This is a genomic window from Paenibacillus sp. GCM10027626 (assembly GCF_042676285.1).
In the GTDB taxonomy this organism is placed as follows: domain Bacteria; phylum Bacillota; class Bacilli; order Paenibacillales; family Paenibacillaceae; genus Paenibacillus_Z.
Genome location: NZ_JBHTHC010000002.1, coordinates 571,452 through 629,122, shown reverse-complemented (window position 1 = coordinate 629,122; position 57,671 = coordinate 571,452). Strand labels below are relative to the sequence as shown.

Below are 57,671 nucleotides of genomic sequence, written 5' to 3'. Positions count from 1 at the left end.
AAGCTTCAATCCTTCCCAATCCAGCAGGATAAGCTGACCGCCTGCTTGCATCAAATTCCAATTGTGCAGGTCGGTATGACAGAAGACCAGCGGTAAATGGCGCTGCTGCAAAGTGCGAGACAAACGAAGCATCGTATCAATCAATGCGACAAGCTGCTTTCGATGGGGGCGCAGAACATTTTTTAGTTCTTCATTCCATTCCTGTTCCCACATTCCCTCCAGCCTGTCATGCAGCGGCTGCAAAAAAGGTACTTCATAATTTTCTGTCAGTGCTGATAGATCAAGCGGAAAATTCGCTGCGGGATAACGATGAAGCTCGGCTACGCATTCGGCAAGCTGGCCGGCCTGTTCAGCCGTCAGCTGCTTCTCGCCAATGGTAGCCCCTTCGATATACGAATAAAGCAAATATACGCCCGCTTCATCCTCACATTTGTATGTACCCTTATTCGTGGCGATCGGGACAGGCAGCTTTCCTTGCAAGCGGCTATTGTTCATAAGCCAGACCGTAACAGGAACATAGGTGTCAATAAGCGCTGTCCATTTGGCCGTGGAGGCCCTGCTCTTTTCATACATTTTCAAGAAATAGGTCCGCTTTTCGTCCTGAACCTTGAAGGCCAGCGCGGCCCAGCCTCCCTGCTGCGGTGTAATTTTCACAGGCTTTATATCATAAAAGGTGTGTAAAACATGAGACAAATGTCTAATCATTTCTTTCTCCCTCCCATCATGCTACAAGTAGTGCGGTTACGCCTCCTATCAATCCGCCCGCTACACAGTCGAGCGGGTAATGGTAGCCCCAATAGACACGGGAAAGTGCGACAAGCAATGCCAGCGTGCATAAGAGCATCATTAATAGAGGCGGAGAAATCAGAATCAGCGGCGTAACGACAGCCCAAATCGCTGTTGTATGTCCGGATGGAAACGAATAATCCGGCAGAGGATATTTACCCACCCGAATGAGGTCTATTTTGCGAAATGGCCGCGCACGACGCACCGATTTTTTGATAAGCACAGCAACGATATGGCTAATGATCAATGCAAGCATACTTTTTATACTTGCCTCATAATAGCGCTCTGAAGTCACTACAATAAGAAAAAGGACACTTAATATTGTAAAACGGGCACCGCCCAAATGCGTAATAAAGCCGAATACGCGATCCAGTGCAGGGCTGCTCAGCCGCTGATTGCACCACCACAATATACCTCGATCAACCCGTCTTATCCATTGCATGCTGTATACCTTCCTCCCGATCATCCGCTGTCCTTTATGCTCTTCTCATCTTACTTCATGAGCATTTCGCTGCACTCAGCCTGCAGGTTAGATTAATCCCCGTCTGTAGTCTAGACTGCACGGTACGCATACAATGATTAAATATGGAATCGGAGCCTCAACGCGATTTTTCATCTTGCGGGGGCCGTTGCTCTCCCCCCTCTCGCTGTCCGAAAACGCCATATAGGAACAAATGGCCGATTTCTTTGCGAAGTTCTGTATTCAAACTCTCTTTGACCTTCGGGTCACTTACCATCAGCATAATCGCATGGACAAAAAACATAATCGCCTCCGAGGAGACGCTCTTCGTAATTTTATGCTCGGCTTTTCCCTGCTCAACCAGTTTCATCATGGCCGGAATAATCGTTACCTTCGAATATTGTTCAATGTATGCATTGAAGGCCGAGTCTTCAAACATAAAGTTCTTCAGCCCATCCTGTTTCACCGTCTCCTGCTTGGTGATCGATAGCTCATACATTCGCTCCAATTTCTCCTCAAATGACAATTCCGACTCCATCATCGCCTGAAAGGCTTTCCCTTCCTCTTCCATATAATGATAAAAAACCTGCTTAGCCAGCTCTTCCTTGCTGCCAAAAAAATTGTATATAGACGCAGGCGACACTCCCGCTTTTTCGGCAATTTCCCGTACGCCAATCTCTTTAAAGCTGCGATTCATAATTAAATCCTGCAAAGATCGGAGTATTTGCTGCTTTTTCTGTTCCCGCCGCTTGTGAAAACCATTCATTCAGTCATCCCTCCATCTCTATTTTACATACATTTATGTAACAAAACAACGATTCGTTATATTTCTTATTGACAGAAACGGAATGGCGGAATATTATGTAACTGGAAATGGTTTTGTTCTATATTTTTTGTAACATTAACCGGAGGTGACGTCGGATGTCGGTTATCGAAGTGCAGCAGCTCACTAAAAATTTTGGTCAAGTCAAGGCGCTGAACGGCCTCAACCTTGAAGTCCGCAAAGGGGAAGTGCTTGGCTTCATCGGTCCCAACGGGGCCGGAAAATCAACTACGATTCGTATTTTGCTGGGGTTGCTACGCAAAACAAGCGGGGAGGTACGCCTGTTTGGCCGGGATCCTTGGCGGGATGCAGTGGAGTTGCACTGGCGGATTAGTTATGTGCCGGGAGATGTCAATCTATGGCCGGCGCTGACAGGCGGGGAAGCGATTGATCTGTTCGGGCGATTGCGGGGGGAGTTAGATCGCCGGCGGCGCGATCTCTTGTTGAAACGGTTTGATCTGGATCCAACTAAAAAATGCCGCACCTATTCCAAAGGTAATCGGCAGAAAGTCGCACTTGTATCCGCCTTCGCCTCCAATGCAGAACTATTTATTCTCGATGAGCCAACCTCAGGTCTGGATCCGCTAATGGAAGCCGTTTTTCAACAATGCGTAGCTGAAGTGAAAGAGCAGGGAAAGACAGTACTGCTTTCCAGCCACATTTTGGCCGAGGTGGAGAAGCTGTGCGACCGTGTCGCAATTATTCGCGATGGCTCGATCGTGGAGTCCGGCACGCTTGGCGAGCTGCGCCATTTGACCCGTACCTTTGTAAGTGCAGAGACCGCTCAGCGCATCTCCGGGCTTGACCAGTTGCCAGGCGTACATGACATTCAGTCGAAGGATCGCGAAGTCCGGTTCCAGGTCGAAAGCTCGAAAATCGGTCATGTCCTGAAGTTCTTGGCTGACTTCGATTTGCAGATCTTGACCTGCACGCCCCCAACGCTGGAAGAGCTTTTCATGCGTCATTACGATCGGAATGACCAGCATGCCGAGCAAAAGAGGTGAGCAAAATGAAGGGACAACAAACCTTCGCAGGAACTGGCAAGCTGCTCTATTTTATGATGAAGCGGGATCGCGTCATAATCCCTGTCTGGATTTTAAGTCTCGCCTTACTTGTGCTCGTTACCCTTATGAGCTTTGAAGGGCTTTATCCGACGGAGACGGATCGGCAGATTGCCGCTGCTACAATGAGCAACCCGGCCGCACTGGCTATGACCGGACCCAAGCTTTACTTAGGCGATTATACATTTGGAGCGATGATTTCACATCAAATGCTGGGCATGACCGGGATCGCCGTCGCTTTTATGAGCATCCTGCTCGTTACCCGCCATACCCGCAAGGAGGAGGAAACAGGGAGACTGGAGCTGGTACGGGCGACGGTAACAGGACGATACGCCAACATCTCAGCCGCACTGCTGCTCGTATGTATGACAAACCTAACCCTTGCGCTGATACTTGCATGCGGCATGGGGGCCTTAGGCATTGAATCAGTGACATGGGAAGGCTCTTTCCTGTTCGCAGCTGCCCTTGGCTCAATGGGCATCGTATTCGCAGCCGCAGCCATCGTGCTCGTGCAGCTGCTGGAATATTCACGCGGCGTTGTCGGCTCAAGTATCGCACTTGTCGCAGTTGCCTTCAGCTTGAGAGCAGTCGGAGATTTGGGAGACGGGTTTCTTTCCTGGCTTTCGCCGATCGGGTGGGCTCAGCAGACTTCCGCCTTTGTCGATAACGACTGGTCACCGCTTCTATGGAGCGCAGCGTTAACGATCATGCTGGCGATAATCGCCTACCCGCTTAGCACCAGGCGGGATGTCGGCGCCGGGATGCTGCCCCCGCGCCGCGGCCGGGACTCGGCTTCCCCCGCCCTTACAACGCCAATCGGCCTCGCCTTTCGTCTGCAGCGCACGAATATAGCGATTTGGAGCCTTGCTATGCTTTTATTCGGGATGGCTTACGGTTTCTTTATCGGGGAGGCCGAGGAGATGATGAGCTCTGTAGGCGACAAGCTGGAGGGAATGCTGCCAGAAGCGGGCACGGGCCTCTTTGCCGACAGCATCGCTGCAATGTTCATGGCTGTAGCGGCCATTATTGCTTGCATTCCGGCTCTGCAAAGCATACTGAAGCTGCGCAGTGAAGAGCACGCCGGACGGATCGATACGCTGCTCGCCGCCGCCGTCTCCCGTTCTCGCCTGATGGGCAGCTATCTGCTCATCGCTGCTTTGAATGGCATTGCGCTAATGTTCATGGCAGGCCTCGGCATGGGCATAACCGGAAGCCACAGTATGGATGACACCCGTTACTTGCCAGAATTAATAGCTGCCGGACTGAACTTTATACCGGTGCTGTGGTTTGCCATCGGTTTGGCGGCTGCACTGACAGGCTGGGTTCCCAAAGCGGCTGCCTTGAGCTGGATCGTCGTCATCTACGCCTTCATTGCGCTCTACCTTGGCGGCGCCCTGCAACTGCCGGACTGGATGTTAAATCTCTCTCCGCTGCAGCATATCCCTCGTCTGCCGGCTGAACATTTCGAATGGCTGCCGCTCGGGATGCTGACCCTTGGGGCAACTGCCCTGGCAATTATCGGCTGGCTGGGTTTCCGCAGGAGAGATCTTAGCCTGTAGACAACCGAGGAAGGCTATCGCTTTGCCCGCCAGGCTGGAATTGAACTTATGTCGCGGACCACGGTCCGCGACACAAAAGGCAGCTTCACAAGCCGGACTGCCCGCGGCAAATCGGAGGGATCACCCCCTGCAGCTTTATCCTTTTGGCATTGTCAGCAGCTTGAGAAAAAATGACTTTAAATCAACGATTCGCAAAAATTGCGGCTGCTGATCGGTACCTGCCACGATAAGCGGAACCAGCGATTCCTGCTTGCCGATCGCTCCATGTCCGCCCCCGCCTTTATGCGTTGGCGAGCTTCGATCAGCCAGTTCATACCCCGGCTTCGCATTAACAACCAGAAAATCGCCACTATGGGAATGCAACGCGCCGAATAATCGCCGCAATACGTCCGGATAGTTGCCGTATTGAATTGTCTGATTTGCAGCATCGATCGTTACATCAAGCACTTTCGCATCTTGCTCTACTGTCCATTTTTGCCCGTAAGAATCAGTCAACGGCCCCTCGGCTTTATACCGGGCCTCGCCAGAGGCAGCACCTTGGATCGTATAAATCCAGTCCCCCTCCTTCCAGGATATGATATCGATCCGTTCGTCGGCCTGCAGCAACTGCGCCAGCTCTCTCAAGCTCATATTTGGTTTCAGCTTGTATACGTAAGCCATCGTTTCATTAACGGCAAGCACGATATCCGTTGAATCCGCGACAGTCCCGCCAGTAGGCAGCACATTATAATCCTTAAACACCGATGACAAATCGATCACCGGTCGCTGCTTTTTTTCCTTTATTGCTGTCATTCCACTATCACCAGCAAGTACAAAAACAGTCTGTTTTAACGCCTCTTCGGGTGTGCCGAATGCTTGCAGCAGCTCATACAATTGCTTATCCAGCTCTTTGATCCCCTTCAAATCATCCGGCCCCTTGCGATGCAGCTTCTGATCCATATCAGGTAAATAAACGAGCAAAAAATCCGGCAAACGGTTGTGCTGAACCAAATATTTGACCACCTCCATCGAATAGGAATTGTCGAGTCCCATGCGATGTGTCAAGCCGTCAGGCAGGTCATGGGTGCCTTCCAATGGATTGGACAATGAGGCGAGCGCCAAAAAGTCCGGCCCTTGAACTTCAATTTGTCCCGGTAATTGAGCAGCAGCTTGGGCCCAGCGGGGGATGGACAATTGGTGCTTTGCTGTTCCCCTGTAGATTAAGCCGTTGATCGAGCCTGATTTCAGCCCACGCTGGGCCAACTCTTCATAAATTGTAGTCTGTTCTCTACTCAGATGCTTGCCATTCAAGTTGATTAAAGCATCTGCCACAACTGGATGAATGCCTTGCTTCATGATTTCCATTGGCCCGGTTCCATAGTTGACGACTCTTTGTTCATCCTCCGAATACCACACCAGGCCTGGTATACGGTGGCCATCCGGGTATGTTCCTGTCATTAATGAACTGTCGATGGCAACCGACATCGTAGGGTAAGATGACACTACATCTTTATAGTACCGCCCATGCTCAGTTAAAAAACGGAAGGCAGGAAGTTCGTTTTGTTCTATTCCTCGATCGATGGCATGCGCCATTAATGAATCAACAAGCAGAAAAATGACTTTCTTCGCTGGTCCGGTGTTTAAAGATTTTACATGCAGCAAGTCCTGTTCCTTCGTCGCAGATTGCTGCCCGCCGCACGCAGTGACGACGACCATAAGCATCGCGCCAACCAACAGGAATCGCGCTATTTTAGCTAACATAAGCTGCCTTCACCATCCTACCTTGTAGTAAATGTTTACAATGTATAGGATGTGTCATCAGTTAAGTTTTATTCCATACAAGGCGGAAAAGGCGTGACTACGCCGGCAGCCGCTTGAACGCCAGGAAAGCAAGAAATATCATGCCCGTATACCCAAACAGCGGGTACAGATAGGTGAGCAGGGAGGTAAACCCTGCCTGACTGATCGCAAAGCAGATCAGTAAAGTGGCCAGAACAACCCAATTTGTCGGCAGCGGGTATACGCTGCGAATCTGTCTGGCAATCCCGAATATATTACCAACCAATGTTGTGAAAATTTCACCAAAGATCACCATAATAAATACACCGTACAAAAAGCTTCCCGCTCCGCGAATAATTTCGGCCATTGGAATATCGAACTGCAAAATCCCCGGCATCTTGGAGTTGATGGAAAAATGACTGATCAACAGCATGAATCCAAGGCCGATTCCGCCCCAAAATCCGCCCCATTTCAATACCCGTTCGTCCTCCGTTTCGCTTGCCAGAGGAACCATTACCGCCTGAACAAAGGCAAAATTCAGCGCTGCATACGTGATCGGACTGACCAGCCAGTTCCATTGCGTTAGCTGTCGTTCCTGCCAATCTGTGGTTCGCGTTATACTTTCCATATCGACGACATCAAACGCAATGATACATGTGAAAAAAAGCATCAACGGGACGACCAGAGCGTTGACGGCTAAAATTCCATGGATTTCCTTCGTCATCACCAAAAAACTCAGCACGATACTAATGACGATGCCGAGTTGATAAGGAAGTCCCAGCTGTTCCGCAAAAATCGAGCCGGTACCAGAAAGCATAACCGCAGTGACGCCGAGCAAAATGAAGAACGTTAGTATATTGGCGACTTTGCCGAAAAATTTGCCAAACAAGTAATTATTGAGGTCTTGATAGGAAAATGCTTTGATTCGATGCGATAAAACCATCAGCCTCGTTCCAAACCACATGAATAGCAAGGTCGTTAGCAAAATACCCGCTCCGCCAAAGGCTCCGTACAGGGTGAAAAATTGCATGATGGACTGACCCGACGCAAATCCCGCTCCTACTACCGTCCCCATATAAATGACTGCAATTTGTCCAATTTTGACCGTTTTTTTATTCATAGGCTCCCCCAGGGTATACAAGCTAATGATCTATTTTATGTCTGAGATGCTTGTATATTCCAGCCCCTTGGATTCTTTCCCTGCGGGTTATACCGATGGTGTGCTGCTCTGACTATGCCTCGCCGCACGGCGCCGGCGCGACCAGATGACAACCGGAATTAAAAGCAGCGACACAAAGCCCCCCGCCATCGCCAGGACAGCATAGCTGGAATTGGCCATGATCAGCCCGGACAGCGCACCGCCCGACGCACCGCTAATGGCAATAAGCACATCAACCGTTCCCTGCGTTTTCGCCCGCGTTTCCGCTGTAGTCGCATCAACGATAATAGCTGTCCCGCTTATTAAACCGAAGTTCCAGCCAAGGCCGAGCAGCGCCAGCGCAGCAATAAGCAGCGGCGTAGAATCAGCGGGCGCAAGCGCGGCCACCAGCCCGGCGGCAAGCAGCGTAACACCGGCAGCATAGGCCATCACTGTTCTCCCGAAGCGGTCTACCAGCACACCCGTTGCTAATGAAGGCAAATACATTGCTGCTACGTGAATACCGATGACCAGCCCGACATCGCCAAGCCCGTGACCGTGATGCTTCATATGCACAGGCGTCATCGTCATGATGGCGACCATCACCATTTGGGTTAGCGCCATGACAGCTGCTCCCAGAACAACTTTCCGATTACCGCCCATCCGCGGCTGCTGCTCATTGCCTGCTGCGCGCCCCTGCTTCACCTGTTTCGCGCGGGCGATTGCCCTGGCCACCAAATATGGATCCGGACGAAGAAAAAGCAGCAAGATGATGCCTGCCAAGCTGAATGCCATCGCGGACAGCAAAAAAGGGCCCGCAAGCGGCGGTATGCCGATTCCCTTGGCCGCCGTTCCCATCACATTGACAAGATTCGGCCCGGCTACAGCTCCGCAGGTCGTCGCCATCAGCGCAATACTAGCCGCTTTCGCCCGCTCGCCCGGTTCGGCCAAATCTGTGCCGGCGTAACGGGTCTGCAAATTCGCGGCTGTGCCTGCGCCATAAATCAGCAAAGAAGCAAACAGCAGAACGATATTGCTCGCCATAGCAGCCAGCACTACCCCAACTGCGCCGAGAGCGCCCGCCAGCGCGCCGGCCGCCAGTCCGATTCTTCTGCCAAAGCGCTGCGATAATTGACCGATCAGAAATGCCGCCGCGGCAGAGCCAAGCGTAAATAAGGCGGAAGGTACTCCGCCGAAGCTCTCCGATCCGAGCATCTCCTGCGCAAGCAGTGCGCCAACCGTCACCCCGGCGGCAAGCCCTGCACCCCCAAAAATTTGCGCGCAGACGACAACCCATAACGTGCGGCGGTGCAATTTCCGCTGTCTGTCAGGCGATTCAACGTATGAATGCACCCAATCCGGCTCTTCTGCAGTTGTTCCTTTCCTACTTGTCATGCAAACGCTCCTTCCCCTTGCTCCTGTAATCCAGGATAACTTTTTACAAAATTCAAAAACCGCTTCGCCGCTGGCGAGAGATGCTGGAACGAGTTTACAGCAATGCCCAACAGACGGAGTTTCGGTTCTATTAACGGACAGATTTGAAAGTCGCGCTGATCACATCAAATGTATCCGGTGCAGGCAGCGGATTTCACTATGAAGCGTTATCCGATCTCAGGTTATTCCACCATCCTCGTATTTACGTAGCCAAGAAGAATAACATAGCCGATGACCAAAATGGGGATAAGCACCTCGATCGCCGGAGGATTTACAATCGCGCCGGCCAGCATAATGATCCCCATAAATAAATTATAGTTTCCTACCAGCCTGGCGAGCTTCTCCTTGTCTTTGACACGCTTTTCATTAAAGCCGGCCAGCAGCCAAACTTGCTTCTTATAGCCTATAAAATAGGCCAACACGAAAAGAATGATCGCGATGACGAGTAAAGGCTGATTCATTGCTCATCCCTCCATATTTATAATAAGCCGTCTTGACCAATCCCCTTCTCTTCTCTATTGTACACCTTCTCACGGCTCCTCAGCATCTATCATTATTGAAAAACCGCTCTTTTCGCGCCAGAAAAAAAATGGATTTCCAGCCGCGTCCTTCATCAGACACATTCGCTGAAAATCCATTTTTCTAAATAAGTTTATGACGATACCACATCTTGCCGCGAAGGCGCAGCAGGAAGATGACGCCGCGCACGCCCCATTCAAAATTCATCGCCAGCCAGACGCCGAGGATCCCGTACTCTAGTGTAATGCCTAGCACATAACCGAGAATAACCCGGAACAGCCACATGGTCAGCATCGAAACAAGAGAGGTAAACTTGGAATCTCCCGCTGCCCGAAAGGCTGCCGGCAATATAAAGCTAACCGACCAGAGCGGCACTTGCAGCACAGATGTAATCAGCAGCAGCCAAAAAATATCGCTCACGATTTCATCCGGCGGATTAAAGATGCTCACAATCGGATAATAAAACGGCATTAGTATCAGTGCAAATAGCGCTAACGAGCCCGAGCCGAGCCACAAAAAGGCCTTTATAAACTTGCGGGCATCGCCGATATTGCCTCTCCCCATACATTGGCCGACAACGGTAACGATCGTCAGCGATAGCGCTGTGGCAGGCATCTGCAGCACAATCGCAATCGAGGAAGCAATCGCATTCGCAGCGATCGCATATGTACCCAGGCTTACGATAAACACCTGTGTCAACAGCTTCCCGCCATTGAAGAACATTTGCTCCATCGCAAAGGGCACGCCGATAAACATAATTTTTTTAAGCATCGATAACGGAAAATGAAACAGATCCCGAATACGCAAATGCAAGGTGGCATCCCATTTGAATAAATAGACAAGCGCAATAACCGCTCCGGCAAACCGGGCAATATTGACCGCAAGCGTCAGCCCCCACACACCCATATGCAAAAAATAAATCAGCACTACATTAAGCAGCACATACAGCAAATTCATGTTCAGCGACAAAAAGAGCGAAGCTCTTGTCTTGCCGACCCCGCGCAGCGCACCGCAGACGGCCTGTACAATCCCTAGTCCCACATATGAAATGCAGCTGCCGATCAAATAGGTGCGCGCATTGCTTAACACCTCATCTGTGGCAGCTCCAAACAGCAGCGCCAGCACCTGATTGTGCAGCGCCATAATCAGAAGCCCGATTATTACTGCAATACCTGCTACAGAAGTGACGCTTCCAGCGGTTGCACGCGACACCATCGGATGATTGCCGCTGCCCTTGTACTGCGCAACGACGACCGTTCCTCCCGTCGCGACCGCAACGAACACATTAATCATAAAAATGTTGAGCGAATCGACCATATTAACCGCGCTGACAGCGGCTACGCCTGACGAGCTGATCATTGCCGTATTGACCAAATTCAAGCTCACGATAAAAGCCTGATCAATTAATATCGGTAAAAATAGTGCGAGCACTTGCCGATAATCCATCGATTCGCCGGATAAATACTTCTCCAGACCTGTCTTTGCGACCTTCTGTAACCTGAGCGCCTTCACTGTTATCACTTCTTCTTTAGCTTATTACATTTATATGATCCTTCTCAGCTCAGCTATATCAGCCTCTTGCGACAATGAACGATATGACAAACGTTCCAATATTTTTTGCTGTTCCTGCTGGATGGATTTCAATGTCGATACATCGCCCCTGATATAAAATGCAACATCGGTGAGCTTATCCACCTTGGCGTTCGTCTCCGCTACTGCATCCGCAAGCTTGTCCACTCTCGCGTTCGTTTCCGCTACTGCATCTGTAAGCTTGTCCACTCTGGCGTTCGTCTCTGCTACTGCATATGTGAGCTTGTCCACTCTGGCGTTCGTCTCTGCTACTGCATCTGCAAGCTTGTCCACTCTGGCGTTCGTTTCCGCTACTGTATCTGCAAGCTTGTCCACTCTCGCGTTCGTTTCCGCTACTGCATCTGTAAGCTTGTCCACTCTGGCGTTCGTCTCTGCTACTGCATCTGTGAGCTTGTCCACTCTGGCGTTCGTCTCTGCTACTGCATCTGCAAGCTTGTCCACACGCGTATTTGTAACGCCCACGATCTGTATCAGCTGCATTAGATGCTCGCCTTGACTATCAAGCCGCGCATCATACCGATCCATTCGTTTTTCCAGGCGATCCAACCGCTCCTCATGGCGATCCAGCCGTTCTTCCAAATGATCGAATCGCTCGTCGTGACGCTCCAGCCATCCATGAATCTTCTGCATTTCGGATAAAATCATATCCAGTTTGTATTCACTCAGCACCAATTCCTCCCTTCCAATTTCTTATTTTGTGCTTATACATTTATCCTCTATGAACAGCATTTTTTTGTCGTCATATGCCGTTATTCTTCTTTCTTCATCATATCATTCCTCTCACTAGAAGGGAACATGATGCAACTATTTTCCTTCAACATGAAGAAACGGCTGACGCCAACCCTGGTGCGTGGCAAGTTTCTTTCCTTTGAAATATAAAAAAAGGCCGCTGTTCTGTTGCTTTCGCAAAGAACACGACCCTTTCATTATTAAGCTGCTAAGCCTTTACTGCTTCGACCCATCGTAAGCCTTTTGGTAGATTTCGAGGTACTGGGACAATTGCATGCCTTCCAGTCCTTTAATATAGCTGTCCCAATCCTTCTCGACATCCTTAGATCCGGTAATAAACTGTGCCATATTGGATTTCACATATTCAACCAGAGTTGTTTTTATTTGTGCAGAAAGATCCGCATCCTCCAATGCGATAAAGAGACCATTCGGATACTGCTCCTTGGAGTGAAAAGCTTCATACTCTTTAGATACATCATTCAGCCGTTTGCCGTATCCGCCTTCGGCCAGCGGATCTTGAACAAGCTCTGCCCAAGAACCCCGATATTCATAGGTGCGTAGAGATGGTCCAATTTGCTCCCAGCCATTATTATGAGTTGGCGGCGGGTTCGGATCGACAATATGCGCATATTTCGCTTGATTGCCATTCACATCCAGCTCGCCGGCCTCCGCTTTACGCCAGCCCTTCCCTTCCGGACCATTTTCCTGAAGCGTAATCGCTTCCTCGGTATACATTAAATCCGCTAGCCGGATCGCTGCAATTTGCTGATCCTCGGTCGCTTTATTCGTAATTGCAAATTGCGAATTGTTAATGCCGCCGAAAAATAAAGTTTGCTGCACTCCTTTTGGCCCTTTAAGCGGTGGCACTACGACATAATCCTTATGCCTCGGCGTCGTATCATTCATCGGGTAAGCATAGCTTAGCAGCGCTGTCGACAAAGCTCCCATAATGTTGTCGCCTTCCCGATTTGCCACTTGCTGAATGGCATCCGCGTTTTGCGTAAACGCTGCTGGGTCAATCAGTCCTTCCTTATACAGCTTATGCAAATAAGCGAGCCCTTCCTGCCACTCCGCCGTATTGGCGACGAACTCAACCTTGTCATTCACGACTCGCAGGAACGTGCCGGCTGTCTTCTCGGTATAATCATCTACAATGAAAGCATTCATCAAAAATGCGGCAACATTCCCTGTCCACATTTCATCGGAACCTGTGAGCGGAATTTCATCCTGCTTGCCATTGCCGTTCGGATCCCGCTCCTTGAATGCCTTCATAACCTCATAGAACTCCTCGGTCGTCGTCGGCACTTTTAACCCCAGCTTATCAAGCCAGGCTTTGTTAATCCACATTTTGAGCGCATTATCGCAATGATAGCATTCATTCACTTGCGGCAGCGCATAAATATTTCCGTCAGGGGATGTTATTGAAGATTTCAAATACGGGATATCATTCATCGCCTGCTTAATATTCGGCGCATACTTTTCAATTAACTCATTTAACGGAAGAAACGCGCCCTGCTTGCCATATTTCATCTGCTCTTCCTTCGTCAAATTTCCGTGCCAAATAACCTCTGGATAGTCACCGCTCGCCAGCATCAGCTGCTTGCGGTCATTTAACGCATTGTCCGGGACAAGATCCCACACAATTTTTATGTTCGTTTTCTCTTCCGTCCATTTCGTGAACAGATTGGTCTCCATATTTTCAATGCTGGCGTATTGCGGGGCAAACATTTTCAGCTTAAGCTGTTCTTTTACGATCGGATATTGTCCTACAGGATTGAATTTGTCTTCATTAGCGACGGGTGCAGGATTAGCCCCGCCACCTCCCGCAGCATCTTTTTTGTTGCCGCCGCTATTGCCCGAGCAAGCACTTAAAACTAGTACAACCGCTATCATTAGACTAACAAGACTCGCCCAATTTCGTAGTTTGACGTTCGTCATACAGGATACTCCTCCTATTCGTCTTATGTGCCTGGTGACCCTCCAACTTGATTTTACGATGCTTGTTCATATTAGCATATACCGCGTTTGCCGTTCACCCCCTCTGCCGTAATATGACAGCCGCCTTCCATTAGCCTTTTAAAGATCCAATCATAACCCCTTTAACAAAATGCCGCTGCACAAAAGGATAAATCATCAGCACTGGCGCGCTGGACACGACGATCAAGGAATATTTCAATAAATCTTTTAGCCCTTGCTGCACCATCAGCTGATCCACATTGGCAACCATTGAAGCATCAACGGTGTTCAAAATAAGAATATTGCGCAAAATAATTTGCAAAGGAAAAATATCGGGTGAGCGCAAATAAATTAGCGCATCGAAATAGGCATTCCAATGTCCAACGGCATACATCAGCGTCATGACGGCAATGATCGGTTTGGATAGAGGCAGTACAATGCTGGAAATGAAACGCAAATCGCTGCAGCCATCCAGTTCGGCAGCCTCTGCCAGCTCATCAGGTATGGTCGTCTGAAAAAAGGTACGCGCGATGATGACTTGGAAGACAGCCAGCGCTCCAGGCAGCAGCAGCGCCAGGCGTGTATCGATCAGCCCCAGCTCCTTTACCACAAGATAGGTCGGAATTAAGCCGCCTTCAAACATCATCGTAAGCACCAGCACAATCATGATCAAATTGCGGCCATAAAAGGTTTTTCGCGCCAGCGGGTAGGCCAGCATAATCGTCAGACTCACATTTATGATTGTGCCAACAATGGTGTAGAACAAGGAATTCAAAAAGCCGGTGCCAATCTGCGGATTGTTAAACACAGCTTTGTAGCCTGCTAAAGTAAAATCAATCGGCCAAAGCGTCACTTTACCGGTTACGACAGCCTGTGGAGAGCTGAAGGAAGCGCTTAAAATGTAGAGCAGCGGTATCAATACAATAAGCAATACGATAGTTAAAAAGAGATAAATACCCGCAATAAACAAACGGTCGCTATAGGCTTCTTTAATGGCAGTAGATTTGCTCATTCTTTGCTCCTTTCCTTGCGGCGTGCGGCATACACAGGTTACACCTTACCACAAGCTGTTATCGGTTAACTTTCTGGCAATGTAATTGACCAAAATAAGCAGCAGCAAATTGACGACGGAATTAAACATGCCGATTGCTGCAGAAAAGCTGAAATTCGAACCGATTAACCCTACCTTGTAAACATAAGTAGAAATAACTTCCGACGCGTTCAAATTAAGCGGATTTTGCATCAAATATATTTTTTCGAAGCCAAGCTTCATAATGTTGCCGAGATTCAAGATGAGCATAATGACAGCTACCGGAACCAGGCTGGGCAGATCGATGCGGATAATCTTTTGAAACCTTGAGGCCCCATCAACCTTTGCCGATTCATAAAGCTCCGGGTTGACTCCTGCTAGTGCAGCAATATAAATAATGGCTCCATAGCCGGTCATTTGCCATACATCGGATAAAACATAGATCGTCTTGAACAACGCCGGATTTCCCATAAAATTGGTATCCTGCACTCCAAGAAAGGCGAAAAAACGACTGACCATCCCGATATTCGGCGTCAAATTCACGACTATAATCGAAACCATAACGACTGTTGAAATAAAGTATGGCGCATACGTGATCATTTGTACGCTTTTTTTGAACAAGCCGGTACGAATTTCGTTAAGGGCAAGCGCCAGCAGAATGGGAGCAGGAAAACCGACTGCTAACCCGTATAAACTAATCCCTAACGTATTTTTAATGAACAACCAAAAATTGGGCGAGGCGAAAAACTGCTCGAAATATTTGAATCCTGCCCAAGAGCTGCCCCAAATGCCTTGCACCACATTATAATCTTTGAACGCAATGACAATCCCGGCCATCGGAACATATTTGAAAATTACTAAATATAGCAGTGGAAGCAAAACGACGAAATATAACTGCCAATGTCGCTCAATTTTTTTCCTTAACATGCGTTTCCCTTGTGTGCGTCTTATTGTTGCGTTCGCAGCTTCGCTTCTGCTAGACATCATTGTCAGCTCCTTTCTCCATCACATCAATCGCGGTTGTATAGCCAAATTGTATGCGGTTACATTTGTGGTGACAATAAACAAGAATAATCGAGCCAACCATTTTCGCCAGCCCCTAAAAACAGCAAAGCAGCAGTGCTTTCGTCACTGCTGCCAACTATTTTCGCCTGCCAACCATTTTCAATTAATCCTGTTTATTCACAGCATCTGCCCGGTATTCGCTTGGCGAGGCTCCCATCACCTTCTTGAATACACGTCCAAAAGAAATGGCATTCGTGTAGCCAACCATCTCAGAGATTTCCTGAATGGAATGCGCTGTATTAGCAAGCAGTCGTCGCGCTTCCTTCATCCGAATGTCGATCAGAAAATCGACGAATTTCTGTCCCGTATTTTCCTTATACAGCTTGCTCACATATTTGGGATTAATGTTGAATTGCTCACTCAAATAATCCAGCGACATCTTCGGATTAGCAAATTCCTGCTCAATAAAGGCAGTCATCTCACGAATCGTTGCTCCATGCTGACTCGTCTGTTGAAGCTCGGTTATCATGTCAGCTAACGGCAGCAGCACTTTATACATTTCCTCTTGTAAATGAACGAGTGTATAGCCGCTCTCCAGCATTTCATTCAACGCCGGCCGCGTCGTCTCACTCCACATTGAAGACAGCTCCTTATTCATAAGCGCACATTCGCGATTCAGATTATAGATCAAGTAATCCAGCAAATGGTCGATCTCATCGTTGGCCAGCATCCCCTGCTGCAATTTATGGAAGAACTGATGATAAGCTGCTTTCCAGCCTTCGTCAGCCTTGCGAATCAGCTGAATCAATTCGCGAATATCGCCGAGATGACCATACGCTTCAGCTTGGCCTGCTGTTGCCAGATCGGCACTGCTAATAATCCGATTCTCTCCTAGTGCGTATTTATATTTCAGCATATGCTTCGCACTCTGGAACGATTGTGGAATTTCATCGCTATCTGCCGCGCGTTCGCCAACTCCGAGTGTAATCGTAATTTTCAAATTTTCCTCAATCCATGCCCGAATCTGATCGGCGATGAAACTCAGCTTTTCTTCTGCCAGCAGCTCTTCTTCCGCTTCAAATAACACAGCAGCAAGCTGAGCGGGTGCTGTCCATTCGGACCAGCTCTTGCATTCATGCTTCATGAATAGCTCCTGGGTTACTGTGCGTACGGCGAATTTAAGCAAATTTTGATCATTGCGGGCATACTGTGCACAGAAATCTCCATACTTATCCAGTTCGACAATAATGACCCGATAGGCAGAGCAATCTGGTACAGGCAGCTGAAGTTTCTCAGCCTCCCGCCTCCATTCCTCGTTAGAGACAATCGCATCGCCGTCGATGAGCTGATGGAACAGATGCCGCGCCCGCAGATGCATATCCTCCCGATACTGCTTCTGATATTGCAAGGATTGCGCCATAATATCGTCAAGCGCAGAGCTAATAAAAGCAAATTCATCCATTCGTCCTTTATCGCTGCTAGTGGCAATCGGTAGTGTGTAGCTGCTGAACCGATCGACGATCTGCTCTATCGGCTTGGAATGACGGCGGGTGACAAACACCATCCAGATCAGGCCCAAGCCGATCATAATAAACCCCACGAAAAACCATATATTTGAAAAATAGGAAATGGTACGCATTAAACCACCCTGGATGAAACCGCTCTCGTATTGCCAGCCGGAATAGCTCGATACAAAGCTGGATTGCGGCGTTTTCCCTACCGCATCCATCCCATTGGCGAACAAAAGCTCTTCATCCCGATCCTTAACCTGAATAAAACTGACCTGGGAAGTAAACAGATCTTGCGTCATTCTGCGCAAAGAATTGGCGGCTACATTGACAACGATCACACCTTGTATATCAGATGAGAAATGCGCCTCCCTTACAAGACTGACAACCTGCTTCGCAGGCAAATGAGAAAAAGATTGAAACAGCCGCGTATCTGTCCAGCGCGGAGGACTGGCATGTCTGATTTGCTCAATAAACTGGCTATCTGAAAATTGCCCGGCTGCCGATTGTGTGGCATTGCTGAGGACAAAATTATCGGCATACCGAACCAGATACAGCGAATCAATGAGCGGGTTATAGCTCATCATATCTTTCATCTTATTTACAGCACGAATGGCAATGTAGGGATCGTCCCCCTGCCTGCTTTTGAAAAAAGAACGCAAATCTTCACTTGCTGCAATTTCACGCAGAACCGTCGTATCGATTGCCTTCAGCGAAGTATCGATTAGCTGCATCGCCTGCAAGGAAAGCATCTCATTCGACTTTATTGCTTCTTTCCTGCTTTGTTCGCTGAACACTTGAAAAAACACAAAGAATATAAATGTCACCACAAAAATGAATACAGGCATATAAGAGAGCAATAGCCGATTGAACCATGTTTTTCGCATCGCCAAACCTCGCTTTATCATTCACACAGCATCCCATTCAGACTTGTTCATTTCGACAAATTCAGGCCAATATCCTGCTAGCAGCATTCATACATTCATTCATTCTGGCAAAGGCATTCAAAGTGGGCTGCATGCGGACCGTAGGAGGCTGTCGATTCAAAGTGGACATCTGTAAGCGCGGGCGAAGCGGGCATGAGCGGACCGTAGATCCGTTATCTGTGAACAAAACAGCTAATTGGTGTGCTTGCGGACCGTGGTTCCGTTATTTGTCTCAAAACGTCGCGAAAACCCGGCAAAATCGACAAATAACGGATCGTGTGTCCGCGGAACTCCAAATGAGCCGGGTTTCGACAAAATAGCGGATTGTAGGTCCGCATGACCTCCAGCTGCCCGCTTCCCCGGGAAAAAATCGTTGTCCGCAGGGCTAACGAACCTGAGACACGCTATTGGCCGAAAAATCGGCTTGCTCCGCGTGTAACGAACCTGAGACACGCTATTGCCGGAAAAAAGGCGGGGGAGCGGCCGGATTTCCGTGAATAACGATCGGTCGATTCGTTACAGCCCGCAAGGCCGCATTTTGAGCCGATTAAGGGTTGTGAGATTCGTTAGCGGCCCTTCATTCTTATCAGATTGATGACAGAGTTCAGCTGGCAAAAGCTCTGAAGGGGGGTCGCCTGCAAAGCGGTTTCATCTAATGGAAGCCACGGACCTTATTTCGTAAATTCCCTTCCTTTTTGGAATCTAAACGGAAGTGAGCGATCTTAATTCGACGTTTTCTTGCGAAATCGGGCTCTATATCATCAAATAGGGGCTCACAGTTCCGTTACAATTTCAAATCGGTCGAATTTTCGCAAATAGCGGCTGAGGCATCCGTTAGATTAGGCCACACCAGCCAAAATTTATCCAAAAAGCCCGCCACTATGGGCGAGCCTTTGTCTTCTATATTATATTGGATAATGGTTTAGGACATGAAGCCGCTCCACTGCTGCTGCAGCCAGGTGGCCTGCGCTTTCATCACCGCTGTGGCTTCGGCATCATTCATCGCTTTCTTATCAAGATGCTGCAAAAATCGCTCAAGAGCGCTGACTGCTTGCGGCCATTTCCCTTGGCCCGCATGTTTTGCTGCTGACTCAGCGGCATTGGCAAGCTGCATATGCAGCGGATGATCCATCGCGCCTGCCGTAAAATATGCTTCTACCTGAGCGGCCAGCGACGCCGCCGTAACGACAGCTTGCACCTTTACCGTCTGTGCTGCAATATTGCCTGCATGGTCTTCCGCTTCTGCCGTGACAACATGCTCGCCCGGATGGCTGAGCCAGTTGACCGGTGTGCCCGCTTCGTACGCTTCACCGTCAACAGTTATGCTTACACGCTTAATGCCAGATAACTCATCGGCACCATCGGCTGACCAGACCACCGCATCGCTCACATTTAATTCCATATCGTTTTCTGCCTGCTCGCCGTTTGCCAGCAGCTTGAGCGTCGGCTTCGTTTGGTCTACCTGAATTTGCATCATTTGCATCGGTTCTGTACGCCCTGTTTTATCAACTGATCTGTAATACAGCTTATGGCGGCCGTCTTCAAAAACAAGCGGAGCAGTATAGAGCTGCCAGCTTTGCTCGTCATTCACCCGGTATTCGATCCGCTCCAGTGAGCTTGATGCCCCATAAACCTCAAGCGTAACCGTCGCCGCACTGCGATACCATTGTCCGTCATCTCCCAGGTCGCCGCTTACTGCTGCTTGCGTCTTCAATCCGCTCATCTGATGCGTCAGCGGAATCCGGAAAGCTGCGCCCTCGGCAACATCGTAGAGATAGCCCCGACTGTAATCATTCGCGTCCGCATAGCCGCGTATTGTCGTCTTCGTACCGATATCAATCCGGTAGCGTCCTGCTCCCAAATCCGTCACCTGGCGGATCATGTAGGCAGCGTTGCGCACTCCGTCATTTTCAATCACAATCATCGACCCGGTTAACGCCGCCAAATTGACGTCCTGCAAATCCATCTTTACAATTAGTTCATTGTCCATCGACAGCTCACGTGTAAAGCTGTCAATCGTACCTGTCAATGCTGCCGGAGCAGCCTCCTGCCCTTCACCAACCGGATCAAATCGTGTACCATCATGCACATAGCGGCCCACAACCTCGCCGTTACGTTCGCTATATACACCGAACACACCTTTGAAAAGCCATTTGCCGTCAACCGTATATTCCATGTCTGGATCAAGGCTGCTCACAACAGTATCGATCCGGCCGTCCTTTAATGTTACCCGCAGCGCTCTTGCTTCCGTTCCCGTTGAAGGCTCGCCATTAACCGTCAACGCTACCGGCTCGATTGAAGCAATAAACCGGCTGCCCTCGTACGGCTCCAGCACAGAGGTGAATATGCTGTCCAGATTGCCGCCGGTGGCTGTCCGCTTCGCGAGCAAGTAGCGGAGCGCCGGCGGATTGCCCGGTTTATTGCGCGGCGGCACACCGTCTGCAAGCGCGACTTCATCCAGCTCACCCAGCATCGTTAAGCGAAGATGCGCATCTGTCTGAGCTCCCGCTCCGTTCCCGTCTACATTCCACGTATCCTTCAGCTGCCAATCTACACTGAACATTTCCCCCGGATCGGAGTCGCGGTCAACATTTTTCAGCCAATGGAAGCCGCTGCCCATGTAGTTTGGCCCGGCAACATCGTCAACCCGTTGTCCGAACGGTACATCTGCTCCGGCGTAAGTACCTGCATATTCCCCTTGGGCATCTGCCTGCTTCGTCAGCGACAAGCCTTCAGTCGACACGATTGCATCCGCGCCATGAAAGCTGAACAAATGGTCGTTGCCGCCTTTCACTCTGAAAAAATCTACCGCATAGGAGTTCCCGTCATCAACTTCAATCATAGCTGTTGTACGGCGGTAGCGCTCGGTTTGCGGATATACCTTCGGAGCCGCTACGTCGATCAATTGTACAGAACCGCTATTGTCATAATGCAGCGGCTGGCCCACATGCTGCGGCTCCTGTTTCCTTTTGTCCACGACTACTGTATTGTGGCTTATCGTATTATTGACCCATTGCGCACGATGCATGTCGACAGAGTCGGCAAATTCCGGGTAGCCAAGATCCGGGGCAAGATCAAGGCCGAAGCCATGCAGCCCGATTTGCAGCGTATCGCGATGGCCGTGGCCGGAGCTGCGGCCGTAGTACATGGTGACGTCCCGCAACGTATTTTTTTGCGACGAGTTATTATCCCGCTCGGCTCGTGCCGCCGCATCAAGCAACGCAAGGCGCCGAACGCCCATTTTATAATTGCTTGAGCTTTCGTGCTTGCCGATGTCTTCAAATTTAATGTGATGCGTGCCCGCAGCAAGCTGTAAGCGGCCCAGTGTTACATATTCATCTGTGGAAGCGCCAAAAAAATCATAATCTGTCAATTGCTGCCCATCGATCGTTATGCGATATTTTCCGTATGATGGCGCCCGGAACGGCAGCAAATCCACATCGTACTGCTCGCTTTTGGGGACATCGAAGGTAAACTCAATGAACGCGCCCGTATCGAATGCCTCAAACTGCAACGTTCCCGAGCTGTCAAAAATTTTATAGTCCGCATTTGACTGCGCGACAGTCATAGACGGAAAACCGTAGGAGAACCCAAAGTTTTTCTTTACATTGCGGCCGGCGCGCATCGCCGTCAATCCGTAGCCGGTTTCATTCACACTATCCAAAGTCAGCGTCCCATATTCAGCAATAGCTGCCCGAATCTTATCGCCAATCTGCTCTGGGTTCGCTTCAAATATATCCCGGTGAATGCCATCCGCAGAATCATTGTTCAGCTTATACGCCCATTGCGCAAAAATCGGATCGCCAAATTTGTCGAATGCTTTGACCATGTCGGACATCTTTATGGATATTCCCGGATTCCCGGTACTGCCGGAATCACCGACATTATTCGTATAGCGTTCAATAAAAATTTGCGGCAGCAGCGCGGAGTACATGCTGCGGAATTTTACATTTTGATATAAATCGGCCTCCGGGTACTTGTCATAGCCCTCCAAAATATCGGCTGTCTGCTGATGACCGGAAAGCCATAGTGCGTTGTAGCCTGCAGCGGCTTCATTGCCGTTTCCATCGCGATCCACTTCGCTCACAAGCGAATTGAAAATATTGCCGCCAGTCACCCGCCACGGATTAGAGACAAGTCCGCCGGATTGAAAAACAAAATCGAGCCATTCCTTCGTCTCCGGCAGCTTATCGTAAACCACTGCGGCCATAGCCAAAGCGCTTTGATGCATACCGTCATTGCCGTGTATTTGCGCAGCTTTCACGCCCGGATACACCTGCTTGACAATGCCGTCCTCAATATTGCGCCGGATCGCACCCCCGCTCGTCTTCGGGTTTGTCAGCCGGTATGCCACTGCTTTGTCGCTCAAAAATTGCACGACCTGTGCATCGTCAGCTGCCGGAAAAAAGGCATCATACGCTTGCAGAAAATCCTTCACCAGCGTCGTTTCCCATATTTTCCCCACCGCCTTGCCTACACCTGTCCCGCCATGCGAATTGAGAAAGACCGTTCCATCATGCTCGGTTATATCCATCTCCGGGTAGACATCAGCTATCCGGTCGAGCAAGACAAGGCCCGCTCTGGCATACTTGATATCGCCAGTAAACAAATAAGCGTCGCGCAAATTGTTCAGCGCATCGTTCATTAGTCCGGTAGCGCTGTACCAGCTGAACCAGTGCACATAGTAAGCGATAAAGGTATAACGATTTCCTTGCTCATTGACCCAGCCAAAGCCGTCATCCACTCCCCATGTCGGCCCTTTCTCCGGGTAGAGCGTATTGACCAGCAAGCTGCGGTCTGCCAGCTCCGGCTGGAAAATGCCATGCTCATCCAACCCGCTTTCATAGTAGGCGCCAAAATCGTTGGTCGGAAACGTGTAGCCGCTGGAAGGATCGACAATTTTCCACGGCTTATTGATCGGATCGGCTTTATAAGGGTAGTTGCCGTATTTATCGATCTCTTTGCCGGTAACCGGGCTGCCGAGCGCCTGATTTACGCCATAGCTGCGGGGCAGCGTATGACCGGGCACAAACGACCACAATTTTTCCAGTCCCATAGCCAAATATTGGTCAGCCTTGGATACAGCCGCATCTCTCATAGCGGCAGCCCACTTATAAGTCGCTGCATTCGTACGGGCAGCGGCAACCTTCGCCGGCGTATACAGGGTGGAACGTGTCTTGACGCCGGCAATCGTGTCGCTGCCGGTACTTTCAGCCTCTGGCTGCGCCCCTGCTGCATAGATCACATGCGGCCGGCCCGCCGCTGCAATCGTTGTCAGGAGCATCATGATTGACAGCAGTAATGCAGTCGCCTGCCTCCGTTTTTTTCCGCGTCTTCGTCTACTTGGCTTACGAACGTCTGTACTCATCTTCAAACTCTCCCCCGCATCGCAATTTGACCATTTCCCGATATTACATGACTCTCCTGACATTAAGTACTTTATATAGATTATAAATGTTCTGTCCTTCACCTCCTTTTACTTGAAACCGCTTTCAAAAATCATATTAGTAGAAATTATCGCGAAATAATAGGATAGAATGATGACTTTCGCATAGTAAAATAATGACTTCCCTGACTGACCCGCAGACAGATGGATCAATACCGAACTTATTCTTAGTGCTAGCATGAAAATCATGGTACTATCAAAGGTTATGATAGTGAAGGAGGAGCTGCCTGCGCGGCAGCTCCTCCACTATCGTTCACTTTAGATTTCTTGTAGAACGAATATTTGGGCGTGCAAAAAAACGAGTGGCAGGCTCCCAGCATTCAGCGAAGGTCGCCGGCGCTAATTAAATGCAAGCCCTGTTCCCTTTATGAATGAATGGTTTCAAGAAAGTTTTCGAGCATTCTCTTTACTGCCGTCCCAGATTTTGGGATCAAATCATTAACTCGCTGTAATATATCTGGATTACTTAGTATCATTTTCTTGCTTTCTGCGGTCGTAAAACTCCTTAGCGTATCCACACAAGTCTCGAATAGCTCCTCATCTTCAAGACTAATCAATGACAATAGAATGTTCAGTTCGTGCATATTACAGTTACTGTCCAGACAATACGCCAGTTTTATCTGCCATTCTAGCGGCTTGTTAAGTACTTCATCCGATAATTGCTCCCAATCTTGCGGTCTGAACTTCGATAACGTTTCAGACGCCATTACACATCCTACGTCATACCAAAAATCAGTAGAATTTTGATATTCCGTTATAAGTTCATCTAATTCTTTATACAATTTAGTCACCTCTTTCTGATTATTCAAATTACGCATTAGTTGAATCCTGTCGTGCGAGCACCGCCAGTGGGGAATCCTGAAATTACCTTATCTCCATCTTTTATCACTTCTATTTCCACCCCATTCACTGTACTTCTATGAAGGGTCAATCCAGCTCTCTGTCCAACACTTGGCGTATCCCCGACTTTTTTCACAGCTGAAATTATGCTGTCATCAGACCATGTATCAGGGAATAATGTACTCGTTTTAATTTTAGCTAAATTTCCATCGGGAAACTGTGTGGTGAATTTAACCTTTCTTGTCCCATCAGCATTAACTTTCATTTCTTGAACTGCGTATTTAGGGTTCTTATTATTTATCTTCGGAGAATGTCCGCCTATATAATCATTCCTATTCGGGAGCTTTCTCTGTCCCTCCAATATTTTCTCCCGCATTGCAGCATCTATGACGGTTACGCTCTTTGGAAGTTTCGATTTATTCGGAACGTTACCAGCTGGCTTCCTTGAACCAAGCTTATCCCAAAGCTTGCGCACATAACCGCGCCCTTTCGCCCCCGCCCATCGCAGCACTTTGCCGAACGGGATTCGGTTTAGTACGATGCCTCCAGCCACGGCAAGCGCCTTTTCGGGAGTCAGCAGCTTCTTCGGATCGCGGATGTAACCGGCAGTCTCATGTCCGCTCCCGGCGGCTCCCGCTGCTGTCATCGCAAAGCCTAAAGCCGGCCAGAATCCGACGAAGAACATTGACAGGGCAAGTACCCCAAGCACGATCGCACCCTGTTCATACCATTCCAGCCGATCCCACCAATCTTGCAGCGAATCGAACATGCAGGCGAAACATGCCGTTTCCCCTCCGCCTGTATGAGCCCCAATGCCTGTGAACAGACCGGCAACAAGCAGAATCACCGCAAGTCCGGTCAGCACCTGGCAAAGAGCTTTCACCCGAGCCTGGACACGCTCCTGCCGCTCAGCCGCTTCCTCGTTCCCGTAGAGCAAATGAAATCCCAGTTCCCTGCGCTCCCGGTAAAAGCCGAGCCAATATATGAACTTCCCCCGATCCAAACAAAAAGAGCGGGTCATATTCCACAGCTCGGAGAACGGATTAAGAAGCAGCTCGTTAGGAAGCACCGGAAGGCGGTTCCGTATTTTGTTAAGCGACCAGTAATCGGCAACGATTGATGCGGCCAGCATCAGCAAGAATGCCGGCTGAGTTTTATAACCGCTGCCTGTCCAATCATGAAGCTGAAACACCCAGTCCGGCAACTTGTGCTGACCGTTATATGCCGCGTGATCCAGGATGGACCAGAGCAACATGATTGCCGGGAACAGGAAAGCCCATCTCGTCAGTCTTGACCGCAGCCGATAGGCCATTCCGCACGCAAGCGCGATCATAGCAGTATGTACGGGATGACCGACGGTCATTAGCGTCGGAAACAGACTTTCTTCGAAACGCCCGGGAAACAGCGAGAAAAAGTCCCAATGGATTGTTTCGCCACCCAGCATCGTAAAGCTGTAGCCAAACTTTTCCCCAAAAATGCCGGGATTCAGCCACCTTCTAGAAAGCTCCTCCATCAGTTGGAAGCCGACGCCTGTCGCCGCGCCGATGAGCGTGTAATCGCTTAAACTCAAGGAAGAAGCTCGACGCGAGAACAACAGGAATATTCCGAGCGGAAGAAGCTTCCACAATTCTTCAAAAATCGGCGTAATAACGGCAATCGACCAAGTGTTGGAAGTATTTCCGCCGAAAAGCATGTGGAGAGCATTGACCGTAAGCGTCGTGAACGGTACGACAAAAAAAACACCTGCCAGAACGAACAGAACGATCGACTTCCACGGCATCGTTTTGCTTCGGCACAGAAACCAAAATTGCAGCAGCACATAAAACGACCATAAGTATTGAACCATCATGGTTCGCGATTCTTTAACGAAAAACAAACTCAACACAAACGCAAGCAGCGACAGCCATGAAAAAATCGTATACGCCGTTTTGATAAACGGGTATTTCGCAATCCAGGCTTGGCAAATTCGGTAGATGGACTCAAGGAATTCCCGAATTCCGGTTCGAATGGACCAGATCGTATTTACTATGGTCGCCTCCTTTGAAAGCCGACCTCGTGCGAGCGGGACGTCTCCCTTGACAACGGTCCGGCCATGTCATGTACCTATCCTATTTCTTGCGGGATACTAGTATTATAGACATTCTTGTAAAATGTGGCAAAAGGCGATGGTCTCAAATTTTGATATCGCGCCTTAACATCCAATTTTGCCCATTATTCCGGTGAATATTGATCCCCGTTCCCAAAACGGGCTATCCCCCTCGACCAAAGTCTAGCTTTTTCCCCAACCCCGGTACGTAGGTACTCTAGTCAAATTCCCGTATACTAAACCAAGCAGATAAGAAGGAATATTTAGGGAGGGTATTATGAGCAATCAACCTATTTTACAATTACGCCAGGTGACCAAAAAAATCGGCAAACGAACGATTGTGGATCATTTGTCCTTCGATGTGCCCAAAGGAGAAGTATTCGGCTTTCTAGGGCCCAACGGGGCTGGTAAAACCACAACAATCCGGATGATTGTCGGGCTGATGGCGATGACCGAAGGGGAAATTATCGTCAACGGCATGTCCATCAAGAAAAACTTCGAGCAAGCGATGACTCAGATCGGCGCAATTGTCGAAAATCCGGAAATGTACAAATTTCTGACCGGATATCAGAATCTGATACACTACGCACGCATGAATACAGGAGTGACCAATAAACGGATCGACGAAGTAGTCGAACTGGTCGGACTAAAAAACCGGATCCATGAGAAAGTGAAACGCTACTCGCTCGGGATGCGCCAACGGCTTGGCGTCGCCCAAGCAATCTTGCATAAGCCGTCTCTCCTAATTCTCGATGAACCGACGAACGGGCTCGATCCGGCCGGCATTCGCGAGCTGCGCGATTATTTGCGCCAATTGGCGCACAAGGAAGGCCTGTCAGTCGTCGTTTCCTCGCATCTCCTCTCCGAGATGGAGTTGATGTGCGACCGGGTGGCCATTATTCAGACAGGCAAGCTGATCGATGTCCGTTCACTGCAGCAAACGGCCGAAACAACGACGCAGCGCGTATCCTTCGAGATCGACTCTGCGGACAATGCCTTTGCCGCAGCTGCTGCCTTGGACGACATCGACGCTTCCAGCCTGGTCATCGAGGAAAACCGCTTGACCGCTATGATCGAAAGGGAGCAGATACCGGAACTGGCTGCTGCCCTTGTCTCGGCTGGAGTTAAGCTTTATGGCATTCAATCCAAAGCGAAGTCGCTTGAAGATCAGTTCTTGGAAATTACCGGAGGTGAGCAAATTGTCTAGTTTCGTACAGCTCGTTCGCAATGAAAACATGAAAATCTATCGCCGCCCGCGCAACTGGGTCATGGCTGCCTTTATTGTATTTGCACTCGTCGCTTTTACCATTATTATGTCCTATACTGGGGGGTACTCACAAGATACATCTGGTAATTGGAAATCTGAAGTTGAACAAACCATTGCAAACTATAAGCAAGCATTAAAAGAGAACGGAGAGCTCAACCAAAATCAACGAAGCTTCTTCGAAGAACAGATCAAAATCAACGAGTATCGGCTGGAACATAATATCAGCCCGGAAAAAGACACATTGTGGGACACGATGAATATCCAATCCAGCTTCCTCTATTTGGCCATCGTCTTTACTATTGTAGTGGCTGCCGATATGATTGCCTCCGAGTTTACATGGGGGACGATAAAGCTGCTGCTGATCCGGCCCGCTTCAAGAATGAAAATATTGCTCAGCAAGTATACTTCAACTTTGCTTTATGCGCTATTTTTAACGATCGTAACGATGGTGACCTCGTTCATTCTCGGTGCGATTATGTCCGGCTTCTCCAGCGTCAGCCAGGTTGACCTATACGTCGGGTCTGACGGGTTTGTTCATGAGCGTTCGATGATTTTCGTCATTTTAACAAGCTATGCCATGTCGCTCGTCCAGCTGCTGATGTATGTAACGTTTGCCTTTATGATCTCTTCAGCATTCCGCAGCGCCTCCATGGCCATCGCCCTGTCGCTGGCCTGCATGTTTATCGGCAACACGATTACCGGCATCTTCAGCCAATATGATTGGGTCAAATATATTTTATTTGCCAATATCAATCTTAATCAATACTTGACAGGAACACCGCTGCGTCCGGATATGACGATGGGCTTCTCGATCATTGTACTTGCTATCTATTTCATCGTCTTTCATATTATTTCTTGGCTGCTCTTTACGAAAAGAGACGTTGCAGCTTAAATTCACAGGCAAATGGAGCAGGGATTATGACCCTGCTCCATTTTTGCGCGTTTATTTCAAGTTCGCCGTCCATTTTTCCGCGCGCGCCTGCAATTCGTCAAGGAATGTCTTACTATCGGGCGCATTGCCGGCCGCCGCCTTGCTAATAAAACCGTTCACTGCCGGCACGATGTCGCTCATAAAGAATGGATTGGCCTCATCCATCAGCTCCGAGTGGGCAACCTCGGCAACTTCAAGCGCCCGTTTCACATATTGGTCCTTCTCATCGACAAAATCCGCATCCCTCAGCGTTGGCGTATTCGAATAATTGCGGTACATATATTTTTGCGTCTCATAGCCGGACAAAAATTTCAGTACCTCCCACGAGGCCTCTACATCCTTGGCATCCTTCGCCATCACGAATGGGTCGACCGCTACCCAGCCCTCGCCCTTCGGCCCCAAATTCATAACCGACGGGAAACGGTCCAGCAGAGCGCCATCCTTTTTCGCCCGGTATTCGCTCATCGTCGAACCGCCGCTTTGGTCAAGGCCGATCGCAATATTATTTTTGTTCAGGCCGAAGTTTTCAGCCCCCTGCGCATTAATAAACCCTTTGGGCGGCAACGCCGCAGCTTCCTTCAACCAGTCCAGCACCTGCACCATTTCCGGCGTGTTCAGCATCCATTTTATATTTTTAATATCGTTCAGATTGCCCTCCGCTCCCTTCGCTCCGAAAGCCAATGTCAAGGCGACAAAGGTAGAGCCGTTAAGCGAGTTGCCGCTCCAGAAAAGACCGTAATTCTGCTCGCCGGTTTTCGGATTTTTGCCGGTCATCTTCTTCGCCTTTTCCAGCACCTCCGCCGGCGTCGGCTTGGCGGAAAGCGGGTCGACGCCCCAATCCTTGAACAACTGCGCATCGTACACAATGAGGCGCCGGCCGAGCACTGCCGGTATACCGAACTGCTTGGTGCCATCAGGCGATTTGGTGCTGTAGGAGTTGTTCCAGATTCCCTGCAGGTACATCGACGGATCAAAGGACTTGTCGGCCGCAATCAAATCGTCCAAATCGCGCAGCAGTCCATCTTGATACCATTGCGAGGCGAAGGCACCGCCGGTGTACAAAATATCCACATCTTTGGACAGCAGCATAGCCGATTGCTTGGCTTTGGCATTTTCCCATGGAATTTGGAACACTTCCAGTTTGATATTCGGATACATTTTGTCAAAGGTCGCCTTCAAATAATCGGTAAGCCCAATCGTTTCATTGCCTGTCAGCGGATCGATCCCGTTTTCCAGCTTCCAGCCGGCAAGCGCTACGCGTACCGTCCCTTTCATATCCGATACTTTCCCGATTTCAGCTCCGTCTGTAATGGCATTGTCACTATTCGAAGAGCAGCCCGCCAATGTAAAGGCCAATATACATGCAATCGCGATCATCATCCATTTTTTCATCCGTATACCCCTCTCGCATCTTTTTATGCTTATTGCTTAATACCAGAAAGAGCAATACTTTCAATAATATAGCGCTGTAAAAAGAGATAAACGATAATGACAGGCAGCAGACTGACTGTAGTGGCCGCCATAATAATGGCCGGCTGCTGATTGATCCCGTTATTGTACGTAAACATCGCCAACCCGATTTGAATCGTATATTTCGCTGCCGAAGTCAGCGCCAGCAATGGCCACAGCATGTCATTCCATACGCCCAAAAACAATAAAATGATCATCGTTGCAATAATCGGTGTGCAAAGCGGAAAATAAACCCGCCAAAACACGCTCCATTCGCGAGCCCCATCAATCACAGCAGCTTCGCGCAGGGCCGATGGCAGCTGGTCGATAAAGGCTTTTGCCAGAAAGGTGCCGAAGGCGTAATTGAGCGCCGGCAAGTAAAACGCCCAATAGCTGTCGATCAGCCCAATTTTGCTGAACAGCAAATATTGCGGAATCATCGTCATTTCGAAAGGAATCATCATCGTACTTAAAGCGAGCAGCAGTACAATATTTGCACCTTTGAACCGCAGCTTGGACAATGCATAGCCGGATAATAATGCGGAAAGCGAACTGACGATAATGACACCACCGCTAACTAGCAGCGAGTTGAAAATATATTTTAGCATCGGAATCGTCGTGAACGCCGATTTATACGTTTTGATCGACGGCTCCTCCGGCCACAGCTTCGGCGGGAATGTAATATTCAGCCTGGCTCCCCAGTCGAAGCTTGTAATAAGCATCCATAGAAAAGGCACAATCATAACGATCGAGCCCATTGTCAGAATGAGCAGTACCAGCCATTGTCCGGTCACTCTTCTCCCTGTTATTGCAGGCGTCTTCGCGCCATCATGCGCCACTCCAACATGTGCCACCCGAAGCCCTCCTCTAATCCCAACTGTTTGCGCGTCTGTTCAAGAGCATAAGCAGCATCGTAAGCACTAAAATAATGATAAAAAGCAAGTACGATGCGGCGGTCGCCACCCCCATCTGCGAGGCGAGAAAGGCGTTGCGGTAAATATACAGCACCGAGGTCATCAGGCTTCCGTCCGGATTGCCGGCCGTCCCCCCGATCAGCCAAACATCGGTAAACCGCTTCATCCCGCCAATCGTCCCCATAACGATCATGAAGAAAAAGATCGGACGCAGATAGGGAATCGTAATATATAGCCACCGGTGCAGAGCGCTGGCCCCATCAACCTCGGCTGCCTCGTACAGATCGCGTGGCACGCTTTGCAGGCCGGCCAAAAAGATAATGGTGTTGTAGCCCAATGCCCCCCACATACTCATCAGCACGATGCCGAATCTGGAAAACTGAGCATCTGTAAACCATCCGAGAGGCCCTATGCCGACCAGGCCCAGCACATAATTGAACAGCCCCGCTTCATCCGGATAGAACAAAAAGGAAAACAACAGGCTCGTTGCAACAGCTGATACGACATTCGGCAGAAAGTAGATTGCCTTAAACATATTTTTGCCGAAATGCCAGCGCAAGCTGTTAATGAGGCTGGCCAGAATAAAGGAGATGCAAATGCCGCAAATCATCGACAGCAAGCCCATAAACATGGTGTTGTAGAGCGATTTCCAAAAAACCGAATCACTGAGCACATAGCTGTAGTTGCTAACCCCGGCCCACTTGGCGGTGGCCCCGCTGCCGCTTGTCTGCTGGAAACTCATGAAAAGTGCGGCAACCATCGGATAAACCGCGAACACGATTACCCCGAGCAGCAGTGGAGCGCTGAAGGCGTACCCTGTCCAATCTTTGTGCGACAACAGCTTGCGTCTGCCCGCCCGATTCGCTGCTTGAGCTTGAATAATAACTCCCCCTTCCGGTATTTTTGAAACCCCTTACACTATTGCTGTACCTTGCTCACTGATGCCAATAGGTCTGTGATTACTTTTATTGTAATGGGCACAACATGGGGCGGCCTATGGTCAGAATACGGGAGCAATAGCACAAAACTCAGCTAAATCTTGCGGCGCCGGCAAACTCTGTTTCCGCAATGTGGACAAAATCCAGCCGGTGGTGGATCATTTTCCGGTTTTTGCCGCTTTGAACTCTGTTGGGCTTTGTCCGGTATGTGCACGAAATACACGGCTAAAGTAACGAAAATCGCCGAATCCGGTCATTTCCGCTATTTCTTGGATCGAAAGCGATGTATGCAAAATAAGCTCCTTTGCCTTTTCCACCCGGACCGCATTCAAATAACGGGTAAAGTTAATGCCCGCCTCCACCTTAAATAATTGACTCAAATAATTTTTGTTGAGATAGAAGCGGGCCGCCATCTGCTCAAGTGTAATTTTTTCCTGATAGTGCTCCTGCATATAAGCGCGAATTTGCCGGACAACATTTCGTTCTCCTTTATGCCGCTGCGTATGCCGGGCGGCAAATAAGTAACGGCAGTAGCGCTTCAAATAGGCCGCTGTCTCCGGACAGCTCCAGTATAGCGGGAACGCCTCGCCTTCAAAATCTTCGACGAGCCGATACTCGCTCCATCCTGCCAGACAGCTCATTTCCATTGCTGCTACACTCAAAATCGCCACCGCCTTGTCAATGCAGTCGCGCGCCGTATCGGCCGTGCAGTTGCCTGCAGATAACAAGCCGAAATAATGATCAATCGTCTCCTCCGCCTCCTCCAGCGAGCCTGTCAGCAGAGCTTGCGTGAGCCGCTGACGGAAGGCTTGATCGAATTGGGCGCGCACCGCTGTGCTGGAACGGGCTGGAGGCTCATCATGCCGATTTGCATACAATAAAACGGCCGACTGCTGCCGAAACAGATGATCGTTCACTGCAGTTTTGGCTTCATGATAAGCCCGCTGCAAGCGCTGCAGCCCTCCGCCTGCATTGCTGACGCCGCAGCGTACCTCAAGCCCCAGCTCTTCCGAGCAATGCTGCAGCAATGGATGCAGATGCTGCTGCAGATCCCGCGCCAAGGCGGAATTGTGATGATACGCCCACACCGCCGCATCCTCATCCTCGCTGCTGCCCGCCCGCTCCATCTCAAATAATAAGGCGTACTCTCCATCATCGATCTGAGAGCACAAAAAGGTCTGCTTTTTCTCCTCCTGTGCCAGCCATTCGCCCAGCCGATACCAGGCCTCGTCCCGCAAAGCCTCTATCTTTCCTCTCGACTGCCTTGCTCCCTTCACTTGCAGAACGGCAATCATAAAGACTTCAAACCGCCCTTGCAGGCCGCACTGCTTGGCCATTTCTTCGATTTCATCGGGATTATAGCGTCCTGTGGACAGCTGACGAAAAAAAGCGGTTCGCCGTTCTCCCTCATTGATGGTCGCTGTCTCCTGCATGACCCGCACACGGCTGCGGTGCTCCTGCGTAATTTTGCGCATACAATCCATCAGCTCTTCCGGCCTTACCGTCATCTTCAACAAATAATCCGCTGCCCCTACTAGCAGCGCTTCCTTTACCAGCTCGAATTCATCGGCACAGCTGAGGACGATACAGATGCATTCCGGATCGCGCCTCCTCGCTTCCCGGATGAGCGCAATGCCGTCCATTACCGGCATCTTAATATCGGTGACGATCACATCCGGCTGCCATTCCTCCCAATGATCCAGCACCTCAAGGCCATGTGCCGCCTCCTCTACACGCTCAAAGCCAAGCTCCGACCAATCGACCGAATGGCGGATACCGTGACGAACAATCGCTTCATCATCTACAATAATGACATGCATCGCCTTTCCTCCCTCTTATTGCTGCTTGTCCAGCGGCAAGATTACCGTCACCGTCATCCCTTTTCCCGGGCGGCTCTCCCACTTAACGCCATAACTCTCGCCAAAATAGAGTTGAATTCGCTTGTCTACATTGCGCATTCCCACATGCTCCCGCGCCGGATTGTCTGCCGGTACCGGCTGCATCGCGCCAACTCCGCTGTCAATGACCTTTAGAACAATCCGCTCCTTCTCCTGCCAGCCCTTGATCCAGATGACACCCGCCTCGCGCTTGGGCAATATGCCGTGAAAAATCGCATTTTCCACTAACGGCTGCAAGCTCATACGAGCAATTTTCCCGTCCTTCACATGCTCCTCCAGCTCATACACAACACTGAATTGGCCGGGATAAATCCGCTGCTGAATTTCCACATAGGCTGCAAGATGCTTCAACTCCTCGCCAATTGTAATGATCGGCTTTTCCAGCTGGAAAGCGCTAACTAGAATAATATTCATCGAGGTCAACATATCGAAAATCGACTCCGTCTGCCCCATCCGCGCCAGCCAGCGGATATTGTTGAGCGTATTGTAAATAAAATGAGGGTTAATTTGCGCCTGCAGAGCGCGCAGCTCGGCCTTTTTTTGCTTTTGCCGCTCCTCCTCCACGCGCTGCGAGGTCCGCTTCAGCCGATATATCATCCGGTTAAAACTAACGATTAGTAACCCGATCTCATCCTTCGCGCCACTGCGGGCCGGATAGGGAGCAAGACGCTCGCTGCCCAAATTGCCCATGCTGCTCATAAACTTGGCCAATCGGACAATCGGCTTCAAAAAATGGTAGGACAAAATAAAGGCAAGCGTCATGCCGATCACAAGCAATGCGAAGTTTAATGCAAGCTGCAGCTTCAAAATAATCGTCGCATCCTTTAACAGCGCTTCCTCCGGAATAATGCCCACAATATTGAGCGGCTGCGATTTCGGATCGTTGCCCGTCACGATCAGATGACCAAAACGCGTAAAGGATGGCTCGCCGCCCCCTGCCTCCTTGAGCATTTCCTCCCCGTTATGCGGAAGGTCGCCTATACTGGCCGGCTCCATCATAAAGCCGCGGCGATCGACCAGAAACAGCCGCTCGTCGTAACGCTTTTCCCGCTTTTGAATAATATCCGTAATCCGCTCCGCCTTCAGCGACACGATTACAAACCCTTCTGTACGTCCGCGATTTTCGCTCCCCGTTACAATTTTTCGTCCAACAAATATTAATTGCGGCTGTTCACCGCCCCTGTATGGAAAAATCGTTGAATACCCCGTCGGCGTCATGACCAGCTCCCCTACACTGCCCATCATCAGCCGGTAAATATCCGAGCGCTGCAGCTGATCCATCCGGAAAGGGGAGGTACCGACCGCCTCCAGATCATTGCTCATCACAATAATGTCGGCAATATAATCGCGCCCGTTGCGTACCCCTTCCAAATATTTGCGCAATTCAGTCTGCCGCTGCTCTTCATCCAGACGGTAAAACAGCTCGGGATTTATGTAATAAAGCGATTGTGTCATCAATTCCAAATCCCGGAAATAAAAGTTCAATTCATTGTTGAGTGAGCCAATGTAATGCTCTGCGTAGTAAGCCGTATTCCGCTTGATAACATCACGAATAAATGTGTAGCCAACTGTACTGTTCACAATCAGAATGAAACCGTTAAGAATAAATAAATACAGCGCTAATCTGAGTGAAATTTTCCGTCTAGGCGAACTCCACATCCGGCTCAACATTCAACCAACCATCTCCTCCCATAATTTGTAATAATGACTCGAATACACCACTATAGTACAACAAAAAGCTCTAGCCTGAAATGACAAGCTAGAGCTTCCAATCTGCTTCACTTTTGATCCATACACGCCTTGATTACAGCCGCCGCGGAAGAACGACCCGAATATCCGTACCGCGTGAAAACTTCACCGAAGGGCTTGCCGCACTAACAGAGCCGCCATGCATCTCGACAATGCGCTTTACAATCGACAGCCCGAGGCCGCTGCCGCCAGCCGCCCGCTCCCTCGCTTTATCCGCTTTATAAAAGCGTTCAAAAATAAAGGGCAGGTCTGCCGGCGGAATTCCGCTTCCGCTATCCGAGATCGTCACCGCGACCTCTGCCCCTCTCCGGTCAATTGCTACTGCAATCGTCCCCCCTTGCGGGGTAAATTTAATGCTGTTGCTGATCAAATTCATCCATACTTGCGACAATAGATCCTGGTCGGCTTCAATCGTCGTCTCCGCAAGCTCGATGTCGATCGTAATGTCTTTTTCCAGCCATTGCGGCTCGCACACAAGTACGATACTGCGCAATTGCTTGTCGAGCCGGTACGGCTTCGGCTCAAAAGGATGTCTCTCCGACTCAAGCGATGTTAGTTTAAGTAAATTGTCGCTCAGCTTGGACAACCGGCCGCTCTCTGTCTCAATAATATTATAGTAATGCCTGCGCTGCTCCTGGCTGAGCCCTTCCTGCTGCAGCGCACGCGCAAAGCCGCGGATCGAGGTGAGCGGCGACTGGATTTCGTGCGACACATTAGAAATAAACGTTTGCCGCACTTCCTCCATCTGGTTCAATCCTTCGGTCATCGTATTAATAATTTTCACCAGCTCGCCCAGCTGCCCGGGCATATGCTTGTTCTGCTGCAGCTTGAACTTGAAATCGCCCTTCGATACACGCCGGAGTGCTGTAAATATTTCCACCCAGCCCTGCATGCCTTTGCGCCACGGCCGCATAATAAGTACGATAAGAAAGAGCACCGCAATGCCCAGATATACATTGAGCAGCTGCCTGCCATAGCCCGTGAATATACCGGGGATGTCCTCCCTGATCCATAAGGAGCCTGTCAAATGGTCCAGCTCGAGCGGAACGCCGACAATCGCATAGCCGTCCATCGTTACTTTAGAACGTTGAATATGGTCGACGACCGCCCCTTGTTCCACCTGCCTGGCATCCTCCTCCGAAATCCGGAACGATGCCGGCCCCGCTGCTTCGCCGCCAAAATGGCTCACAGTCCCCTGATCCGAACGCTCAGCTAAATAGATATGGAGCTTCTTTGTTTGCGCAATATCTGCAAGCAGCCTCTCCCGCGCAGTTTCATCAGCCGTATCGGCCGCTACCCGCGATATTAAACGGGCTTCTCCTTTAAGCTCAGCTATGAGCGCCGGCTCCTGCTGCTTTTCTTTAACAAAAGCAACAGCCGTATAAGCGACACTCCAGCTAAAGCCGATTGCGAGAACCATCATGAGCACGCCACCCACAAACTGCACCCATCTATGTCGCTCCCTCATAGCTCCAGCCGATAGCCTAGCCCGCGGATCGTCTGAATACGCAGCTTGCTTTGCTCCTCTGGAAATCGTTCGCGCAATCTTTTAATATGCACATCAACCGTCCGCTCGTCGCCTTCATAATCAAAGCCCCAGATTTGTTCAATCAGCTCGTCGCGGGAAAAGGTTTTGCCCGGATAGCTGGCCAGCTTGAACAGCACTTCAAATTCCTTGAGCGGCAATGTCATGCTGCGCCCGCCAAGCGTCACCTCAAACGTTTTGCGGTCCATCTGCACATCCCCCACCTGTACCTGCTGCGAGGTAGCAATCCGGTAACGCTTCATCAGCGCCTTCACTCTGGCAATCAATTCCAGTGGTTCGAACGGCTTGACCAGATAATCGTCCGCTCCCAATTCAAAGCCTTTTACTTTCTGCACAGTCTCGCTCTTGGCTGTCAGCATCAGCAGCGGCACATCTGTCATTGCCCGCAGCTCGCGGCATAATGTCCAGCCATCCATATTCGGCATCATAATATCCAAAATGACCATATCCGCCGGATCATTCTCCATTATGGCCAACGCCTGAACGCCATCAGAAGCCTCCACAATTTGGAATCCTTCCTGACTCAGAAACAGACTGACCAATTCCCGAATATGCGGATCATCATCGACTACCAGCAATTTCACCATTGTCTTAAGCCCCACTTCCATAGAACGTAACTTGCTTTTGAATATACCCGTTCTTTATGAACCCAATATGAACCGCTGCCCTGCTCCCGCGTTGCAAATCGGCAGCGATTCCATTAGCATATAATCCATAACAAGGATGCGGGAGGCCAATCATGATGGACAATAATCAATTCAGCCAGCTCTATGAAGAGTATCGTTCACTCCTCATGGCTGTCGCATACCGTATGCTCGGCTCCGTCCCCGATGCCGAAGATATTGTGCAGGATACATTTCTCGCCCTGCAGCAGCAGACCGGCCAGATTGCACATCTCAAAACCTATCTCTGCAAAATGGTGACTAACCGCTGCATCAACGAGCTGCGCTCCGCCCGCAAAACAAGAACGAGCTACATCGGGCCATGGCTGCCTGAGCCGATTGTCGAAAGCGCCCCGCCCGATCAGTATGAATCGCAGGAAAACATCGCGTACGCCTACATCGTTCTAATGGAGCAGTTGACCCCTGCCGAGCGCGCTGTTTTTATTTTACGCGAAACGCTGGATTTTTCTTATGATGAAATTGCGGCCATTATCAACAAAACGCCGGCCAATTGCCGTAAAATATTTAGCCGCAGCCGGCAAAAAATGAATCAGGCTCAGCAGCAGGAGCAGTGCAGCTTAACGTCCCTTGACTTGAATCCACTCAGCGCGGCCTTCAGCAAAGCTTACCTCGCCGGCGATCTCGAGCAAATTGTGCAACTGCTCAGCGACAAGGTAACCCTTTATTGCGATGGCGGCGGCAAAGTCCGTACGGCGATCAATCCGATTTATGGCAAAGATCGCGTCTCCCGCCTGTTGGCTTATTATATCACTTCCCATCATCAGGAAGAAACGCTCCGCCTTCTGCCTGTCCTCGTGAACGGCAGCAGCGGCATGCTGCTGATGCGCAATAATAAGGCGGAAGGCGTCTTTGCTTTCGCCGCCTCCGCAGCGGAGGATTTCCGGCTGTCGGCAATCTATTTTATAAAAAATCCGGATAAATTGCGTGAAGCGCAGCATTTTTGTGTCACAAATCAAGCCGCTCATTTGTCTTAAGAGATATGTGAGAAGAAACGGCTGACGCCGTCTTTGGCGCGAGGCAAGTTTCTTCCCCTGAAATTTTATAGAATTTATCAGGTAAACATATAAATTCTATAAACAAAAATTATCTCTGATGAGGAGTGGCTACAATGAGAATGAATTACCGCACGGCTAGTCCGGCAACCTTCCAGGCATTAATGAAAGCGGAGCAGTATGCCTCCGAAACCGGCATCGACCGGGGCTTGCGCGAGCTGATCAAAATACGCGTATCGCAAATTAACGGCTGCGCGTTCTGCCTCAATATGCATACAAAGGATGCCCGCAAATATGGCGAAACGGAGCAGCGAATCTACTTGTTAAGCTGCTGGCATGAAACCTCGCTATTTACCGAGGCGGAGAAAGCAGCGCTGGCCTTGGCGGAAGCAGTGACCCGTATTAGTGAATCCGGCGTTTCGGATGACATTTATGAACGGGTCAGACAATTTTTTAGCGAGGAGCAGTTCATTCAGCTTATCTTTATTATCAATACGATCAACAACTGGAATCGCGTGGCGATCTCGACCGGTATGGAGCCAGGGGATTTTGAGTAAGGGGAAGTAGTTTAAGGTGCGGGATGTCTCCAGCGGTCATAAAATGACCCGAGACATCCCCTTTCCTTGCGTCACACTTGTGCCGGTTTCGCCGCCGGAAAATGCGATGCCGCCACACGATATATGGTCATCTTATTGCCGATGATCGGGCCGTTCTCCGCTGCTTCTTTGCCGGGAGCCGCTTCTGTGCGGCGGGCATGGGCACCCCGGAAAGCATCGCTGCTCGCCCATCCTTCAAACGCTTCTTCGTTCTCCCATGTCGTACAAACCCGCACCTCTTCATTGCCGTCGGCATTGACGGCATGCAAGACATCCATACGGATAAAACCGGGGAAGGTATGCACCGTTTTAGGCGTTTTAAAACGTTCCAGCACTGCATCCGCATAACCTGCGCGAACATCGATTCTATTTTCGACTACAATCATTTCACTTTTCTCCTTTTCTTCTTCACCAATAAGCGAGCGAATATAACTGGTCACCGCTTTCGCCCGTTCCCCGCCCATCAAGGCATGCTGCAGCAGTGAAATTTGATGCGGGCCGGGTACATGTACCAAATGTGGATACTTCGTCAGCACCGCCTGGACAAATTCCAGCTCGCCCAGCATAGCTGCTGCAAATAAATCCAGCCGGGCACCGCGGGCCAGCAGCCACTCGGCAATATCCCGCCTTCCAACATGAGAGGCAGCGCCGAGCGCCGTCTCCCAATCCGCTCCTCCCCAATTCATCGCTGCGTGCAGCAGACCCGGTTCCTGCTCGAGAAGCTGCTGCACTTTTGACAAATCGGCATGCGCTGCTCCGACGAAAGCTCGTACAAGCTCAGTATCAAGCGGTTTCTCCGCCATAATCGTTAACCCTCCCTCGAATTTGCAATTCCGCACGGCAAATAGACCGGCACCCCGTCATCATCATGCACCTTGGCCTCAATACCGAATACATCACGGAAAAATTCAACCTGAAAAACTTCGGACGGACGCCCTTCCCTGACGATTGCCCCGTCCTTGACCGCTACAATCCGGTCGCAGTAACGGGCCGCCTGATTCAGATCGTGCAGGACCATGATGACCGTCAAGCCCTGCTCCTTGTTCAAGCGGCGAATGAGTTCCATCAGTTCCAATTGATGCGCGATATCCAGATAAGTCGTCGGTTCATCGAGCAGCAATATTTCCGGACTTTGCGCCATACACATCGCCAGCCACGCCCGCTGCCGTTCACCGCCGGACAAGGCGAGCAAAGAACGATGCTGCAGCTCGGCCATACTTGTTACCTGCAAAGCCCAATCTACAACAAGCTCATGCTCCCCCCGGCATTCCTCAAACCAATTCAAATGCGGGTTTCGTCCCCGCCGAACCAATTCGCGCACCGTAATATCCAGTGCAGCTTCCTGTGTCTGGGACAGCATGGTCAGCTTTCTGGCAATCCCTTTCGTGCTCATTGCCGATATGCACTCGCCGCCCATCGCAACAGTCCCTTGCTGGGGAGATATCAGCCTCGACAGCATGCGCAGCACAGTCGATTTGCCGGAACCGTTCGGCCCAACGATGCCAAGCCACTCTCCCGGCGTTACATCCAGATCGAATCCTTCAATAACGGTATTCGCCCGATAGCCGTAATTCAAATCAATTGCCGATAATGCAGCGTTCATTTGCCCAGCCCCTTTCGCAACAAATAAAGAAAGAATGGCGCCCCCAGCAAAGCCAGCAAAATACCTACCGGAAACTCGATCGGGTCAAACCAGCTGCGCGCAGCTGTGTCTGCCGCTACTACAAGTGCAGCTCCGCCTATGGCCGACAACGGGAGCAAGATCCGGTAATTGCCTCCCGCAAGCAAACGTACGATATGCGGTACAACAAGCCCAACGAAGCCTACCATGCCGACTATGCTAATTGCCGCACCGGCCAAAAAGGTGGAGAGCAGAATGATCAGCAGCCTCCCCGTTTCCACCCGGCTCCCCAGCACCTTGGCCGCATCGTCCCCCAATACAAGCAGGTTTGCCTGCTTAATGAGAAAGATAGCTGCAGCTCCGCCCGCGATGGCATAAGGCAATAATGCTTCAAAATGCGGCCAGCTGCGCCCATTCAAACTGCCCGACATCCAGGGCAGCACAGATTGCACCTTCTCGCTATTTAAAATCATCAGAGCCGTCATCGCTGCGCCAAGCAAGGAGTTGACGGCCACCCCCGCCAGTATAAGACGCAGCGGGGAAGCTCCCCCCTTCCAGGCCAGCGCATACACGGCGGCAGCAGCGGCCAGTGCGCCAACAAATGCCGCAATAGGCAAATAAGCAATTTGTGCCGGAAACAGAATCATAATGACAACTGCCGCCAAGCCGCCGCCGGAAGATACGCCAATAATGCCTGGATCAGCTAGCGGATTGCGGAACACGCCTTGCAAAAATGCGCCGGCCATCGCCAGGCATGCCCCGGCAAGCATTCCGGTTAAGACGCGAGGCAAGCGTAAGTTCCAAACAATTTGACGCGCCTCGCTGTCCGCTGACTGTGTCATAGCCGTCCACACTTCGCCTGCCGGAATCGGGATCGATCCCGACATAAGGCCTGCCAGCATAGCAGCTAGCAATAGCGCTATGCCCCCTGCCAGCAGTATAATATGACGGACACGCCGCGGGTCTTTCACGAGCTGTACACTTGAATTGGATGCGATCGATGACATATGCTTAATTCGCCTTAAGCAGCTTATTAATCGTTTCGATCGCTTGCGGCGCTCTTAGCCCCGGATTGGCAGCAAACAGCTCTGAAGGCAGCACCTCAAAACGGTCATTTTTCACCGCAGCCATGCTTTTCCATGCTGTATTCGCCTCGAACTGTTGCTTGAAGCTTGTTCTGACTTCGTCGGCATCGCCGTGCGTAATGAGCAGAATCAAATCCGGATTTGCAGCAACGATTCTTTCCATACTAAGCTCGGCATATTGCGGCATGGAATCCATTTTCGGGAATGATGCCGCTACATTGCTGCCCCCGGCAAGCTCAAGGAAGTTGCCCGGGTAGCTGGTCGGCAAAGCCACAACAAAGCTGCCGGGTGCGCCGTAGACGATTAATGTTTTCGGCTTTGTTTTCGGTTTAACAAGCTGGTTAACCTTGTTATTCATCTCTTTAATCAGCTGCTCCGCCTTGCTTTCTTGACCGAGAATTTTTCCGTACAGGCTCACCGATTTTTGAATATCGTCGAATGTATTATGCGAGTTGAACATCACTTGAGCACCGAGCCGTTCGATCGTTGCCTGCTGCATTTTCAGCGAAGGACTGGCAATGACAAGATCAGGCTTCAGCGTTGCCAGCTTCTCGAACAAAATGCCATGGGCGCTGCCTACCTCCACGGCTGAAGCCGCTTCCGGGGGAGTCACTTTCCCCATCGCAGTCGGCCTGCCTACAACTTTGCCGCCCAGCGCATAAATCATTTCCGTATCCGACGAGGACAGCGTAACAATGCGCGAAGGCTTTTTATTAAGCGTAAAGACACCTGTACTTGTTTGTACCGTAAGCTTGCTGCTGATCGCGATCGTACCGCTCGCTTTATTAAAGCTGACCCATTTGCCAAAAGCCTCTGAAATGAGCCGCAGCGGTACAAACGTTTTCCCACCGACAAAAAGCGGTGCAGCGTCCATCTCCGTTTTTTCTCCATTTATGTATGCTGCCGAGGAACCGACCGACAATTTCACAGTTACTCCATCACGCTCAGCAGACACCGTCTTGCTTTTTGCGTCCCAGGAAGCTTTGCCGCCCAGTGCATGAACAATGTCGCTATAGGGTACAAGCGTCCGGTTATTGACAATACGCGGCTGCGTATCGAGTGCAACCGTCTTCCCGTCGAGCGTCACCTTAATCGTTTTGGCAGCGGCTGCCGCCGATGCGCCCCCTCCGGTGCCTGCTGCCAGTGGCGCGGCCAGCACCGCCATAGCCAGTAAACCATGTGTCAATACTTTGCGAAACATTGCACAACCTCCCATTAATAATGATAATCAATATCAATTAATTGATCCATTCTCATTCTATTGATAATGATTATCAAAGTCAATAGGGTTGGAAAATAAATCTGCACTGCATGACAGAACATGCAACCAAAACAAAAAAACGCCTGACGGCGTTTGTGAAGCGGGCAACTGTGAGTCGTGCGGACAGACGATCCGTTATTTTGTCGAATGCCGGCTAATTTGGAGGTTACGCGGACAGACGTTCCGTTATTTACTGGTTTTTCCGGGTTTTCGCGGCGTTTTAAGGCAAATAACGGATACACGGTCCGGGAGCCGGCCGCATTAGCTGTTTTGTTCACAGATAACGGATCTACGACGGTCCGCGTGGAGCCCACTTCGACCGTGCTTACAGATGTCCACAATTACCTACGATCCTTTATTTTGTCGAATTTCGCTGTTTCGCGGACATATGAGCCTTTAATGGTGAAGTTTGCTGGCTTTTTGCGGCAATTGGAAGCCGATAGCGGAACTTCGGTCGCGGACCGGCCTTTTGGGGCTCAGCCTTAAAACCCCAAAAAACTAACTGGATTTTATGTAGGTAAATACGCCAGAACAGACGATTTTTGCAGTCTAACTGGAAATCTTCCAGCTAGTTCGGGCCTAATTGCGTCTATCCACTCTTTATCTCCCATTCTAACTGTAGGTTTTCCATCTAGTCCGGCTATCTAGCGAACAAACAAAAAACGAACTGTAGAAAATCCATTTAGACAGCCAATATGAATAATTTTCCAGTCAAATAGAGCTCTTTGTAACCCATATTGTGGTAAACCAACCGGCCTGTATTCCGTGCAACATTGTGCCTCATCGCCCCAAGGGATTTCGGCCGGGCCGCTAGCAGCCTACCTCAATCGAGGCGTTGACGATATAGATCAGATCGTTTTTGTCCTGCTTGTCTGGCAGCACGATGCCGCTAGTTGTGATCATGCCGCCGTCCAGCACCTCAATTGTCACTTCCCCGTATGGCAGAACCGCACGAATCGCATCAAGATCCAGCTCATCATGGTCGCATGGGACAGCGAGCCTTACATTCACCTTCATATTGTGCAGCTTCCCTTCCGGAAGCACATCAGGCAAAATCGGCATCGAATTGTGATGAATGGCGTTTTGTACAGCCCGTACTGCCGCTTTCGTTACATTTTGGCCATGCAAGTCAGCGCCCATGCCAAGCTGAATAAAAAATATTTTTTTCATCGTTCCACATGCCCCTTCTTATCAAAATGGCGGTTCGTCATCATCTGGCTGATGATCCGCAGCATCAGCTTCAGAGTCGGCTTTATGCTTGCCGACAAGCTCCAGCACATCCAATAGATCCGGCGGCTGCAGCAGCTCCACCGGCAGCATGCTGCGGTCGAACTGAAACCCCTCTCCTTCAAGCAATGCGACATAGCGCCCATTGTAAACGGCAAAATGAATCGTTTTGCCAAATGCTGCAAGCGGCGCCTTCACCGATGTTTCATCCAGCTTGAAGGACAGCGCTAGCTTCGGCTGCTGCTCGACCAGCTTCTCCGTCGCGACCGCTACTTGCTCCTGCGACCATTGCTCCTGCAGCTCCCGCTTCTCGCTATGCGCCCACAATTCATAAATTTGCGCCTCCTGCTCGCGCGCCTCTCCCTCTTGGCCTTGCCACTTCTCCTCCATATACTCGGAGACCATCGTCAGCATCTGCTCAGTCATCAGCTCGGGGAGCGCTTTTTCGTAATCGATAAACCGCAAAAAATCTTCAAAATAGCGGGCATGCGACGCCTGGTGAATTTTCAATTCCCACAGCTCCAGCATCCCCTCCTCCGGCATAAACGGATACTGAATCGATTTCATATTTTTGGCGCTGATGGCCATTTCCACATGAGAGATCAAATTGCGTTCGTCGGCAATGCGGGCAATCTTCGGCTCGAAGTCACATTTCAAAATAAAGAGCAGCGGATCGCTCAAATGCTTCGTCGGCGTCGCCTGCACGACAATCAGCACACCGCCGCGCACAGCGGCTGCATCCATATACAGCCGTACCAGCTCATCGGCAAAACCATGAAAGTCCTCTTTATCCGATGACGCGCGCAGCCGCTGCAGCAAATTGTAATTCGGATTGCTCTCCAACTCAAAGCCAGGCTCAACGATAAAGCGGCCGATCTTGGTCGGGGCTGATTCCGAATTGGGGTGACGTTCAGCCTTTCGTTTGCAAATCCGCTGAAATTCGCCATCCAAAAAAGCTTTTAACTCGCTGGCCGCATACTCGTCCTGATCCATTGTCTGAAAATGCTTGAACGTCTTGGAGGCGCCGTCCGGGCCTTCCGTCTGAATGACGAAGAACGATAAATAATGCACAGTAAAATCCATTCACGGCTTCCCCTTTTAGAGGTCGTTCAAAAGTTGTCTTTTGAACACTCACTTTTAGATGCAGTAGACCATTAGCATAGCATATTTGTCGTTCCCCTGCACCTCTAAACCGGCCGTTCAATTCAAGCGTCCAGCGCCTGCAGCCGCTCCTGCAGCCGTCTTTTTTTATACAGCATTGTCGCTGCTTCCGCCACATCCTGCAGCGTGCTGCGATTGATGTAAGCGCCAAATAGCATACCGGCGATCGGGATCATTTGAAACAGCTTTTTCCAGCCAAAATTGTCGCGATAGGTGACCATCACCTCGCGCCAGCCTTGAATTTGCGCAGCTACTTGACCGTGCTCCTCAGGTTTGCCGAACTGCTCCAGTTGCTCCAGCACTGCGCGCTTGCCGACGATATCCGATGAAGCGAACTGCAAACATTTGACCGCAAAAATCCGCTCCTCCTGACGGCTCGGATCATAGCCGTAGCTAATGGCAATTTCCTGAATAACTTTGAGGGAAAGACCGATCAAAGCCGGGATGTCGATCGCAAGCGTAAAAATACCGCCAATGCCCGTCGTCATCCCTTGCACCATCGCATACGATTTGCGGCTTTCCTTCAGCCCCTCCGCCACCTTATCCATATGTGCAATAGGCAGCAGCGCCGCTTCATCAATCGTGCGGGCGCCGAGCAGGCGCAGCACATCCTTCTCAGCAATTAAATACTGCCCGCCGGACTGAACATAGCTGCCCAACTCGTCGATTGCTTGCCCAACCTTTTGCTGCAGCACTCGCGGTGTCAGCTTATCCAGCAGTACGAACGGAAGCCGGCCCAGCTTTTCCCAAAACCATAAATCCTTTTGCTCCTTCTCCCACCGCTTCACCTGCTTGAGCTCAAGCTCCAATTGCTCTCTCGTCTCCGTCACTGCTGCTCACTCCATTTTATTAACGTTTTATTCAGTTATACGGGTTGGTTCTATACGCGTGTCAAAAATTTCACAAAAAACCCGGTTATCATGTGCTTGCCATGATTGCCGGGTTTTTGCATTACATTTTTTCCAAGATCAAATCTGCTATTCCGCTGTGCCGGGCAACGGTCGAGTTGTTAAGGAACAGTACATCTGTAATTTGCCGTTCCTTCACAAATTGCGATATGCTGCCGGCGAAGCTGCGCGGATCGATAAAAAACACTTTTTCATAATGCGGCACCAAAAACGGAATAAAGGCATTGCCGTAGGAGTCTTTTATCACAACGATGCTTTTGCCGTTTTTATTACTTGTCGTAACCTCGCCCATAGGTGCATCGCCGCCCAGGAACACTCCATAGAAACCTTGTTCAGGCTGAGCATATTTCGGATCGACCAGGTTGCGCTTCACCATTTTCCCTGTTGTAGTGCGGATTTCAAAGGAATAGTCGTCCTTGGGCATATAATACGAAATTGTATCCGGGTGCTGCTTCAAAGTCTCACTCTTGGTCGTTTTGTACATCGTCCCCAGAAATTGCTCAATCTTGCCTTCCTCATACTCACTAAGCGCGACCGGCTGCATCCCCATATTCTCCATCAGCTTGACATAGCTATAATAGGCGCCGAGTGCGGTCCAATGGTGATCTGTGCGAAAGTATACATATTCCTTCTGGTGCTCCGCTAAAGTCCCATATACATCTACAACGTTAACCTTTTTGTCCAGCTTCTGCTGAATATGGGCAAGAGCGTTCTTCTGCGAATCGCTCGTAGCGCCTGATTGCTCGTAATTCACAAAATCTGCCGATGTTGGCACCAGCATACTGTATACATTGACACTTTCCGGAACTGCCGACCGGAATTGGTTCAGCACGTCAGCATACTTGTCTGCTGCAGTCTCCGAATAATGAAACAGTGTCACCGCACGGTCCTTGAATATCATATAACGCGCACCGTTAATATCGATGATTACACCTTTATCCTTCCCCTCTGTCTCTTTCCCGGTCTCTGACGCCCCGTCTCCCTGCTCCTCCTGCTTGCTCACATTGCCCTTTTCACCGCTTCCCTCTCCTTTGTCTTGTGCGAGCGGCTGCTTGGATTCTGGTGTTGTGGCCGATGACTGTGTAATCACGACATAAATCACAACAATGAGCAGTGTCAATAACGCAGCTGCGATCACTAGTGTACGATTTTTAAATTTCATCTTGTCTTTCTCCTCTCTACGACGATAACGCATCATTGACTCCATTTAAACAATTAACGTTATTGTAAAGAGCATTCATTAACAAAACAGCAGATCAAATCTGAAGATTTTCTTAATATAACCAATTATCGCTGATGGCAGCCGCTGCTGACTTACGCTCCATGGTCTATACAGAAGGCTTGTATCATATTTATTAAACAACTGAGTGACAAGTATGCTAAAGGATGTGATTGCTGCCCTATGCAACATATTTTGCCTCCGAAAATAGAGTTTCTTTTATTAATTGGAGTCGCTTTGTTTTGGACCGTTGTCTACTTGCTTATTATTTATAAAGGATTTAAGGATCATACGTGCGGGATGCCTCTCCCCTGTATTTGCGCCAATATTACTTGGGAATTTCTCTTTACTTTTATAATGCCATTTAATCCTATGCAGCAAATTGTCACCTTCGTGTGGTTTTTGCTCGACTGCATCATTTTGCTTCAATTTATCTATTATTCAAAAAAGAGCTGCCCGCCGCGCATACTTTATGCGACGATCTGCACTTTGTCTGCCATCGCTCTCCTGCTCCATTATGGAATAGCTGTGGAATTTCATGACAGCATGGGCGTTTACACAGCCTTTGGCATCAATCTTCTTATGTCCCTGCTATTTATAAGAATGCTAATGGTGAAACAACTGCGCGGTCAGTCGCTGTCCATCGCTTGTCTCAAAATGATAGGCACCTTATGCGCTTCCCTTTATTGTTACTCGCTTTATCCGCATTCCATACTGCTTATAATAATGGCCGTAATAATTTTCATACTGGATATAGCATACATCATCTTGGTCTACAGGGCTCAAAAGCGCGGGTTTTCCAGGAGTCCCCTATTCACTTGGTTCCCATTTGGTCTATAATGCCTTATATTATAAATAGATGAGCGCCTGCTTGCAGATTGAGCCTGGAATCGAGGATGATCTATCACCGCCGAAGCATTATGAGGTTTACTTGGATTCGGTTCATAGAATACATGATTGAGGGTTTTTCGCTACGTAAGAGTGCGGAATTACTGCATGGGGAGGTTACGCATGTAACCCTGTTCTATTGGCGACATAAGATTTTGTCTGCCTTGAAACAGATACCATCCGAAACCTTCCAAATCGGTTTAAATCCGATGGGAAACAGCGTGTAAAAGGCATTTACCACATACAGAATGTGAATAGTTATCATAGCCGACTAAAACGATGGATGGACCGCTTTAACGGTGTGGCAACCAAGTATCTACAAAACTACTTGGCTTGGTTCCGTTATTTAGACAGCAAGGAATATGAGAACACAGCGTCGAATAAGAAAAATATGTTAGTTTCTTCCTGTCTGTTTTCTGTAAAAGAGACGAATGCTCATCTTCGTCAAGCATCGTTTGCTTGCTAAGGGAACGGTTGCTTTCTGTTTTGGAGTTGATTTCAATGGATTTGGAGCAAAGAAGGGTTTGGAATGAAAACCATAAGAAGTTAACTGAAATCATATCAAATCCAAACGAACATGTTCGAGCGATTGAGCTATTTCTCAATCACCATGCTTTGTTGTACTCAGCGAAAATGAGTAACGACTGCACTAATACTTTGGAGGATTTCGTTTTGGAAAGTCTGAAGGAAAGTGCATTAAGGGAGTATCCAGTAAATGCTTCAGATACAAAGAATTCAATCGTATGGCATCTCTGGCATATTGCAAGAGTCGAGGACATGACGATGAATATTTTGGTTGCAGACAGTCAACAGGTACTTTATTCTGATAATTGGTTACAAAAAATGAACATCAGATTTCCCCATAGCGGAAACAGCATGAGTGATGACGATATCGCAGAATTAAGTTCAGTTATTAACATAGATTCACTATTAGAATATAGAATAGCTGTAGGAAAACAAACCCGACTAATAATTTCGTCACTGCAATCAGGCGATTTCAGAAATAAAGTCCAAGATTATAGAATCAAAAAGTTGTTTGATGAAAATGCTATTCTTCAAGAAGCAAGTGGTATTGCTGATTATTGGAGCAAAAAGACAATTGCTGGACTTGTGCTAATGCCAGCAACGAGACATAATTTTTTGCATTTGAATAAATGTGCCCGTATAAAGGATAAGTTGCAAAAGGAAATGAAAAAATCAAACCGACAGACTCAACAAACCGGAATACGATAGCCCTAATTACCGCCTTTGGAAAAGGCGGTTTTCATTTTGATAGGAATCAACAATGATGATTAACATAGCCAATTTATTAGCACTTGTTTGCAGAGGCATGTGCTAGGGTTTCTTTTAATACATCCGCAACGGTGTACATAGACAAATGCTGCTTCATGGCATCCTCTGTTTGGCCATACAGACGGCTCAATGCAGGCTGAATTCCTTGGGCGATAAGACAGCTATTGCTGGGCGTACTGTGATGGCGCTCAAATAAAGGCTTTTTGTTCAAGGGCTTCATACACCTCCAAAAGCGAAATAGCTTCCGGTTTTTTGGCTAATCTCCTGTATCTACGCCCCCATGTTTTACAATAACCAAACCCGCCTTTCTAAGCTGCCCCAAGATGCGGCGGATGAAAATTGGACTGATTCCTACACTGACGGCTACTTGATTAGAAGGAAAGCTCACTCCGAAACCGGAAATCTCTGACGATACTCGCGTGCTTCTTTTTGAAAACGAGGAAAAGATCTTGATAACACTTTGATGTTCCGCTTTATTTTCATTTTCTTTTTCCAATTGCGCTGACATTCATCAAGCTGGTCAATTTGTTTATCCATTTTTTCACGAAGGATTAGGATGGACCTGTTCGGCATGTCTGATTGTGCCAACTCCAGAAGATCGCCAGCTAAAGCCTCGCTCAATTTACGCAGGTCCGGAAGGTGTAACAGCTTTGTCACGAAAAAGACTTCTGGTGTAAAATCCTCTCGAAAATCTTGCCCAGGAACTTGCTCCCAAAAGTCGTTCCATTCCTGCAAAAGATCGATTTCATATAGAAAGAACCTTAAAAATCCGCATAACCATGCTGTACAACTTGTATTCCGCAGCTGGCATCCGATGCCATTCGCAAGATGCCTGCACCCCTGACAGCAAGATCCTCCGCTGGCGATACAAACGCGGCAAATGGAATCGGTCCCGATCTCATGTAATGCATGAATCCCCAGGTTAATGACAGACTGCCTGCTCATCTGTATTAGTCCGGCCGATTGTTGAGGGGATGTCGAACCATGACGTGAAGTATCCTTTTCCATAAATTCTGGCATCTGCATCTACTCCATATTCCTAATAAATAATCAGATATTTGATTTTGAAGGGTATTATACCGCTGTTACAACCAAATAACAATGCACTGCTGTCAGGCCTGCCATTTATAAGCGCCGCGCGCGCAACGAACGATATAAACGGATGACGCTTAAAATGGGAGTAGGGCCAGCAGGTCTTGCCATGCGCATCGGGAGGCCCATCAACTGGGACGATCGCGTTTCTTCCAATGTTTGCCACGGCCATGAGTGCCCTTTAATGATCGTTGAACAGTTACGCTGCGCTGTGGCGCATCCGATTTTGCTGGAGCGCGGCATCAACGCGGTATTGCTCGTGGCCCGCCGCACGTCTCTCCGTTATGCTGACAGCGAGCTTGCAGTGAGCGGAGAAGCGGTAAAAGCTCTGGTCCCGCTTTTTCTCAAGTAAATGAAATCCAAACGTACAAAGAAACCGTTCCTTTCGAAATGGCAGATTGGACTTCCATTTACTAAGAAACGGTTTCTTTTTGTTTCACCAACGGCAGACTATATCAGCCTTCCTTGCTCCCGCTGTGAATCGCTTCATGAGGACGTACGCCATTCAAATTGAAACTGATAGAACCCTGACTCGAGTTCCAGCGTAATGCGGTTTTCGTGTAGTGCGATGATCCGTACCCCTTCCGCTTCGCCAAGCCGTACGCCTTGCTCCGTCACCCGATCCTGCAGCGCGTTTGGCAATTCGAGTGTGGCCGTCGTATTTGGAGGAATATTAACCTCAATAGTCATCTCCTTGTTCGCGATCTTCCAGCTGGACACAATCTCACCGTACATGGATTGGTAGGTCGCTCTAGCGTAACTAAGCCCTCCGCCCGGAAGAGGCCTGATATGAATATGCTTGAACCCCGGTCCGGCCTCATCCGTGTCTATTCCCGCCACGTAGCGATACAACCACTCTCCGATCGCGCCGAACGCGTAATGATTGAAGGAGTTCATTTCCGGGCTCCAGAACGAACCATCCGGTTTCTGTCCATCCCAATGTTCCCAGATCGTCGTCGCCCCCTGTTTGACGGGATAAAGCCAAGACGGATAGTCATGGGACAGCACTAGACGATAAGCCAGATCACTTCTTCCAATTGATGACAACACCGGACAAATATAGGGAGTCCCGAGAAAACCGGTAGTCGGCTTATACTCCGATTCCTCGATGAGCTGGATAAAGCTTTTCTCCACTCGCTTGCGGAACGCCCCTTCGACTAAACCAAAGTGAAGCGCCAATACATGAGCCGTTTGCGTCGGGGACACGAGCCTTCCCGCGCTTGTAACGAACTCTTTGTTGAATCTGTCGCGAATGTTCCCGAATAGTTCCTCGTACTTTGCCGCATCCTCTTCTTTTCCTAAAGCCCGCGCGGATTTGGCTAACAAATTCGCGGAATGAGCATAAAATGCAGTTGCGATGAAGTCTTTCGGCGTAGCGCCTGTATAGGTGCCGGCAGGAGCATCCAGAGCAAGCCAATCCCCAAACTGAAAACCGCCATTCCGAAGAAACTCCTGTTCCCCTGAATTTCTTAGAAATTCGACCCACGCTTTCATGCTGTCGTATTGTTCTTCCAACAAACGTAAATCTCCATAGCACAAATAAATGGTCCACGGACAAATGACCGCGGCATCCCCCCAGCCTGAGGCAGAATGCATCTCCCATCCCGGCAGCGTGTCGGGAATCGTATGAGGTACGCCGCCATTTGGCAATTGGTCCGCTTTTAAATCTTTCAGCCATTTGGTGAAAAAAACGGCAACATTCATATTATGGGCAGCCGTTCGGACGAAAACCTGAGCGTCACCCGTGTATCCCAATCTTTCGTCACGTTGCGGGCAATCTGTCGGTACGTCAAGGAAGTTCCCTCGCTGTCCCCAAACGATGTTGCTTTGCAATTGATTGACCAGAGGGTCTGAGCATTCAAAAGTACCCGTCTCTTCCAAGTCGGAGCTGATGACATGAGCGGTAAACCATTCCGGATTGACATCCCCCGGATATCCGTTCACTTTCGCATAGCGAAAGCCTTGAAACGAGAACCTCGGCTCATATCGTTCGTTCCCCGTCCCCTTGCATATATAGCTGGTCTTTTGCTTGGCTGAACGCAAATTTTCAATGTACAGGTTGCCGTCCGAATCCAATACTTCGGCATGGGTCAGTTCGATGACCGTTCCCCTTTCCCCCGTCACCGCGTAGGAGACCCACCCCGTCAGATTTTGGCCGAAATCCAAAATCGTCTCGCCGCTCGGCAACCGCAAAGCCCGTTCGGGTTTAAGTTCTCTTACGATTACCGTCGGCACGTTTTCCTGCGGAATAAGCATATGATTGCTGCGTGCCATCGTTTCAACGGGCAGCCAAGTTTGATCATCGTACTTCGGCAGACTCCAGCCTTCCTTCTCGAGCCTGGCGTCATAGGTTTCTCCGTCGTAGAGGGAAGCCATTACGATCGGACCGGTCTCCGCCCGCCAGGAACCGTCCGTAACGACGCGCTGCTCGCTGCCGTCTTCGTATGTTAGATGCAGTTCAAGTAACGCGGCTCGGCGATTACCGTAAAAATCGCGGGGATGTCCTCCGATCCTGCCTTTATACCAGCCGTCCGCGACGGTTATTCCGATCGCATTGCCACCAAAACGAATATACTCCGTCACATCAAAGGTTTGTGTTTGAAGCCGTTTGTGATAACTTGTCCACCCAGGTGTGAACAGCTGATCATTTAGGCGTCTACCGTTAAGCTCCAATTCGTACAGGCCGAGAGCCGTTGCGTAAATTCGTGCTGAACGCAGGCGAGAATTCGATTCGAAAGTTTTGCGGAAAAGGGGCAAAGTTTCCGCCGGGCGATCATGCTTCTCTGGATCGAACGTGATCCATTGCGCCGTCCACTCTCTGAAATCCAATATGCCCGTCTCAAAGAAAGTGTTCTGCCAGTCGCTTACTCGGCCTTTGGTGTCCCAAGCGAATACTCGGCAAAAGTAAACTTGACGAGACTTAAGCGAACTTCCTTCATATTCAATATGCACGGACTGGTCCGAGTTCACATCACCGGAATCCCAGATCGGATTTTGGAATTGCGGATCGTCTTCAGAGATTTGGATTCGGTATCCTTCTTGCCGGATTCCCCTGCCCGATCCGAAAAGTTTCCAGCTGAACCGGGGGACGCGCACGCCGATGCCAATCGGATTATTCCTATATTCGACTCGCAATTCCATAATGCCGAAATCGTTCGTTTCGGCCCCCCATGTTTTCTCGTTTAAGTTTGGATTATCCTTTAACCGCACCGGCGACGAGTCCTTTCATCATATATTTTTGCGTGAAGAAAAACAGAACGATCAGCGGCAAAGTCGCCATGACGCACAGCGCGAAAATAGGGCCGTAATCAATCGATTGGTTATTCGCTTTAAATTGCACGACTTGTGCCATCAACGTCATTTTTGCGGGATCCTTTAAATAAAGAAGCGGTCCGAAAAGGTCGTTCCAGATGCCGTAAATATTCAACATGATGAGAGTTCCCGTCGCCGGAAGCATGAGCGGGAAAATAATCAACCAGAATACGCGAAACTTTCCGTACCCGTCGATAGCAGCCGATTCTTCGATTTCCCTGGGGACGGATTTCGTAAAACCCGAGTACATGAACGTCGCCATAGGGAGCGCGCCCGCCGCGTACAACAAGATCATGAAGGAGCGCGTATCGATCAGATGCAGGGCAACCCCCATTTTGAAGATAGGAATCATTCCTGTTTGCAGCGGAATCACCATGCCTGAGATAAAAAAATAAAAGAGAAACTGAAAGAACTTGCGCGGAATACGCGCAATAACATAACCCGCCATAGAAGAAACGATGACCATCAGTCCGATCGATCCCGCGCTAATCGTGAACGTATTGAAAAAACCAAGTACAACGTTCACTTTTTCGACAGCTTTCTCATAATGGCCCCAATATACAGAATCAGGCATAGCCAGAGGCTGATAGAATTGATCTGGAGATTTAAAACTTGTAAGAATGAGATAAAAGATCGGGAATAAGAACAGCAGTGCGATCAATAACAACAAAATCTCCAGCGTTATGCTCGTACGGTCTTTTCGCTTGGCGGAGAGCTTGCTCATTACATCTCCACCTCTTTACGCCGCATGATCCCCAATTGGATCAGTGTAACGGCCATAATGAATATCATCAGAACAATCCCGCCCGCGATCGCATAGCCGTACGTATTTTCCCGGAATGCGGCATTATAGATCGCAAGCGTGAGTGTGTAGGATGACGAACCGGGGCCGCCTCCCGTCATGATATATGGAATATCGAACATTTTTAGGCCTCCGACGATGGTCAAGAACACAACAATCGTTGTCGCGGGCATGAGCATCGGAAGCGTAACGTGTACAAAGCGGTTGATCGCCTTAGCACCGTCCATTTTCGCTGCTTCATACAAATCTTGGGGAATGGCCTGCAATCCGGCCAAATAGATCACCGCGCAATACCCGAGTCCTTGCCACTGCGTAAGGGCGATGATGGTCGGGAACACGGTTCCTGTGTCTCCCAGCCAATCATGTTTCCAGGCATGCAGACCCAATCGTTCCAGCAACCCATTTAGCAAGCCTTCGTACTGCAAAATATGGCCCCACACGATAGAGGTGACCACAAGACTGACGACAACTGGCAAATAAAACGCAACCCTGAGCAAAATCTTCGTTCGGAAAGAGCGGTTCAGCAAGATCGCGAGCAGCAAGGACAATGGGTTTTGAACAGCGATTCCGATAAAGGTGATCCAGATCGTGTTCTTGGCCGCCTGAAGCATTTTGGAATCTTCGAGCAAAAATGCATAGTTATCCCAGCCTATAAACTTAGCGGGACGAATGGAGTCCCACTCCGTAAAAGAATAGTACACGCTTGACGCGAAAGGATAATAGACGAACGCTACAAACAATGCCGTTGCCGGAAGGATAAACCAAAAACCGGTCCACCACTCCCGGGTACTGGGTTTCATCATGATCTCACCTGTCTGCTATTCGACCGGCCGCTCAAGGAGCCGGCCGGTCGAATTGGAATAGTTATTTATTACTCTGCCGGAAGAATTACCGTCCCTTTGTCTTTCTCCAGCTTTTTTTGAGCTTCAGTCAAATCCTGCGGATTAAACTTGATGCCCGAAGCCACTTTCGTGAACGTTTCCACCAGCGATGTCATAGCGGAAGCGGGCAAATAAGTTTCGTATCCCATGCCGGATTCCGTCTCATCGACAACCTGCAATAAATCGTTTAACGCGGGGTCCGGATAGTCAAGCTGCATGCCCTGAATGGCCGGAATTGTTCCGCTGCCTACATTAAACGGTCCATAAACCTTCGGGCTCGCGATGACGCCAACCAAATCCTTCGCTTGCTGCGGGAGCTTGGTTTTGGCGTTCACCGAGAGCGATTGGTCAATGCCTAATGACAACTTGGCGTACCCCTTGTCTGTTCGGAACGGGAAGTATCCGAGACCGAATGCAGTATGGCCTTTCGTTTGGAAATTCTCCTGCGCGGTGCCGGGCATCCAAGGACCTTGAACGATCATGGCGGCCTTCCCCGAGGTGAACAACTCCGCGGATTGCGGCCAATCGATGCTAAGCGCCGTTTTGTTCAAGTACCCCTTCTCGACCATTTCTTGCAAATGCCTCATAACTGCCTGAACTTCCGGCCCGTCCAGTCTCTTCTTCCCTTCGTAAAGATCTTTGCCGTAAGTCGGACTGCTCTCGCTGCCATAAGGCTGCATCCAAAGATTAAAGGTCATGCTTGCCGTCCATACGTCTTTGAAACCGGCCGCCACCGGCGTAAGCCCTGCCGATTGAATCTTGGCGAATGCGCTTTCCATATCTGCCCAGGATTTCGGTACTTCGATCCCCAGGTCAGCGAATATTTTCTTGTTGTACCAGATCCCGCTCGTAGCGATGCCCATAGGCAGTGCGTATACCGTATCTTTGTAGGAATAGGCGCTTTTCGTTCCCGGATTCAGCTTGGCGGTCCATGACTCTTCGGTCAAATCCGCCAAATAACCGACTTCCCCGAACATAGCGGTTTTACCCTGATGAAAAAAAACGTCTGGCGCCGTATCCGAGGCCAGCTCTGCCTTCAACTTATCCGCATATGTATCCCCCAGCGTAATATCCCATTGAATCGAGGCATTCGGATATTTTTCTTTGTAAGCCTTCTCGACGTTTACCTTAAACTCTTGCATGAAGGGCCTGTCGTCGATGAACCAGGCCCCGATTCGGATCGTAAAGGAATCGTCGGTTCCGCCGGCCGAGCCGGATGGGGTTGTGCTTGCTTTGGAAGCGCCCGAGTCCGGGGCTTTCGAAGTTTGAACTTCGTTTCCTTCGTTTGCTCCGCATGCCGAAAT

46 protein-coding genes and 2 pseudogenes (2 of these 48 cut by a window edge) are annotated in these 57,671 nt (G+C 49.6%); 10 read left to right on the top strand and 38 right to left on the bottom strand.

What is annotated here, in order from left to right:
- From ACFQ0N_RS06540 to ACFQ0N_RS06530, 3 genes are all read right to left on the bottom strand, one after another.
- Window positions 1–705, bottom strand: partial view of an aminoglycoside phosphotransferase family protein gene (locus ACFQ0N_RS06540; protein ID WP_379324023.1) — the 5' portion only. The gene continues 270 nt to the left of window position 1, outside the view; only the first 705 of its 975 coding nucleotides appear in the window; it begins with the start codon at window positions 703–705; its stop codon lies off the left edge, out of view.
- A gap of 16 nt (window positions 706–721) precedes the next feature.
- Window positions 722–1,228, bottom strand: coding sequence for a phosphatase PAP2 family protein (locus ACFQ0N_RS06535; protein WP_379324021.1), 507 nt, complete (start codon window positions 1,226–1,228; stop codon window positions 722–724).
- Window positions 1,229–1,385: 157 nt separating this feature from the next.
- On the bottom strand, window positions 1,386–2,012 hold the full coding sequence (locus ACFQ0N_RS06530; protein ID WP_379324019.1) for a TetR/AcrR family transcriptional regulator: 627 nt from the start codon (window positions 2,010–2,012) through the stop codon (window positions 1,386–1,388).
- Window positions 2,013–2,167: 155 nt separating this feature from the next.
- On the opposite strand from ACFQ0N_RS06530, the gene ACFQ0N_RS06525 reads away from it, so the two are divergent.
- Both ACFQ0N_RS06525 and ACFQ0N_RS06520 read left to right on the top strand, forming a co-directional pair.
- Window positions 2,168–3,073: an ABC transporter ATP-binding protein gene (locus ACFQ0N_RS06525; RefSeq protein ID WP_379324017.1), complete on the top strand. Its 906-nt coding sequence runs from the start codon at window positions 2,168–2,170 to the stop codon at window positions 3,071–3,073.
- 5 nt (window positions 3,074–3,078) lie between these two features.
- The gene (locus ACFQ0N_RS06520; RefSeq protein ID WP_379324015.1) at window positions 3,079–4,689 is read left to right on the top strand and encodes an ABC transporter permease; all 1,611 of its coding nucleotides are present in this window, start codon (window positions 3,079–3,081) and stop codon (window positions 4,687–4,689) included.
- Between the two features lie 135 nt (window positions 4,690–4,824).
- Here the strand turns inward: ACFQ0N_RS06520 and ACFQ0N_RS06515 are convergent, their stop codons facing one another.
- From ACFQ0N_RS06515 to ACFQ0N_RS06455, 13 genes are all read right to left on the bottom strand, one after another.
- Window positions 4,825–6,429, bottom strand: coding sequence for an alkaline phosphatase family protein (locus ACFQ0N_RS06515; protein WP_379324013.1), 1,605 nt, complete (start codon window positions 6,427–6,429; stop codon window positions 4,825–4,827).
- A 97-nt stretch (window positions 6,430–6,526) separates the two neighbouring features.
- Complete coding sequence (locus ACFQ0N_RS06510) at window positions 6,527–7,567, bottom strand: YkvI family membrane protein (RefSeq protein ID WP_379324011.1); 1,041 nt, start codon at window positions 7,565–7,567, stop codon at window positions 6,527–6,529.
- 87 nt (window positions 7,568–7,654) lie between these two features.
- Window positions 7,655–8,980, bottom strand: a complete 1,326-nt coding sequence (locus ACFQ0N_RS06505; protein ID WP_379324009.1) for an MFS transporter — start codon at window positions 8,978–8,980, stop codon at window positions 7,655–7,657.
- A gap of 221 nt (window positions 8,981–9,201) precedes the next feature.
- Window positions 9,202–9,480 carry a DUF3784 domain-containing protein gene (locus tag ACFQ0N_RS06500; RefSeq protein ID WP_379324007.1) on the bottom strand — a complete coding sequence of 93 codons (279 nt, stop codon included), beginning with the start codon at window positions 9,478–9,480 and terminating at the stop codon, window positions 9,202–9,204.
- A 181-nt stretch (window positions 9,481–9,661) separates the two neighbouring features.
- Window positions 9,662–10,984 carry an MATE family efflux transporter gene (locus ACFQ0N_RS06495; RefSeq protein WP_379324305.1) on the bottom strand — a complete coding sequence of 441 codons (1,323 nt, stop codon included), beginning with the start codon at window positions 10,982–10,984 and terminating at the stop codon, window positions 9,662–9,664.
- Window positions 10,985–11,080: 96 nt separating this feature from the next.
- The gene (locus tag ACFQ0N_RS06490) at window positions 11,081–11,797 is read right to left on the bottom strand and encodes a hypothetical protein (RefSeq protein WP_379324005.1); all 717 of its coding nucleotides are present in this window, start codon (window positions 11,795–11,797) and stop codon (window positions 11,081–11,083) included.
- Between the two features lie 276 nt (window positions 11,798–12,073).
- Window positions 12,074–13,795, bottom strand: coding sequence for an ABC transporter substrate-binding protein (locus ACFQ0N_RS06485; protein ID WP_379324003.1), 1,722 nt, complete (start codon window positions 13,793–13,795; stop codon window positions 12,074–12,076).
- Window positions 13,796–13,925: 130 nt separating this feature from the next.
- Window positions 13,926–14,825, bottom strand: a complete 900-nt coding sequence (locus ACFQ0N_RS06480; protein ID WP_379324001.1) for a carbohydrate ABC transporter permease — start codon at window positions 14,823–14,825, stop codon at window positions 13,926–13,928.
- Between the two features lie 45 nt (window positions 14,826–14,870).
- Window positions 14,871–15,827 (bottom strand): ABC transporter permease, encoded by a 957-nt coding sequence (locus tag ACFQ0N_RS06475; RefSeq protein WP_379323999.1) that lies wholly within the window; start codon window positions 15,825–15,827, stop codon window positions 14,871–14,873.
- Window positions 15,828–16,011: 184 nt separating this feature from the next.
- Window positions 16,012–18,243 (bottom strand): helix-turn-helix domain-containing protein, encoded by a 2,232-nt coding sequence (locus tag ACFQ0N_RS06470; RefSeq protein WP_379323997.1) that lies wholly within the window; start codon window positions 18,241–18,243, stop codon window positions 16,012–16,014.
- Window positions 18,244–19,204: 961 nt separating this feature from the next.
- On the bottom strand, window positions 19,205–23,650 hold the full coding sequence (locus ACFQ0N_RS06465; RefSeq protein WP_379323995.1) for an FIMAH domain-containing protein: 4,446 nt from the start codon (window positions 23,648–23,650) through the stop codon (window positions 19,205–19,207).
- A 443-nt stretch (window positions 23,651–24,093) separates the two neighbouring features.
- The gene (locus tag ACFQ0N_RS06460; protein ID WP_483874982.1) at window positions 24,094–24,519 is read right to left on the bottom strand and encodes a hypothetical protein; all 426 of its coding nucleotides are present in this window, start codon (window positions 24,517–24,519) and stop codon (window positions 24,094–24,096) included.
- Window positions 24,520–24,545: 26 nt separating this feature from the next.
- On the bottom strand, window positions 24,546–26,417 hold the full coding sequence (locus tag ACFQ0N_RS06455; RefSeq protein ID WP_379323991.1) for an EndoU domain-containing protein: 1,872 nt from the start codon (window positions 26,415–26,417) through the stop codon (window positions 24,546–24,548).
- 514 nt (window positions 26,418–26,931) lie between these two features.
- Between ACFQ0N_RS06455 and ACFQ0N_RS06450 the strand changes: the two genes are divergently transcribed.
- Both ACFQ0N_RS06450 and ACFQ0N_RS06445 read left to right on the top strand, forming a co-directional pair.
- Window positions 26,932–27,861 carry an ABC transporter ATP-binding protein gene (locus ACFQ0N_RS06450; protein ID WP_379323989.1) on the top strand — a complete coding sequence of 310 codons (930 nt, stop codon included), beginning with the start codon at window positions 26,932–26,934 and terminating at the stop codon, window positions 27,859–27,861.
- Entirely contained in the window at window positions 27,854–28,813 is a 960-nt protein-coding gene (locus tag ACFQ0N_RS06445; RefSeq protein WP_379323987.1) for an ABC transporter permease, read from the top strand. Before ACFQ0N_RS06450 ends, ACFQ0N_RS06445 begins: the two co-directional genes overlap by 8 nt.
- A gap of 51 nt (window positions 28,814–28,864) precedes the next feature.
- On the opposite strand, the gene ACFQ0N_RS06440 is transcribed toward ACFQ0N_RS06445, so the two are convergent.
- The 7 genes from ACFQ0N_RS06440 to ACFQ0N_RS06410 all read right to left on the bottom strand — a co-directional run bounded on the left by ACFQ0N_RS06440 (window position 28,865) and on the right by ACFQ0N_RS06410 (window position 37,933).
- Window positions 28,865–30,244, bottom strand: a complete 1,380-nt coding sequence (locus tag ACFQ0N_RS06440; RefSeq protein ID WP_379323985.1) for an ABC transporter substrate-binding protein — start codon at window positions 30,242–30,244, stop codon at window positions 28,865–28,867.
- 29 nt (window positions 30,245–30,273) lie between these two features.
- Entirely contained in the window at window positions 30,274–31,110 is an 837-nt protein-coding gene (locus tag ACFQ0N_RS06435) for a carbohydrate ABC transporter permease (protein ID WP_379324303.1), read from the bottom strand.
- A 58-nt stretch (window positions 31,111–31,168) separates the two neighbouring features.
- Window positions 31,169–32,098 carry a carbohydrate ABC transporter permease gene (locus ACFQ0N_RS06430; RefSeq protein WP_379324301.1) on the bottom strand — a complete coding sequence of 310 codons (930 nt, stop codon included), beginning with the start codon at window positions 32,096–32,098 and terminating at the stop codon, window positions 31,169–31,171.
- A 213-nt stretch (window positions 32,099–32,311) separates the two neighbouring features.
- A complete protein-coding gene (locus ACFQ0N_RS06425) occupies window positions 32,312–33,973 on the bottom strand; it encodes a helix-turn-helix domain-containing protein (protein ID WP_379323983.1) in 1,662 nt (553 codons plus the stop codon).
- A 15-nt stretch (window positions 33,974–33,988) separates the two neighbouring features.
- A complete protein-coding gene (locus tag ACFQ0N_RS06420; RefSeq protein ID WP_379323981.1) occupies window positions 33,989–35,722 on the bottom strand; it encodes a histidine kinase in 1,734 nt (577 codons plus the stop codon).
- Window positions 35,723–35,855: 133 nt separating this feature from the next.
- The gene (locus ACFQ0N_RS06415; protein WP_379323979.1) at window positions 35,856–37,223 is read right to left on the bottom strand and encodes a sensor histidine kinase; all 1,368 of its coding nucleotides are present in this window, start codon (window positions 37,221–37,223) and stop codon (window positions 35,856–35,858) included.
- A gap of 41 nt (window positions 37,224–37,264) precedes the next feature.
- Window positions 37,265–37,933 carry a response regulator transcription factor gene (locus ACFQ0N_RS06410; RefSeq protein WP_379323977.1) on the bottom strand — a complete coding sequence of 223 codons (669 nt, stop codon included), beginning with the start codon at window positions 37,931–37,933 and terminating at the stop codon, window positions 37,265–37,267.
- Window positions 37,934–38,085: 152 nt separating this feature from the next.
- On the opposite strand from ACFQ0N_RS06410, the gene sigJ reads away from it, so the two are divergent.
- Window positions 38,086–39,003, top strand: coding sequence for an RNA polymerase sigma factor SigJ (gene sigJ, locus ACFQ0N_RS06405; RefSeq protein WP_379323975.1), 918 nt, complete (start codon window positions 38,086–38,088; stop codon window positions 39,001–39,003).
- 134 nt (window positions 39,004–39,137) lie between these two features.
- A complete protein-coding gene (locus tag ACFQ0N_RS06400) occupies window positions 39,138–39,578 on the top strand; it encodes a carboxymuconolactone decarboxylase family protein (protein WP_379323973.1) in 441 nt (146 codons plus the stop codon).
- 71 nt (window positions 39,579–39,649) lie between these two features.
- Here ACFQ0N_RS06400 and ACFQ0N_RS06395 read toward each other — a convergent pair whose 3' ends face one another.
- The 9 genes and pseudogenes from ACFQ0N_RS06395 to ACFQ0N_RS06355 form a co-directional block, all read right to left on the bottom strand.
- Window positions 39,650–40,003 (bottom strand): antibiotic biosynthesis monooxygenase, encoded by a 354-nt coding sequence (locus ACFQ0N_RS06395; protein ID WP_379324299.1) that lies wholly within the window; start codon window positions 40,001–40,003, stop codon window positions 39,650–39,652.
- Between the two features lie 30 nt (window positions 40,004–40,033).
- A pseudogene (locus tag ACFQ0N_RS06390) lies at window positions 40,034–40,423 on the bottom strand (ankyrin repeat domain-containing protein); the annotation flags it as partial.
- Window positions 40,424–40,425: 2 nt separating this feature from the next.
- Complete coding sequence (locus ACFQ0N_RS06385; protein WP_379323971.1) at window positions 40,426–41,220, bottom strand: ABC transporter ATP-binding protein; 795 nt, start codon at window positions 41,218–41,220, stop codon at window positions 40,426–40,428.
- Window positions 41,217–42,245, bottom strand: coding sequence for a FecCD family ABC transporter permease (locus ACFQ0N_RS06380; protein WP_379323969.1), 1,029 nt, complete (start codon window positions 42,243–42,245; stop codon window positions 41,217–41,219). Before ACFQ0N_RS06380 ends, ACFQ0N_RS06385 begins: the two co-directional genes overlap by 4 nt.
- Window positions 42,246–42,249: 4 nt before the next feature.
- Window positions 42,250–43,524: an ABC transporter substrate-binding protein gene (locus tag ACFQ0N_RS06375; RefSeq protein WP_379323967.1), complete on the bottom strand. Its 1,275-nt coding sequence runs from the start codon at window positions 43,522–43,524 to the stop codon at window positions 42,250–42,252.
- A gap of 870 nt (window positions 43,525–44,394) precedes the next feature.
- Window positions 44,395–44,754 (bottom strand): Lin0512 family protein, encoded by a 360-nt coding sequence (locus tag ACFQ0N_RS06370; protein ID WP_379323965.1) that lies wholly within the window; start codon window positions 44,752–44,754, stop codon window positions 44,395–44,397.
- A 21-nt stretch (window positions 44,755–44,775) separates the two neighbouring features.
- Window positions 44,776–45,894: a DUF3900 domain-containing protein gene (locus ACFQ0N_RS06365; RefSeq protein ID WP_379323963.1), complete on the bottom strand. Its 1,119-nt coding sequence runs from the start codon at window positions 45,892–45,894 to the stop codon at window positions 44,776–44,778.
- A gap of 122 nt (window positions 45,895–46,016) precedes the next feature.
- Window positions 46,017–46,802: an EcsC family protein gene (locus ACFQ0N_RS06360; protein ID WP_379323961.1), complete on the bottom strand. Its 786-nt coding sequence runs from the start codon at window positions 46,800–46,802 to the stop codon at window positions 46,017–46,019.
- 121 nt (window positions 46,803–46,923) lie between these two features.
- Window positions 46,924–48,042, bottom strand: a complete 1,119-nt coding sequence (locus tag ACFQ0N_RS06355; protein ID WP_379323959.1) for a DHHW family protein — start codon at window positions 48,040–48,042, stop codon at window positions 46,924–46,926.
- A gap of 240 nt (window positions 48,043–48,282) precedes the next feature.
- Here ACFQ0N_RS06355 and ACFQ0N_RS38290 point away from each other — a divergent pair, with 240 nt between their 5' ends.
- The 3 genes and pseudogenes from ACFQ0N_RS38290 (at window position 48,283) to ACFQ0N_RS06345 (ending at window position 50,220) form a co-directional block, all read left to right on the top strand.
- Window positions 48,283–48,939, top strand: coding sequence for a transmembrane-type terpene cyclase (locus tag ACFQ0N_RS38290; protein WP_483874981.1), 657 nt, complete (start codon window positions 48,283–48,285; stop codon window positions 48,937–48,939).
- Window positions 48,940–49,031: 92 nt separating this feature from the next.
- Window positions 49,032–49,453, top strand: a pseudogene (locus ACFQ0N_RS06350) (hypothetical protein); the annotation flags it as partial.
- A 35-nt stretch (window positions 49,454–49,488) separates the two neighbouring features.
- Window positions 49,489–50,220, top strand: coding sequence for a DinB family protein (locus tag ACFQ0N_RS06345; protein ID WP_379323957.1), 732 nt, complete (start codon window positions 49,489–49,491; stop codon window positions 50,218–50,220).
- 76 nt (window positions 50,221–50,296) lie between these two features.
- Here ACFQ0N_RS06345 and ACFQ0N_RS06340 read toward each other — a convergent pair whose 3' ends face one another.
- A complete protein-coding gene (locus ACFQ0N_RS06340) occupies window positions 50,297–50,491 on the bottom strand; it encodes a hypothetical protein (RefSeq protein WP_379323955.1) in 195 nt (64 codons plus the stop codon).
- A 173-nt stretch (window positions 50,492–50,664) separates the two neighbouring features.
- Window positions 50,665–51,300, bottom strand: coding sequence for a hypothetical protein (locus tag ACFQ0N_RS06335; protein ID WP_379323953.1), 636 nt, complete (start codon window positions 51,298–51,300; stop codon window positions 50,665–50,667).
- A 154-nt stretch (window positions 51,301–51,454) separates the two neighbouring features.
- On the opposite strand from ACFQ0N_RS06335, the gene ACFQ0N_RS06330 reads away from it, so the two are divergent.
- Window positions 51,455–51,724: a hypothetical protein gene (locus ACFQ0N_RS06330; protein WP_379323951.1), complete on the top strand. Its 270-nt coding sequence runs from the start codon at window positions 51,455–51,457 to the stop codon at window positions 51,722–51,724.
- Window positions 51,725–51,858: 134 nt separating this feature from the next.
- On the opposite strand, the gene ACFQ0N_RS06325 is transcribed toward ACFQ0N_RS06330, so the two are convergent.
- The 4 genes from ACFQ0N_RS06325 to ACFQ0N_RS06310 all read right to left on the bottom strand — a co-directional run.
- A complete protein-coding gene (locus ACFQ0N_RS06325; RefSeq protein ID WP_379323949.1) occupies window positions 51,859–54,582 on the bottom strand; it encodes a family 78 glycoside hydrolase catalytic domain in 2,724 nt (907 codons plus the stop codon).
- The gene (locus ACFQ0N_RS06320; protein ID WP_379323947.1) at window positions 54,566–55,408 is read right to left on the bottom strand and encodes a carbohydrate ABC transporter permease; all 843 of its coding nucleotides are present in this window, start codon (window positions 55,406–55,408) and stop codon (window positions 54,566–54,568) included. The genes ACFQ0N_RS06325 and ACFQ0N_RS06320 overlap by 17 nt, the downstream gene beginning before the upstream one ends.
- The gene (locus ACFQ0N_RS06315) at window positions 55,408–56,289 is read right to left on the bottom strand and encodes a carbohydrate ABC transporter permease (RefSeq protein ID WP_379323945.1); all 882 of its coding nucleotides are present in this window, start codon (window positions 56,287–56,289) and stop codon (window positions 55,408–55,410) included. The genes ACFQ0N_RS06320 and ACFQ0N_RS06315 overlap by 1 nt, the downstream gene beginning before the upstream one ends.
- A 68-nt stretch (window positions 56,290–56,357) precedes the next feature.
- Window positions 56,358–57,671: the 3' portion of an ABC transporter substrate-binding protein gene (locus ACFQ0N_RS06310; protein ID WP_379323943.1), read on the bottom strand. 54 nt of this gene lie beyond the right edge of the window; 1,314 of the gene's 1,368 nt are visible here — the last part of the coding sequence; its start codon lies beyond the right edge, outside the window; the stop codon is at window positions 56,358–56,360.

Excerpts from the sequence above, each read along its gene's own strand:
- ACFQ0N_RS06375 (WP_379323967.1), bottom strand. The coding sequence starts at position 43,524 with ATGTTTCGCAAAGTATTGACACATGGTTTACTGGCTATGGCGGTGCTG.
- ACFQ0N_RS06395 (WP_379324299.1), bottom strand. The coding sequence starts at position 40,003 with ATGATTGTAGTCGAAAATAGAATCGATGTTCGCGCAGGTTATGCGGAT.
- ACFQ0N_RS06455 (WP_379323991.1), bottom strand. The coding sequence starts at position 26,417 with ATGATGGTTCAATACTTATGGTCGTTTTATGTGCTGCTGCAATTTTGG.
- ACFQ0N_RS06505 (WP_379324009.1), bottom strand. The coding sequence starts at position 8,980 with ATGACAAGTAGGAAAGGAACAACTGCAGAAGAGCCGGATTGGGTGCAT.
- ACFQ0N_RS06335 (WP_379323953.1), bottom strand. The coding sequence starts at position 51,300 with ATGCCAGAATTTATGGAAAAGGATACTTCACGTCATGGTTCGACATCC.
- ACFQ0N_RS06515 (WP_379324013.1), bottom strand. The coding sequence starts at position 6,429 with ATGTTAGCTAAAATAGCGCGATTCCTGTTGGTTGGCGCGATGCTTATG.
- ACFQ0N_RS06525 (WP_379324017.1), top strand. The coding sequence starts at position 2,168 with ATGTCGGTTATCGAAGTGCAGCAGCTCACTAAAAATTTTGGTCAAGTC.
- ACFQ0N_RS38290 (WP_483874981.1), top strand. The coding sequence starts at position 48,283 with ATGCAACATATTTTGCCTCCGAAAATAGAGTTTCTTTTATTAATTGGA.
- ACFQ0N_RS06440 (WP_379323985.1), bottom strand. The coding sequence starts at position 30,244 with ATGAAAAAATGGATGATGATCGCGATTGCATGTATATTGGCCTTTACA.
- ACFQ0N_RS06320 (WP_379323947.1), bottom strand. The coding sequence starts at position 55,408 with ATGAGCAAGCTCTCCGCCAAGCGAAAAGACCGTACGAGCATAACGCTG.
- ACFQ0N_RS06485 (WP_379324003.1), bottom strand. The coding sequence starts at position 13,795 with ATGACGAACGTCAAACTACGAAATTGGGCGAGTCTTGTTAGTCTAATG.
- ACFQ0N_RS06500 (WP_379324007.1), bottom strand. The coding sequence starts at position 9,480 with ATGAATCAGCCTTTACTCGTCATCGCGATCATTCTTTTCGTGTTGGCC.
- ACFQ0N_RS06520 (WP_379324015.1), top strand. The coding sequence starts at position 3,079 with ATGAAGGGACAACAAACCTTCGCAGGAACTGGCAAGCTGCTCTATTTT.
- ACFQ0N_RS06365 (WP_379323963.1), bottom strand. The coding sequence starts at position 45,894 with ATGGATTTTACTGTGCATTATTTATCGTTCTTCGTCATTCAGACGGAA.
- ACFQ0N_RS06410 (WP_379323977.1), bottom strand. The coding sequence starts at position 37,933 with ATGGTGAAATTGCTGGTAGTCGATGATGATCCGCATATTCGGGAATTG.
- ACFQ0N_RS06480 (WP_379324001.1), bottom strand. The coding sequence starts at position 14,825 with ATGAGCAAATCTACTGCCATTAAAGAAGCCTATAGCGACCGTTTGTTT.
- ACFQ0N_RS06385 (WP_379323971.1), bottom strand. The coding sequence starts at position 41,220 with ATGAACGCTGCATTATCGGCAATTGATTTGAATTACGGCTATCGGGCG.
- sigJ (WP_379323975.1), top strand. The coding sequence starts at position 38,086 with ATGATGGACAATAATCAATTCAGCCAGCTCTATGAAGAGTATCGTTCA.
- ACFQ0N_RS06475 (WP_379323999.1), bottom strand. The coding sequence starts at position 15,827 with ATGTCTAGCAGAAGCGAAGCTGCGAACGCAACAATAAGACGCACACAA.
- ACFQ0N_RS06330 (WP_379323951.1), top strand. The coding sequence starts at position 51,455 with ATGGGAGTAGGGCCAGCAGGTCTTGCCATGCGCATCGGGAGGCCCATC.
- ACFQ0N_RS06470 (WP_379323997.1), bottom strand. The coding sequence starts at position 18,243 with ATGCGAAAAACATGGTTCAATCGGCTATTGCTCTCTTATATGCCTGTA.
- ACFQ0N_RS06535 (WP_379324021.1), bottom strand. The coding sequence starts at position 1,228 with ATGCAATGGATAAGACGGGTTGATCGAGGTATATTGTGGTGGTGCAAT.
- ACFQ0N_RS06510 (WP_379324011.1), bottom strand. The coding sequence starts at position 7,567 with ATGAATAAAAAAACGGTCAAAATTGGACAAATTGCAGTCATTTATATG.
- ACFQ0N_RS06415 (WP_379323979.1), bottom strand. The coding sequence starts at position 37,223 with ATGATGGTTCTCGCAATCGGCTTTAGCTGGAGTGTCGCTTATACGGCT.
- ACFQ0N_RS06315 (WP_379323945.1), bottom strand. The coding sequence starts at position 56,289 with ATGATGAAACCCAGTACCCGGGAGTGGTGGACCGGTTTTTGGTTTATC.
- ACFQ0N_RS06465 (WP_379323995.1), bottom strand. The coding sequence starts at position 23,650 with ATGAGTACAGACGTTCGTAAGCCAAGTAGACGAAGACGCGGAAAAAAA.
- ACFQ0N_RS06370 (WP_379323965.1), bottom strand. The coding sequence starts at position 44,754 with ATGAAAAAAATATTTTTTATTCAGCTTGGCATGGGCGCTGACTTGCAT.
- ACFQ0N_RS06380 (WP_379323969.1), bottom strand. The coding sequence starts at position 42,245 with ATGTCATCGATCGCATCCAATTCAAGTGTACAGCTCGTGAAAGACCCG.
- ACFQ0N_RS06355 (WP_379323959.1), bottom strand. The coding sequence starts at position 48,042 with ATGAAATTTAAAAATCGTACACTAGTGATCGCAGCTGCGTTATTGACA.
- ACFQ0N_RS06400 (WP_379323973.1), top strand. The coding sequence starts at position 39,138 with ATGAGAATGAATTACCGCACGGCTAGTCCGGCAACCTTCCAGGCATTA.
- ACFQ0N_RS06425 (WP_379323983.1), bottom strand. The coding sequence starts at position 33,973 with ATGCATGTCATTATTGTAGATGATGAAGCGATTGTTCGTCACGGTATC.
- ACFQ0N_RS06495 (WP_379324305.1), bottom strand. The coding sequence starts at position 10,984 with ATGGATTATCGGCAAGTGCTCGCACTATTTTTACCGATATTAATTGAT.
- ACFQ0N_RS06450 (WP_379323989.1), top strand. The coding sequence starts at position 26,932 with ATGAGCAATCAACCTATTTTACAATTACGCCAGGTGACCAAAAAAATC.
- ACFQ0N_RS06345 (WP_379323957.1), top strand. The coding sequence starts at position 49,489 with ATGGATTTGGAGCAAAGAAGGGTTTGGAATGAAAACCATAAGAAGTTA.
- ACFQ0N_RS06530 (WP_379324019.1), bottom strand. The coding sequence starts at position 2,012 with ATGAATGGTTTTCACAAGCGGCGGGAACAGAAAAAGCAGCAAATACTC.
- ACFQ0N_RS06420 (WP_379323981.1), bottom strand. The coding sequence starts at position 35,722 with ATGTTGAGCCGGATGTGGAGTTCGCCTAGACGGAAAATTTCACTCAGA.